Annotated in this window: 33 protein-coding genes and 2 tRNA genes; 21 read left to right on the top strand and 14 right to left on the bottom strand. The window is 40.1% G+C overall.

Annotated elements, in window-relative coordinates:
- Window positions 1-76 precede the first annotated feature (76 nt).
- Together EDM53_RS02075 and EDM53_RS02070 are read right to left on the bottom strand one after the other, a co-directional pair.
- Window positions 77-2,689: a hypothetical protein gene (locus EDM53_RS02075; RefSeq protein WP_130121947.1), complete on the bottom strand. Its 2,613-nt coding sequence runs from the start codon at window positions 2,687-2,689 to the stop codon at window positions 77-79.
- Between the two features lie 34 nt (window positions 2,690-2,723).
- Entirely contained in the window at window positions 2,724-3,197 is a 474-nt protein-coding gene (locus EDM53_RS02070) for an ankyrin repeat domain-containing protein (RefSeq protein WP_165379570.1), read from the bottom strand.
- A gap of 426 nt (window positions 3,198-3,623) precedes the next feature.
- On the opposite strand from EDM53_RS02070, the gene EDM53_RS02065 reads away from it, so the two are divergent.
- Window positions 3,624-6,839 (top strand): AAA domain-containing protein, encoded by a 3,216-nt coding sequence (locus EDM53_RS02065; RefSeq protein WP_207215416.1) that lies wholly within the window; start codon window positions 3,624-3,626, stop codon window positions 6,837-6,839.
- A 369-nt stretch (window positions 6,840-7,208) separates the two neighbouring features.
- Here EDM53_RS02065 and EDM53_RS02060 read toward each other — a convergent pair whose 3' ends face one another.
- The 5 genes from EDM53_RS02060 to phaR form a co-directional block, all read right to left on the bottom strand.
- Window positions 7,209-8,135 carry a TerC/Alx family metal homeostasis membrane protein gene (locus EDM53_RS02060; RefSeq protein WP_130121941.1) on the bottom strand — a complete coding sequence of 309 codons (927 nt, stop codon included), beginning with the start codon at window positions 8,133-8,135 and terminating at the stop codon, window positions 7,209-7,211.
- Window positions 8,136-8,209: 74 nt separating this feature from the next.
- Window positions 8,210-9,178 carry a peptidylprolyl isomerase gene (locus tag EDM53_RS02055; protein WP_207215414.1) on the bottom strand — a complete coding sequence of 323 codons (969 nt, stop codon included), beginning with the start codon at window positions 9,176-9,178 and terminating at the stop codon, window positions 8,210-8,212.
- Between the two features lie 28 nt (window positions 9,179-9,206).
- Entirely contained in the window at window positions 9,207-11,435 is a 2,229-nt protein-coding gene (locus EDM53_RS02050; protein ID WP_130121937.1) for an LPS-assembly protein LptD, read from the bottom strand.
- A 203-nt stretch (window positions 11,436-11,638) separates the two neighbouring features.
- The gene (hslV, locus tag EDM53_RS02045) at window positions 11,639-12,193 is read right to left on the bottom strand and encodes an ATP-dependent protease subunit HslV (RefSeq protein WP_130121935.1); all 555 of its coding nucleotides are present in this window, start codon (window positions 12,191-12,193) and stop codon (window positions 11,639-11,641) included.
- A gap of 8 nt (window positions 12,194-12,201) precedes the next feature.
- Entirely contained in the window at window positions 12,202-12,696 is a 495-nt protein-coding gene (gene phaR, locus EDM53_RS02040; RefSeq protein ID WP_207215412.1) for a polyhydroxyalkanoate synthesis repressor PhaR, read from the bottom strand.
- A gap of 45 nt (window positions 12,697-12,741) precedes the next feature.
- Between phaR and EDM53_RS06110 the strand changes: the two genes are divergently transcribed.
- Window positions 12,742-13,104: a hypothetical protein gene (locus EDM53_RS06110; RefSeq protein WP_165379568.1), complete on the top strand. Its 363-nt coding sequence runs from the start codon at window positions 12,742-12,744 to the stop codon at window positions 13,102-13,104.
- Entirely contained in the window at window positions 13,037-14,053 is a 1,017-nt protein-coding gene (locus tag EDM53_RS02035; protein ID WP_165379567.1) for an alpha/beta fold hydrolase, read from the top strand. The genes EDM53_RS06110 and EDM53_RS02035 overlap by 68 nt, the downstream gene beginning before the upstream one ends.
- Before the next feature lie 132 nt (window positions 14,054-14,185).
- Here the strand turns inward: EDM53_RS02035 and EDM53_RS02030 are convergent, their stop codons facing one another.
- Together EDM53_RS02030 and EDM53_RS02025 are read right to left on the bottom strand one after the other, a co-directional pair.
- Window positions 14,186-15,070 (bottom strand): DMT family transporter, encoded by an 885-nt coding sequence (locus EDM53_RS02030; protein ID WP_130121929.1) that lies wholly within the window; start codon window positions 15,068-15,070, stop codon window positions 14,186-14,188.
- Between the two features lie 3 nt (window positions 15,071-15,073).
- On the bottom strand, window positions 15,074-16,009 hold the full coding sequence (locus EDM53_RS02025; protein WP_130121927.1) for an SAM hydrolase/SAM-dependent halogenase family protein: 936 nt from the start codon (window positions 16,007-16,009) through the stop codon (window positions 15,074-15,076).
- A gap of 310 nt (window positions 16,010-16,319) precedes the next feature.
- On the opposite strand from EDM53_RS02025, the gene EDM53_RS02020 reads away from it, so the two are divergent.
- Window positions 16,320-16,730, top strand: a complete 411-nt coding sequence (locus EDM53_RS02020) for a hypothetical protein (RefSeq protein ID WP_242507828.1) — start codon at window positions 16,320-16,322, stop codon at window positions 16,728-16,730.
- A 41-nt stretch (window positions 16,731-16,771) separates the two neighbouring features.
- Here the strand turns inward: EDM53_RS02020 and EDM53_RS02015 are convergent, their stop codons facing one another.
- Window positions 16,772-18,001: an FAD-dependent monooxygenase gene (locus EDM53_RS02015; protein WP_165379566.1), complete on the bottom strand. Its 1,230-nt coding sequence runs from the start codon at window positions 17,999-18,001 to the stop codon at window positions 16,772-16,774.
- A 48-nt stretch (window positions 18,002-18,049) separates the two neighbouring features.
- Complete coding sequence (typA, locus tag EDM53_RS02010) at window positions 18,050-19,858, bottom strand: translational GTPase TypA (protein WP_130121923.1); 1,809 nt, start codon at window positions 19,856-19,858, stop codon at window positions 18,050-18,052.
- 142 nt (window positions 19,859-20,000) lie between these two features.
- On the opposite strand from typA, the gene EDM53_RS02005 reads away from it, so the two are divergent.
- Window positions 20,001-22,406 (top strand): penicillin-binding protein 1A, encoded by a 2,406-nt coding sequence (locus tag EDM53_RS02005; protein ID WP_130121921.1) that lies wholly within the window; start codon window positions 20,001-20,003, stop codon window positions 22,404-22,406.
- Between the two features lie 177 nt (window positions 22,407-22,583).
- Here the strand turns inward: EDM53_RS02005 and EDM53_RS02000 are convergent, their stop codons facing one another.
- Window positions 22,584-25,742 (bottom strand): TrbL/VirB6 family protein, encoded by a 3,159-nt coding sequence (locus EDM53_RS02000; protein ID WP_165379564.1) that lies wholly within the window; start codon window positions 25,740-25,742, stop codon window positions 22,584-22,586.
- 286 nt (window positions 25,743-26,028) lie between these two features.
- Between EDM53_RS02000 and EDM53_RS01995 the strand changes: the two genes are divergently transcribed.
- The 7 genes from EDM53_RS01995 to EDM53_RS01965 all read left to right on the top strand — a co-directional run bounded on the left by EDM53_RS01995 (window position 26,029) and on the right by EDM53_RS01965 (window position 34,507).
- Window positions 26,029-26,105 (top strand) — tRNA-Val (locus tag EDM53_RS01995).
- Window positions 26,106-26,223: 118 nt separating this feature from the next.
- Window positions 26,224-27,774 (top strand): transcription termination factor NusA, encoded by a 1,551-nt coding sequence (gene nusA, locus EDM53_RS01990; RefSeq protein ID WP_130121917.1) that lies wholly within the window; start codon window positions 26,224-26,226, stop codon window positions 27,772-27,774.
- Between the two features lie 156 nt (window positions 27,775-27,930).
- Window positions 27,931-30,516: a translation initiation factor IF-2 gene (infB, locus tag EDM53_RS01985; protein ID WP_130121915.1), complete on the top strand. Its 2,586-nt coding sequence runs from the start codon at window positions 27,931-27,933 to the stop codon at window positions 30,514-30,516.
- 6 nt (window positions 30,517-30,522) lie between these two features.
- Window positions 30,523-30,873, top strand: a complete 351-nt coding sequence (locus tag EDM53_RS01980) for a ribosome-binding factor A (RefSeq protein WP_130121913.1) — start codon at window positions 30,523-30,525, stop codon at window positions 30,871-30,873.
- 386 nt (window positions 30,874-31,259) lie between these two features.
- Entirely contained in the window at window positions 31,260-32,459 is a 1,200-nt protein-coding gene (locus tag EDM53_RS01975) for a DsbA family protein (protein WP_130121911.1), read from the top strand.
- A gap of 15 nt (window positions 32,460-32,474) precedes the next feature.
- The gene (locus EDM53_RS01970) at window positions 32,475-33,245 is read left to right on the top strand and encodes a hypothetical protein (RefSeq protein ID WP_130121909.1); all 771 of its coding nucleotides are present in this window, start codon (window positions 32,475-32,477) and stop codon (window positions 33,243-33,245) included.
- On the top strand, window positions 33,242-34,507 hold the full coding sequence (locus tag EDM53_RS01965; RefSeq protein ID WP_130121907.1) for a hypothetical protein: 1,266 nt from the start codon (window positions 33,242-33,244) through the stop codon (window positions 34,505-34,507). Before EDM53_RS01970 ends, EDM53_RS01965 begins: the two co-directional genes overlap by 4 nt.
- A gap of 103 nt (window positions 34,508-34,610) precedes the next feature.
- Here the strand turns inward: EDM53_RS01965 and EDM53_RS01960 are convergent, their stop codons facing one another.
- Complete coding sequence (locus tag EDM53_RS01960; protein ID WP_130121905.1) at window positions 34,611-35,210, bottom strand: DedA family protein; 600 nt, start codon at window positions 35,208-35,210, stop codon at window positions 34,611-34,613.
- Window positions 35,211-35,221: 11 nt separating this feature from the next.
- A complete protein-coding gene (locus EDM53_RS01955) occupies window positions 35,222-35,977 on the bottom strand; it encodes an outer membrane protein assembly factor BamD (RefSeq protein WP_130121903.1) in 756 nt (251 codons plus the stop codon).
- Between the two features lie 133 nt (window positions 35,978-36,110).
- On the opposite strand from EDM53_RS01955, the gene EDM53_RS01950 reads away from it, so the two are divergent.
- The 9 genes from EDM53_RS01950 to EDM53_RS01910 form a co-directional block, all read left to right on the top strand.
- A tRNA-Asn gene (locus EDM53_RS01950) sits at window positions 36,111-36,186 on the top strand.
- Between the two features lie 8 nt (window positions 36,187-36,194).
- On the top strand, window positions 36,195-37,001 hold the full coding sequence (gene xth / locus EDM53_RS01945; protein WP_130121901.1) for an exodeoxyribonuclease III: 807 nt from the start codon (window positions 36,195-36,197) through the stop codon (window positions 36,999-37,001).
- A 13-nt stretch (window positions 37,002-37,014) separates the two neighbouring features.
- The gene (locus EDM53_RS01940; protein WP_130121899.1) at window positions 37,015-37,929 is read left to right on the top strand and encodes a ribose-phosphate diphosphokinase; all 915 of its coding nucleotides are present in this window, start codon (window positions 37,015-37,017) and stop codon (window positions 37,927-37,929) included.
- A gap of 41 nt (window positions 37,930-37,970) precedes the next feature.
- The gene (locus EDM53_RS01935; protein WP_130121897.1) at window positions 37,971-38,582 is read left to right on the top strand and encodes a 50S ribosomal protein L25/general stress protein Ctc; all 612 of its coding nucleotides are present in this window, start codon (window positions 37,971-37,973) and stop codon (window positions 38,580-38,582) included.
- A gap of 189 nt (window positions 38,583-38,771) precedes the next feature.
- Window positions 38,772-40,346, top strand: coding sequence for a protein translocase subunit SecD (gene secD, locus EDM53_RS01930; RefSeq protein ID WP_130121895.1), 1,575 nt, complete (start codon window positions 38,772-38,774; stop codon window positions 40,344-40,346).
- Between the two features lie 8 nt (window positions 40,347-40,354).
- Window positions 40,355-42,334, top strand: coding sequence for a sensor histidine kinase (locus tag EDM53_RS01925; protein ID WP_207215411.1), 1,980 nt, complete (start codon window positions 40,355-40,357; stop codon window positions 42,332-42,334).
- A 72-nt stretch (window positions 42,335-42,406) separates the two neighbouring features.
- Window positions 42,407-43,831, top strand: coding sequence for a DASS family sodium-coupled anion symporter (locus EDM53_RS01920; protein WP_130121891.1), 1,425 nt, complete (start codon window positions 42,407-42,409; stop codon window positions 43,829-43,831).
- The gene (locus tag EDM53_RS01915; RefSeq protein WP_130121889.1) at window positions 43,816-44,052 is read left to right on the top strand and encodes a hypothetical protein; all 237 of its coding nucleotides are present in this window, start codon (window positions 43,816-43,818) and stop codon (window positions 44,050-44,052) included. The genes EDM53_RS01920 and EDM53_RS01915 overlap by 16 nt, the downstream gene beginning before the upstream one ends.
- Before the next feature lie 504 nt (window positions 44,053-44,556).
- The coding region (locus tag EDM53_RS01910; protein ID WP_130121887.1) for an IS256 family transposase at window positions 44,557-45,412 on the top strand (856 nt) is incomplete at its 3' end.

Genomic DNA, 45,412 nt, shown 5'->3' with positions numbered 1-45,412 from the left:
TAAGCGTATTGAAATACGTGCGCAGAGCCGAGTTTCACAAAATCCGTTTTGAATCATTTAAAAATGAGATTTGGTATCACTTATCTCTAGATTGCCTCTTGGTATTGTGGCTGGTTTGAGCTCTAGTACTCCAGCTTTGATCGCTTTTCTTGTGCGCCTCAGCTGATACTCGTCCCTTTTGTAGGCTGCTATTGTCATGTGTCGCAATTGGCTTTTCTTTATTTTGAAACTCTTTGTATTCTTCCCTTAACTTTTCCCCAGTCTTCCGTAACTGGTATACGGCAGTATTCATATCCCGCATGTAAGCAGTTCTAATTTTAGTGTGATCTATCAAATTAGCGTCGCATTCTTTTCGTAGTGTACTGACTGTAGACGCTAACTCACTAGCTTGATCGTATAGCTTTTTGATAGCTTGGTATTTTCGTTGAAGACTTTCCTCTGTTAATCGTTCTGAAGCTGAGATGGTATGAGCTACCCTCTTATCATATAAGGCGTTGAGTTGATCTACTGTTTGTCGATATTCCTGGGTTAATGCACTACCGTAAGTACTTAGTGTTTCCTCTATCTCGCCTAAGTTTCGCAGTATGTAAGCTTTGGAAGCTTTTACCGCTGAAGTAGATGCAACCTTACCAAAATTTCTAGAAACAATGCTAGGTCCACTGGCCAAGAGATTGCGACCTACTTGCCATAAGGTCAAGCCTAAAGCAGCGTTATTGACCATATCGCCTAATAATGGTGCACTGATTGTTTGTTCAAACTTTTGGTGCACATCCCTCCTGTTATTTTGGTGATGACTTTGCTCATCGTGAGCAGTACTGGCAATAGCTAACACATTGTAGTGATTGGTCAGTAGACTTTTTTCTACACCTAAAGTAGTACTTGATGCTATGGATAATGTGCTGCTATGAGCGCCTTGATCAATGACGTGTAGTTGTCTATCATGATTGATAATGCCTTGAGCTCTGTCAACACTGATGGTGAGATCGCTAAAAAATTTGTTATGCGGTAGTCTTTCAAACACTTCAGCTCTTATTGAATAGTAATTTGAATCATCAGTGATCAAATTGTATTTCTTTTCATTGATCTTGTGTTGCAAATTTTGTTTCACATCGGCCATAAGCCCATTTAGTGTCTCCGCTGATATTTTGCTGTGTTGTAATTTGTTGTAAACGTCTTGTAAATCTACATATTCATCTTTAAAGTCTCTAACCAATCGTTTGATTGTGGCTCTATCTTTACGCTTCACATTTTTAAGAGAAGCTTCTAGCGCTCTGAGCAAATCATCCTGACTAAATTTACCTTCCTCATTTATCTTAATATCCGCGTTTTTAGGTCCATTGTCCCGCTGCACAATTTCATCGATAATTGAATTGTCAAAACCAAGCATATCAAAAGCTTGTTTAGCATCACTGATCTTGTAGGGAAGAGGTTCACGAGTGCCACTATCAATGTAGTAGCCGCCCTGATTATTAAGTACCATCCAACTATGAAGCTCTTTGCTATGACTTTCTAAGCAATTTAGAAAGTCCCAAGTTGTAATCTCCCCGCCGTACTGTTTCTTTCTTATCTGCTCCTCTGTTAAATGAAACTCATGGTTCAAATTATACCAAGAGGTCAGGTGCTTGATAAACGCTGTTTGATCTATGGTAGGATCATACTGAGCTGCAACTCTTAAAGCTTGATCAATGCTAGTTGGGGTGTGTTTTGTCGCAATGAACAAAAGTTTGGACTGCAAATCTTGTATATCACTTGCTTCTGTCAGGGCTTTTTCTATGAGTTGATTCTCCTGTGCACATTTAGGACCAATATATAACGGTGTGCTTTCAATGAGTCTAAATAATGTATCAGGATTGACATCAAAACTAGGCTTAACTTGTGACAGTCTTAGCACTTCCTTCTGCCATGTGTCCAAGATATAAGGGACAGCTTTATCATAGTCATAGCGTTCTCCATTTTTATCTCTGTCTGCATAATCTTGTTCAGGGTCTATCTTGTAACTTTTCAGCTGCGATAATGCTAGCTCATCTAGGTAAATGGGTTGAGGTACTAGGTTATTACCTTCTATAATACCGTAAGTCCCTCCATACCGATTATGGCGTCTGACTTCCTGTATAGAATGTAATGCTCTTAGATCCCCCTCTTCTTCCTTAAGAAAACCAGATGCTAAAGCATTTGTTATAGTGCCATCACTATAAAACATTGGATGTTTGTATTGAGTATCTCGTGATCCAATAATTTGCGCAACATCCTCAGTAAAAAGGTCCTGCCGTGATTCTAAATATCTTGTGACCTTGGCTAAATTTATACCAGAGTTATCTAAGTTTGAGGAATTCACTGAAGTTGCCCCAAATATCTTTACCTCTAGCTTTTCGTGTTGATCAAATTTGTTAAAAAACGAGTCCAAGCTTGAAACCTCAACATGCCCATCCACATGTGCAAGTCCGTGTAAATCTTTACCTTTGACATATATAGCGACACATTGCTGCAGATTGTGAGTACCAATTGGATTACTTAGTTTTGTAACAACATATTCACCCTGTTCAACCCTAAGCGCCCCTTCTATCACTGGCAACTGCTCTGATGCAGCATAGCTATCATCTGCTTTTCTAGCCAGTTCTTTAAAACTTTGGCCTTTAATTCTGTTTGCATAGTTTTGCTCCAAAGATTCTCCACCGTTGCTTTGTCTCATAGAATACCAAACAGTATAAATATGTTAGTCAGATCTAATTATGGTGTAATAGATAGTCGTCAATCATACACTTAATCGCGCTGGTTTGGTCATGCATAAAATCCATATCGTATATGATTTCTTTAATCTCCTCGCTAACCTTTACACCACCCTTCAAAAGGATTTCAAGAATATCAGGATGATTGATCGCGTCTAAAACGGGAAACCCATCGTCCTGAATACCACGCATATTTAGTGTATTCACAAGCCATTCAACCAATATAGTGTCATTTGCCCTAACAGCCCACGTTAGCACAATGCCATCACCTATATTTAAATTTGCCCCTTGGCCTAATAAATATTTGATTATTTCCTTCTTATCTTGTCCCGAGGCTGTACCCCGTATAGTGTTTATTATAGGCTCACCTAACAGACAATTTACGTTAGCACCCATTAGGACCGCTTTTTTCACCTCCAGGATGTCACCTCTTGTACATGCTGCGCAAAGCTGATAATCTACTTCTCTCATCATCTCCCCATGAAATTAGAAAATGCTTATGTTACAAAATGTACATATATATCATGTTATCATAATCCGCACTGAACACCAAAAGGTCTCTGCATTTTGAGGATAAATAATATTTTTTGGAGCTACGTGTCGCAGAGAAGGTATAGAGAAGTTAAGAGGCATAATCAGCCCATTCAGAGCAGCGCCCCTTGATTATCCGTCGCTTCTATCTTGCGCTTCTATCTTGCTACTCAGACCATTGCTAAAAATATTATGCAAATCCATTTAAAACATAGTTGATGACACAGGAGGAGCGGAAGTGACAAAGGGGAGGCGGGAGCGATAAGAAAATTTGGTATCATGTGTTGCCCGTATTTTTATTTGTGGTATACACTCACTGCTTTACAACAAAAAGACTACAATAAAGAGAATTTAGAATTGCAACGCATGGAAGGTATACAAACCCATATCGATATCATGAAGTACTGGGAGGGAGTGGAGAGGTTCACCCCTCAAAAGCTGGATGGGAAGAGCATAACCTTTGTGCAATATCAACATAAGATTCCATGGCGGTCGTTAGATAATGGTAACAGTCTGAGTGGTGAAAATCATATTTATACCATATTTTTGGGAATCATTTCTTTTGCCAACATTGCGACACTTGTTGCTCAGATGCTGCAAGATTCTACCTCTTACCAGAACAATAGTGAATTGTCTGATAAAAGCTTTCTTTGCACATTTCAAGTAGACAACAATGGAAAGATATTGAGCGACACCTTTGCTGTACCTGAGTACTTTCTTTCTATTGCATGTCTAGACCAAAAGAATGCATATGCTAAAGAGTGGATAGATTTCATCCCTGTAACACGTCAAAAATTGCAAGATGCTTTCCAGAGCTGGACACAGCAAATCAAAACCAGGACTAATCCTACTGTGTCACTTGCAGATCTACAAGAATTACTAAGTGATATTGTAACAGCTTCAGGCATGGAGACCATTACCAACAGCCTAAGCAATCAAATAGCAATTCTTCAAGGTACCATACCTGCCTCAGCATCTAGATTTAGTTCCAGTCCCCATGAGGCGTATGACAATACTGAAGTAGGTACAATGGAAAACTCCGACCTGAGCATCTTGAGAAGTTTCTACTTGGATGATATTCGCATGGTTTCTAATGCTATGATACGTGAGGATGTAGGCGCAGGCTTGATGAATTACTTGCGTTCCGATTACATTGGTGTCAGACACGATCTTCGCAACGACCTTTCTGCTGTTCAAAGACTATCAGCACCTAGTATGCTATCGCCTGCCAGATGGCCATCCAGTAACAGTACAGCTCTGTCTCTGGCACAGCATGTTGCAGTTAATATTGCAGTTAATACTGCAGTTCGTGATACAGACGGGCTATTTTCAATAAATGGTGCACAATGGGCTGCTAAATCAACATCACAAGCCGAGATTACTGATGCACCAGGTCTATTTTCAATAAATGGTCCACCAGGAACTGGGAAGTCAACATTACTACGCGACATTATTAGTAACGTAGTAACAGCTAGAGCTCAATTACTAGCAGAGCTTCCTAAGCCCCAAGATGCATTTATCTCTTCGCAAACCATAGAGGTTGACAGGTATAAATACAAGGTGTGGACATTACAGCCTCAGTTTTTACGTCATCAGATCGTCATAGCAAGCAGCAACAATTCTGCTGTTGAAAACATCTCAAAAGAGATCCCCCGTTCTTCTGAGGTTGATTCAACATATGGTCTACAGTATTTTGCTGACATAGCTACACAGATTAACGGTGAAAAATCCTGGGGGATAGGAGCTGCAGTTCTTGGAAACAAAAATAATTGCTCCACGTTTTTTGAGAAGCTGTTGATGAAGGGAGATATTGAGCGTATTGGGCTTGAATCTTTTCTTCAAGGTATAAATACTCACTCAACTTGGTTAGAAGTCACCAATAACTTCAAAGATGCTCTCAAAGAGTTTTCAGTTTTAAAAGATGAGCTTCAACATTTTGCAAATCAAGTTGAACAAGTTGACATGTTAAGGGCACAACACAAGGAGCTTAAGGAGAGTGTCAATGGAATTTCAAAACGACTTGAGGAGTATAATGAGAAAATGAGGACTGCTCAAGATACACTTCTTCAAAATCAGATAGCTATTGAGGAAACCATAGCAAAGCTGCGGACCCCCAGACCTTTGTGGTATGTTCTAGTATGTGACATCTTTAAAGAATACACTAAATACCAAGAGTGGTCAGATACTAGATTAGCTGACATGTGGCACATAGGTCGCTTGTTGAAAAGTAACAGAAAACTCAAAGAAAAGCTTTTAGAAATGCATCGGGAGGCATTCAAATTCACGTTTAAATTACGCCCACTTGTAGCAGCACTATCTGATGTCACTGAGCAGTTAAACCATAGCTCCAAAGAAGTTGAAGTAATCAAAAATAAATACGAATGGTATTCTCCGATTCCAACTCAGGAGTTTTGGGGAGGGCAAGACAATGATATACAGCTCTCCTCACCATGGCTGCACAAGCAATTAGAGACAGTAAGAAGCAAAGTTTTTGTAGAAGCGATGAACCTACACTACTCGTTCATCTTACATACAAAGCAAGAGATCCTAAATAACATCAGGTCCATAAGGCAAGCTCTTACCGGAGAGTCAACACGGCAATTCAAACTTTTTATGAAGGATCTATGGTCTACCTTTTTTATGCTTGTACCCTCTGTCTCCACTACATTTGCTTCTTTTAGTAGACTCTTTTCAGGTTTGGAAGAACGAGAATCCATAGGTTGGCTGCTTATTGATGAAGCGGGTCAATCAGCACCTCAAGAAGCTTTGGGAGCAATATATAGGTCTAGAAGAACGATAGTTGTTGGGGATCCACTACAAATTCCACCTGTTGTCGGAATCTCATCAACGATCAACGACCTCCTACTAGAGTACTATAACATAAACAGCGAATGGAGCGTACTTGAGCAGTCTGTACAAACTATATCTGATAGAGCCAACATGTATGGTACATATGTAGGGGACATATGGGTAGGCTGCCCTCTTCGTGTTCATAGACGGTGTATAGACCCGATGTTTACACTTGCAAATCAAATTGCTTACGACAACTTGATGATACAAGGAACATCTTCGATATCTCCAGCCATAGTAGACGTATATCCAAAAACTCAATGGCTCGATGTTCGAGATCAAGATTTTGATGGTCATTGGTCAAGAAAGGAGGGCATGGAGGCACTTCAAATCATCAATGGACTCATTCAAAGAACAGGAACGCTGCCGGATCTGTACATCATATCACCATTCAAATCTGTAGCAGAAAAGATGAGAAAATTACTTCGAAACAGCATTCGAGCACCAGAGGGAATGCTCCAGACAATGCTGACAGAATGGGTTAAAAAGTCCGTTGGAACGGTACACAAATTTCAAGGCAAACAAGCGCAAGCGGTGATACTACTCCTTGGTGGCAACCCTTCCAATACAGGCGCTATCAATTGGGCATCACGGCACCCTAATATACTGAACGTTGCTTTGACCAGAGCCAAGTATCGCTTTATTGTCGTTGGCAATCATAGCATATGGTCTACAAGATCATATTTCTCACTTCTGCCAACGATGATACCAATTATAGAAGCCACCAACTAATACCAACTCTCATTTTTAAATGATTCAAAACGGATTTTGTGAAACTCGGCTCTGCGCACGTATTTCAATACGCTTACGCAGCCTCATCCTCGAATCCATCTACCTTTGACAACAACTTAACATACTACTTTTGCCCGAATTCCTTTCATTAGACCTCTTGCATAACTCATAAATGAGTGAGGAATTTTTAGGAAAAATGCAGGTGAGCACCGCAGCATATCCTATATATGTGAGGAGCGCAGACAAATTTTGACGACAAAATAACCACTCAGAATGAGTTAGGCAAGAGGTCTATTCCAATTAATTTGCGAACAGGCTCCCTTTTAGGATGAAGTACGGTACTTGTCTGCCAATGACAAGAAACATAAGTCAAGTTTTGGAACGTACAAAAAGTGAGAAAAATATCGGTACCAACAAAGACGATACAATAACAAAAAGGGAGAGATATATCGGTATGTGAATACCATGCACAAGTAGTATCATCTTAAGACCAATGAACCCCAAAATAAAGCTGAGTCCGTATTTGATATATACAAAGTTGGTAATCAGTTGGGCAAGTAGTGAGTACATGGAACGCAAACCCAATATCGCAAAGATATTAGACGTAAAAACCACAAATGGATCTTGAGTGATTGCAAATATTGCAGGAATTGAATCCAGTGCAAACACTAGATCTGCTTTTTCAACTAATATCAGTACTACAAATAATGGAGTAAAGAAGTACTTGTTATCCTTGATAATTACAAATTTACTGCCTTGGTATTCGTCCGTGATGTTGAGGTACCGTTTAAGCCACTTCAAAATGATGCTATTTGAGATTGCTTTATCGCTGCCCTCTTTGCTTTCAGAAGCAGAAATCATCTTCCAAGAGCTGAACAACAAAATGATACCAAAAACATAAAAGAGCCACTGAAAGTATTGAATTAAGTAGATACCGCCAGTAATCATGATAAGTCTCATAACGACAGCACCGATAATCCCCCAAAACAAAACTCTGTGCTGAACACTAGGATGAACTTTAAAATGCCCAAAAAGCAGTAAAAACACAAATATGTTGTCTATGCTTAGGGACAGTTCAACCACATATCCTGTAATGAACTCTATTGCCTGTTTACTAGTTCCATAGCAGTACAGCACACCGCAAAAAACAAAAGCTAACAGCAACCATATCAAGGACACACATAAGACCTTTTTAAATCTTGGTTCTTCATCATCTCCATGCAAGACGCGCAGGTCTATAAGTAGCGCAATCACTAAAAATATAAAAAATGCCGCCCACGAGTACACACCAAACATAGCTATTCTTCATCCCCGTTTAAGATTTTCATACTTCTCAGTACATCACCTATACATTACTAATAAGGCTAACCTTATTTTAGGAAATTGATGTAAGCATCTTTTCTTAATTTTATCAAATATGACTTGATCTTTGCATCCATTTTCTGTTGACGCAACATTTCTACAAACTGCTCCTGCTGCCGATCATCGCCTGAACTTTCACTCACCTTTTTGGTCTCAAGAACTTTCATAATGTGAATAGATTCATTTTGAACTATAGGTGTAGAAACTTCACCAACCTCCAGCTTTTCCAACACTTGTCCAAATTCATATGAGAGCTGCCCCAAATTGAACCAACCTATTTCTCCTCCAGTGTCAGCGGTATTCCCTTTTGAAAACTCTTTTGCTATCTTGGAAAAATCAGCGCCTGCATGTATTCTATTGTATAGGTCATCTGCAAAACTCTCCAGATCCTTCATTTTAGATTTATCCGCAACCAATAGTATCTCTGCAAGCTTGACTTCCACATTGTTGCCAGCACCGTATTGCTCAGTCATGCTTTTGAGCTGTTCCAACTCTTTCTTGGATATCGCTACGGTAGGCTCTATTTGCGATTTTAAAATCTTATGCCACACAAGCTGATAATACAGTTGCGTCTCTACCTCCTGTTCTGAAATTCCAGCTTTTTTAATAAATTCTTGAAATTGCGACAAGGTCATATGGTGATTACTTGCTACTTTACCCTTTGCAGCTGACATATCTGCAGGATCAATTTTAATATTAAACCTCTTTGCTTCCCCTTCAAAAAGCCTTTCATCCACTAACATTTGTAAAGCCTGTAGCTTCAAAATATTTATTGTCTTGTCCTCGTATGTTAGGCCAGTTGTCTTTAAGAGGAGATTTACTCTTTTTTGCAGATCAAACTCGGTAATCACATGGCTGTTAACAACTGCAACAATTTCCTGCTTGGCAAAAGCATTTGCGCAGTATGAAAACATTGACGCCGCGATTACTAGAGACATCACCAGCCTTCTGCAATACTGTTTGTTTACAATGGTCACAAAAAATCTCAACATCGATATTGTCATATTAGAATCCTGGTATTTTGAAGTTAACAGCATATGTAGTACTTGGCTTAAGATCTTTAAGCTTTGTGTAATCCTTTTTTACAGTAAAAAGTAAGTGCAGGCAATCCCCAAGATAGTTAAGGTGAAAACCATCTGATATAGTTTTTGATTGGCCTTCAATTTTCTTACCAAGCTTACGTTGAGTACCGACTCCAAACCACCACTTATCATATATATTTCGTGATATACTCGCCACGATATCGCGATTATACACCTTATCTGTACTTTGCAAAAGCCTTTTATGAAGTTGTGTATAATTCACGTTTACAGCCCATTTCTCCAATGCCAATGTACCGTATACGTCATGACGAAGTATTGTGAGGGCGTTTTGGTCTAGCCTCAACTTGTTAGAAAAGTACAAATAATCTTGGTACTGAAGATCAATTCCAATCACATAATTTGAAGATCGTCCAGACAGCCCCGATCTATAACCATATTCTGGATGCCTTTGAAAATTGTACACCTGTCCTACGGTTATTCCCATAGCACTTATTTTTCCACCGCTATACATCCCCTTTAGCCCATAACTCACTTTCGATCCGGTTTCCAGTCTATCAAGCCCTAGAAATTTGTTCGTATCAAAGAGGTTATATGCAGACAATTCAAAAAATTGGCTATCTTCATTGTTAACAGACGACGAAACCTTTTGATTACCAGCAATCGTAATGTTTGTAACTGGCTCAATGATGAATGTACCGCCTCCCATGTTTTTAAATAACGGCCACTTCGCTTCTAGGCTAATACTTGGATACAATCTAGAGGAATCAGCTTTCCTGTAGTATCGTTGGTGAATTCCTAGATTGTCTCGTGTTCGAAGCTGTGTACTTTGATATATATCGCCCCTTAAGCTACTTTTGATCGTCACCACTTTACCAGATCTTAAAACAAATGATGCAAAGTGGCTCAAAGTTGATGACGCCCTCTTATAGCTATTTCCCTCATTTCTACGAAGATCCAACAAATCGCAATCTAAGTTAATGAGGCCATTTGAACCACCGACTAAGTCTTTAGTATAACGCGTTCTAATCCAGGGTAAAACCCTTGGAGTAGTGCTGGGCTTATCATGTGGCCTCAACCCTTGAAAATGTATAGTATCAAGCAACACATAATCTGTCTGTTGTTTATTAACATGGTTAACAAATATGTCAGTGGTCAGCATATCCTGATTGCTGATACTGTACTTCTTCAAGTACGTTTTTGTTGGATCCTTGATTCTTTCGCCTTCTATTCCTAAGAGGGTTTGAGAATCAGAGTGTTGAATTTTAAAAAGCGAACGCACATTTAAATAACCAAGCGTTGTTTTATGATCTTTCAGCTTTTTGCCTTTTTCGTCAATTTTGTGACTCCTTGTGACACTGCCACCGATCTCATACTCTCCAGATTCCAGCAAATGTCTAAAACCTACTTCAAACAGCGGATCAGCACTTGTGTAGACTCTTGTTGATACTTTTGCGTCCATATTTGGAGCTATGTTAATGTAGTATGGTATTTGAACAGAGTTACCCAAAATATTGGACCACTTAAAAGTGGGGGGTAAAAATCCGCTTTTTCTTTTAGCATTTACGGATGGTGTCGAAAGATATGGAGTATAGATGACTGGGACACCAAACAGTTCCAATCTAGCATGTTTGTACTTTATAACCTCTGATTTTCGATCAAGTAACGCCTCTTTTGCACGAATCTCCCACATGGGTACGTTAGGAAAGATGTTACTTGCACACACTTTACACGTGGAATACCTCAGGTTATGAAGCAGAATAGTGTCTTTATCTTTTGCATCCGCACTAGCTGCTGTGATAAGCGTGTTGTTTTGAGTTCTTGCTTTAAAGTTTAAAATACGACCACTGTATAGAACGTTATCAAAATCCACCCTATCAGCAAAGTAAACGTCACCGTTGTCCTTTAAAATTGCTATATGCCCGGTCGCATAGACTCGAGAACTTTTCTTAGCGTATATCAACTCGTCTGCAATCACCGTCTCTTTACCATGTACAAGAACGACGTTTCCTTTCGCTACAGTTGTATCTAACGCTTGATCATAGGACAACTGATCTGCTTCTATCAGTATAGGCTCCTTTCTTTGAATATTCTCAGTGGCACTGATTGCATCGATCACAGATGCGTTCACGACGGTATAACAGAGAAGCAGTGGGCAGCACACGACAAGGCTCTTTGCAGTCTGTGTTATCATCGCTTAAAAGTTTAGAAACGTTGTTTTCAAGTAATCAGAGGATGATATCACAAGCTGATAGAACTATCAAAGTAAAATTGCCACACTCATCATCCCTTGGAAAAGCGAAAATCCAGAGTACCATTCTAGCTCTTTAACGTTTTGGTACCAGTTTTGGTATCAGGGCTGATTGGACGGCTATTGTGACCAACAGAGGCTTATTTTTAATCGCATATCAGCTTCTCCATTGATAGCTCATGATTTGTAAATACGCAAAGATCGCCAGCAATTTTCATCGCTTTTCTGGCAATCGTTTCAGCATTAAGATCATGTATGTCGATCAGAGCACGTGCAGCTGAAAGTGCAAAATTCCCCCCAGAGCCTATTGCTATGATACCGTCTTCGGGTTCCAATACATCACCAGTTCCAGACAGAAGTAATGTAACCTTTTTATCTGCTACGATTAACATTGCCTCTAGTCTTCTTAAATATTTATCGGTCCTCCAATCTTTTGCAAGCTCTACTGCTGCACGTACTAGCTGTTTTGGATACTGCTCCAGCTTATTTTCAAGCCTTTCAAAAAGTGTAAATGCATCCGCAGTAGATCCTGCAAATCCAGCCACTATGTTACCAGATGTCATCTTCCTCACCTTCTTAGCGGTAGACTTCAAGACCGTATTGCCCAAGCTCACCTGACCGTCTCCGATCATGACCAATTCTTGATTCTTTCTAACGCATAGTATAGTAGTCCCGTACCACTTGGCATCCTCGTGTGACATAGATAACCTCATTGATTTGTCGTTTTGTTTGCATCTTTAGATTTTGAGCTTTGCATATTTTTTGTCATTTCTTGCACAAGAGACAAGTGCTCTGCTGTCAGATTTTGAAGCACCTCACTCCAATGCTGATGTATCTCTATGACTGGATTAGACACGATCTTTTGAAATTGTTCAATATGCTCTTGTTGATGATTGAAAGACTTGACGCACTCAGCAATATAGTCGTAAAAGGTTTCAGCCATTTTGTTATCGTACAACATGATGATTTGTTTTAAGCAGCTTGTAGATAACAGCTTATAGCCCTTGGTCTCACACTCTAGTATGATTTGTGTAAGTGTTAATCTGGTCAAATCTTCACCGGTTTTAGCATCAAGCACTTCTATATCGTACCCTCTTTTAATCAGTTCTTTTAACTCATCAAGGGTGATATAGCTGCTACTTGTTAAGCTATAAAGCCTGCGATTTGCATATTTCTTAATGACAAGTTTTTTATTTTCAGACAATATGTCGACCAGTATTAAACTTTAACTTTTCAATCATAATACAAAATGGATTCTAAGGAAAACTCTTTTCACGACTTGTTTCAATCTTGGAACAAGCAAACTGCCGAATTTTTGAAATCTGACTTTTTCAAAGATTCAAAATTTCTAGAGAATGTGCTAGACCAATTTACAAAATTACAGCAAACGATCATTAATACCTATGAAGCCCAGGATCAAAGGGAGTGTGGCACAGGCTCCGACAGCTCTATACGCAACGACCTATATACTGCAATCATCAATATTGCAAACCGCATTAGCGACGTTGAAGCAAGACTGTCCGCACTTGAAGACCAAGCATCTGGTGAGGGAGCTGTCAAGACACGGGGCTCTAGAACTGAATCGACTTCTTCAAGGACTAAACAGATATAATAGCCTCAAGATTACTACGCCCAAGCTTTCAGGAGTCAATGTATGGAGCAACAGCGTAGCAGACTTGTATTGCTATAGAGGGGAATCCACAAGCTTATTGCGCATCCCTCTTCTTTTAGTACCTTCGCATATCAACCGCTCATATATTTTGGATCTGCCAGAGCAGCTAAGCTTCGTTGACAAGTTAAGCTCCTTAGGAATAACAACATATGTTATCGACTGGAAGCAACACGGAGTTGTTCAGAACTTCAATTACTCAAAATATATGCAGGAAGGGATTGGACCGATACTGACATATATCGAAGATCGCGAACAAGAAAAGCCAATAATCGGTGGATATTGTATGGGAGGATTATTTGCTACCGCTGCATCCGTTATTTTTCCTGCACTTATAAGGGGTCTGGTTACGATAGCGACTCCATGGAATTTTCACGGCTCAGGGTTTTTGCTTCCTGTATTTCGTCCCGATCTCTTGAAATACACACTTGATGCCCTAAAGCATTTTGCAAATATACCGGGAAATCTTCTAAAATTGATATTTTATGCAGCTCACTTTGATGACATAAACCGAAAATACATCGAATTCTCAACCAATACAAATAACGGCAAGTTTGGTATCATTGAGCACTGGGTACACGACAATGTTGACCTTTCTGCTGCGCTGTTTTTAGAATCAATCGATCAGCTTTTCGTTCAAAATCAAACAGCAAACAAGACATGGAGTATGTGCGACAGGATCATAGACCCATCGCAGATTACTCAACCATCGTTATGCGCAATTGCAAGAAACGATAAAATAGTACCTGTAAGTGTCAGTCTCTTGCTGCCTACATTACTGAAAAGATCTACGATTATTGAAAAACAGTCTGGGCATCTTGGCATGATAACGAGCCAAAGACACTGCATTGCTCAAAATATCGCGGAATGGATCAGGGCTACTTTTCGATAGGATAGCTATTGCTCTATCCAAATTAGATATTGATAGCTCCAAATGCTCTATGGGAAGTTCTTACTCTCATTCCGTTCCCTCTGCAACCCATTCTTTACCTCACTTCTGACACATCTTTATATCAAATCGGGGTTAATTATCTATAGTCCCAGCCCCTTTGTATTTGAAGTATCCCTCATAAGTTACTACCATTGTTGAGGTTAATATAACTACAGAACCAATTAAAGTAGTAGTGGTCGGTATCTCTTGGAAGATAAAATAGCCGAATGTCGCTGACACCACAATTTCTGTATAACGGAATGGAGCCAAAGCTGAAATGTCTAAAGATGAGAATGCCTGTAACAGACATAATAATATTAAGTTGCCTGTGATCCCAAGAATCCCTAATAACAGAACAGTTAGACAAGTTGGAGTCACCCAATAATATACTGTTGGTAAGATTGCCAATGTACAGACTGTTAGTTCAGAAAAAAACATGAGGTCTACTTTAGATTGGGACTTCACAAGATATTTGTTAATAATATCCAGAATTGCGAATAAAAATGCACTGATCAAAAGTACAATACAGGATACATCAAGCTGCATATCCTCATTATGTACCACAATAAACGTCCCTGCAAAGCCCACGCATGTCGCCATGATCTTGATAGCACTTAACTTTTCTTTTAAAAAGATGTTTGCAAAGATCAAAACAAAGAAGGGTATAGTAAAGTTAATTGCAGTAGCAGTGGTAATATTCACATATTTTAGCCCTTCACACCAAATGACCATTCCTACAAATAGTATCGTTCCTCTGAGTAGATGTACTAGCAATGTCATAGGGTTGTGAGTAGCTGCAATCGTACGCTTTAGATAAAATGGAAGCAGCAGGATTGATCCAAATAAGAATCTAAAGAATATAATCTCGTATGCGCTTATACCTGTCCCTACGTATTTCATGATCACATCGTTGGTGTTATCCAGTATTAGACTGCCAATAAACCATAAAATGCCTACTATATACTGATAATTACACATATGCTATTCTCTCCCGATGGTGATTTTGGTATAAGGACTGCATTCAATATTATTATCGCTCATAAAATTCCCCATATTTGTACCGAGGGATAAAGCATCGTAGTTATTTATAAATAAAAATTGCTCTTTAAATCCAACGTTACCAAACGTTTTTGCGTACCTTAGTCTTCCTGCAAACACTTTATTATCACGATACTGTATAGTGATGAGGTACTGACTTTCATACATCAGTCCATATTCCCTAATAAGATGTGCATCAATATTTGTCCAAATGTTACCATAAGCGTCATAACTTTTAATGATCCCATTCAGAATGTCACCATTGATTTCTGGTCGTTTTATACCAAAAGTTGTGTCGATACTTTCAATATATTCACCAAACGAACACATCTTGTAATCACTAAGTATTAATCTCGCAGCTACCTTAGCATATAGCTCTTTTCCAGATGAAGTATAATTACCACATAGACTCAAGCCGGATCGCTCCAAGTCTATTTGTACAATACTATCTATACCTTGTTTCTGAGCCACAAGTGACAACACACCGTTGTCAGGCCCAACAAAATATTGTTCTTGCTTAGTTCTCAAAATCAACGAGTGTTGACCTGTACCTACACCAGGGTCTACCACCGCTACGAACACCACCTGTGGGCCCCAAGAGGAAGCAACTTGCTCTAATCTACAAGCAGCCTCCCATACGTCAAATTTTCTGATGTTGTGGGTTACATCCTCCAGTCTTATCGAGTCATCAACTGAGGCAACCACGCCTCTCATCTCACTTGCAGTTGCATCTACAAGACCAAAGTCTGTTAGAAAAAGTAGCAGAGGAGTCTTTCTTTCTTTCTTTCCAGCTTTTATAACAGCTTCCTGAATTACATTTGTGCATATATTTTTACTTGTTGTTATCAAAGTGCACACCAATCTATCAATCATTCTCATATTGTCAACTTTTTCTATCAAAAGAATATGAGTTGCGTTGCTCTTCTACAGAGAATAACATTTACACGTCACTTCACAAACTAGGCTCGTGCAGGTCTCTTGCTGCGATTAATCTGTGGATAAGCTCTCACTTCAGAAAAAACTTGCTTAAGCTGCAGTTATGTTGTACCGTGGCGCCGACGATTAAAAGTGGTCAACGCCCTTCTACGTTCTGTTGACACTGCCTTTTCGTGTATGCATTTGATGCAGTAGTAAAACGTTTCCGTTTGAAATAGCATTTGTACTTAACTTTAAAAAAAGCGAGTTTTTTGTGAAACAAATTTTCAAAACAACATCTATTGTTATTGCCTCCTGTATGCTCACATGTTGTGCAACGCTTATTTCTGGTACTAGTCAAAATATCAGCGTAAAAGTTGTCGACTCTTCCACTAATGAAAATCTTGCGGACGTCAAGTGTACAGTTACAGACGGTAAGGGATTAACATACGTATTAAATACCAACCCAGGGCATATCCTTGTACATAAAGGAAACGGGCCGTTGCATCCGGACTGTAGGAAAGAGGGCTATGTCCAAAAAAGCTTTGGTATGGGTGATAGCTTTAATGCTGTTACAATAGCCAACGTATTATTTTGGCCTGGTTTTATAGTAGATGCAGCAAGTGGTGCCATGAAAGATTATCCTTCGCACATGACTATTATCATGGAACGTAAAAAGCAGTAAAGTGAAACGATGATGTGGGAAGCCAAGTATAATCAAGAGAACTAACAGGACATAGCGTACTTCAAAATCCATTGCTTCATTTGTTGCATGTCGTTCAGATGCTTCAATCCTAAGGTTCGTAGTGCGATTAACACAGGCAATGTACTTGCAAATAGCATATTGACGTTATGTGTACACTCTATCATCAGTTGATTATCTGATGCACGGAGCGATTCGTACCTTTGAAGCATTATACTTGAGCCCACATCTAATCCTAGCCTTAACTGCTCTGCAATGAGGTTGACCAGCGCATCAACATCTCTCAACCCTAGATTTAAACCCTGACCGGTAATTGGATGAATCGAATGAGCAGCGTCCCCAACTAATGCGCACCTATGAGCAATATACCTTTTCGCATGCACTAGCTGCAATGGAAAAACTTTAATATTGCTTAGTAAACTAAGTGTACCCAACTGTGGACCAAAAAGCTGCTTGATCAATTCAAATAATTGAAAATTTGGCAAGCCATAAACCTGATCGTACTTTTCCTCGTCAACAACCCAAACGATCGAAGACTCTCTTTGAATATGCTTTGGCAATATCGCAAAAGCTCCATGCTTCAAAAACTTTTCGCAGGCCGTGAATCTGTGTGACTTTTCATGCAATATATCACAGATAACAGCATATTGACCATAATCAAAAGAATAGGTAGGAATTTGATAATGCTGACGTATCCATGATCTTTTGCCATCTGCAGCTATGATCAGCTTTACAGTCAGTAACAGCTCTTGCTGGGCCGAGTCCTCCAAGCTTAAGTTGACAGCATGTGGTGTGACTTCGATTCTCTTCATAGTCACAGCACTCATTATGCAAATTTTGTCGTCTGATAAAACCTTGCTTGCCAGTTTTTCTAGCAGAATTCTTTCTTCAAGCATCACACCAAATTGCTTATGACCAACATCTGATGGATCGAGCTCCAAAACAACCTCAGGGGATTCCTGTGACACCCTGATATGCTTGATCGGAGCGGCTTCATTGTCAAATTTTAGCCCACATCTTTCGTACATATTTAAAGAGCCCTGAGCAATCGCAAATAGTCTCGATGGTTCATTTATCTGCTGGTCTCTCCCTACCTTACTTAAAGAGATATCGCGTACTCTTTGCTTGATACAAAGCTCATCCAACAATAATACTCTGAGATTTAAAGCAGTGAGGCGCATTGCGACCGTAAGACCAACGTAGCTTGCGCCCACTATGGCCACATCATAGCTATTAGAACCTTGCGCTGCCATCACCCATTTTTATTGTCATTTACAAAGCATAAAAAAATATAGCAATGCTTAGCTATTTTTCTTTCTGTCGTTTGGAGATAAATAGCGCTTTCTCAATCTGATGCTTTTAGGGGTCACCTCGATTAGCTCATCGTCCTCAATGTAGGAGATGGCTTCCTCAAGTGTAAGCTCTTTATGTGGTGTCAACAGTATGTTTTCATCGCTACCAGAAGCTCTCATGTTCGTCAACTTCTTGCCTCGTACCGCATTGACATCAAGATCGTTGCTTCTGTTATGCTCTCCCACGACCATACCTTCGTACACCTTCGTTTTGGGAGCAACAAACATCATGCCACGCTCTTTTAAGTTCCATAACGCATAGGCAGTAGTTTCCCCGGCACAATTTGATATCAAGACTCCGTTACCACGCTTTTCAATGTCTCCTTTGTATGGCTCGTACCTCAAAAAGATTTTGCTTAGTACGCCAGTTCCTCTTGTATCATTTCTAAATTCTGCTTGATAACCAATAAGACCACGCGAAGGAATGTGAAATACCAATCGCAGCTTATTTCCAGAACTAGGTTTGATCTCCATCAAGTCCCCCTTGCGCCTTAAGAGCTTTTCTACTATCACACTGTTGTATTCCTCATCTACGTCGATGATTACCTCCTCGATCGGCTCTAGTACATTGCCAGAGTCGTCTTTTCTCAGCAGTACCCGCGGACGTGATACCGAAAGCTCAAAGCCCTCACGACGCATACTTTCTATCAATATACCTAGCTGTAATTCTCCACGTCCTCCAACTTCAAAGCTCTCACCCTTTCCACCTGCTGCACTCAAGGCAATCGCGACATTCACTTCCGCTTCGCGTTGAAGACGTTCCAATATCATTCTGGATGTCACTTTTGATCCTTCCTGGCCAGCAAGAGGAGAATCGTTAACACCTATCGTGATCGCCATCGTCGGAGGATCTATAGGAGTACTAGCAATAGGCGTACTGATATCTGCACTACATATCGTATCAGAGACAGAAGCCTTACCTAAACCTGCGATAGCTATAATGTCTCCAGCTCTTATAACGTCAATCGGAGTTCTGTCTATTCCCTTAAATCCAAACAACTTTGTTAACTTTGATGTTTCTACAAGCTCACCACGTAGATTGATAGCTTTTACACCATCATTAACTTGAGCTTCTCCAGAATATACCTTTCCTATCAATATTCTACCTACATAGGAGTCATAGTTCAGTATGGTTGCTAACATCGAAAAGCCTTTGATATCGTGTACGCTTGGTGATGGTACATGCTTTATAATAATCTCAAACAACGGACCTAAATCGACACCCTTCTCCTCTAGCTTTGGAGTTGCCCAACCGTCTCTACCAACTGCGTATAATATTGGAAAATCCAATTGTCGTTCATTTGCACCTAAAGCTACAAACAGATCAAACACCTCATTAATCACCTCCTCTACTCTACTATCGCTTCTGTCCACCTTATTAATGATTACTATGGGACACAAGCCGAGTTGCAGAGCCTTGTTTAATACAAACTTTGTTTGCGGCATGGGACCTTCGGAGGAATCAACCAAAAGAAGCGCACCATCGACCATAGATAAGACCCTTTCAACTTCACCACCAAAATCAGCGTGTCCAGGAGTATCAATGATGTTCAGTTTGTAATCACCGTATGTGATTGACGTACATTTCGCCACGATCGTTATACCACGCTCTCGCTCAAGCTCATTTGAGTCCATCAATCGATCGGCTACCTGCTGATTTTCCCTGAAAGTACCGCTTTGTTTTAACATGTTATCTATCAGGGTTGTTTTTCCGTGATCAACGTGTGCTATAATCGCTAAATTTCTTATGTTACTCATCGTGTCTTAGTTATCTCTCATTGTCATTAGTAGAAGCATATTATCTTGTGCTATTGGCTTTTTCTCGATATAATGCTGACAGATTCCTCCAACTCACACGCGGAAGTTTTCTCCCGTTGTATGTTCCTATAGCATTTCGCCGATGTTTCAAAAAGTCAAAAAAATAGCACGCTTTTGGTTTTGTTTTTTTACTGTTTTGTTTGTTATAACGCTTTTTACAACATTACAAGTACTGTACCATTATAGCAAAGATCTCCCGGATTACAAACATCTTGAAGAGTATGATCCACCAACTGTCACAAGATTATACACATTAGACGGTAAAATTCTTGATGAGTTTGCTGTAGAAAACAGGATTTACACGAAATACAGCGATATACCTCCAATGCTAGTCAAAGCATTCATTGCAGCAGAAGATCAAAATTTTCTGAAACATGAAGGAATAGACATACAGGGAATTATCAGAGCCTGTCTTATTAACATTTTGAACGTTGGCAAGCAAAAAAATCCTGCTGGCGGTTCTACGATTACTCAGCAAGTCGTTAAGAACTTCCTACTTAGCAATGAGAGAACGATCTCGCGCAAGATCAAAGAGGCAATTTTAGCATACAGAATAAGCAGGATATACTCCAAAGAAAGAATACTGGAGCTTTACTTAAATCAAATATATATGGGTAACCACTCTTACGGAATCGCCTCAGCCGCTTTGAATTATTTTAACAAAAAGCTCAGCGATTTGACACTAGACGAAGTTGCAGTGCTTGCTGCGATTCCTAAATCGCCTTCAACAATTAACCCGATCAAGGGATATGCAAGAACTGTAGCTCGTAGAAATTGGGTACTGCAAAGAATGTATGATGAGCAGTACATTACTCAAGAAGAGTACGAAAAGGCAAAACAGCTGCCAATAACTTTAAAAGAGAGACATACCGTATCATTTTTTAAAGCCGACTACTATTCCGAAACCGTCAGGCAAGAGTTGATAGAACGATTTGGAGAGGATGCTGTCTATCAGGACGGCTTGCAAGTGTATACCAATGTAGACGAAAAGCTACAAAGCTTAGCAACTCGCACCCTACAGGAAGGGTTATTACAATACGATAAAAAACATGGATGGCGCGGTCCTCTAGGTCGTATAGACCTTCCAAAAAATCCAGATACTGACAAAAGCTGGGTTGAAGCATTGTTGAGATTTTCTACACCTCCAGATATTGAACCATTTCAAGTTGGAGTAGCGTTGAAAGTCACTGACAATGCTGCAAAGATTGCTGTAGTACAAGATAACAATAATGTGTCATATGGCTCTATTAAGCTTTCCACTTTATCATGGGCAAGAAAAAATCTAAATGACCAGACGCTTGGAAAAACAGTTTCATCTGTAAGGGAAGTAATAAAAATAGGTGATGTCATAGCTGTAAGAGCAACCTCACAACCTGATGAATTTTTGCTGGAACAGATTCCAGATGTGAACGGGGCGCTAGTGGTCCTTGAGACTGTTTCAGGCAAAGTGCTAGCCGAAGTAGGTGGTTATAGTTTTAAGAAAAGCAGATTCAACAGAGTGACGCAAGCCCGAAGACAACCTGGCTCTGCTTTTAAAAGCTTCGTCTACTTGGCGGCCTTAGAGCAGGGGATACCACCTAATACAATTTTAGAGGACTCACCGATAGAAATAGAGCAAGGTTATGGACTACCAATTTGGAAACCAAAAAACATTGACAACAAATATTTGGGTCCAATCACATTTCGTCAGGCCTTAGAACGATCAAGAAATCTACCGACCATTAGATTATTGTTAACACTTGGACTAGAACCGGTCACAGAGCTTGCAGAAAGGTTAGGCATTTATACGGATGCAGCTCTTAAACGCTCAACTTATTCCATTGCACTTGGTGCGTTTGAGACAACAGTGCTTAACATAGCAAATGCATATAACATTATTGCAAGCGGTGGCAAGAGGGTTCAACCACACTTTATAGACAGAGTATATGATAGAAGAGGTAATTTGATATATTCTACAAAGACCAAAAATGTGAAGTACCTGGAAGATGAGACTCTACAAACACCACCACTGTTAGCAGACGCATATGACCAAGTTATAGAGCCTGAGGTTAACTATCAACTCTTATCAATATTACAAGGGGCTGTGTTGCGAGGAACTGGAGCCAGGGCAAGAGCACTAAATATGCCTATAGCAGGCAAGACAGGCACGACGAATGACAGTTGCGACAGTTGGTTCATTGGATTTAACCCAAACATATTAGTAGCAGTGTATGTGGGCTTTGACGTACCTAGAACTCTAGGTCAAAAAGAGAGTGGCGCGACTCTAGCTCTTCCAATCTTTGTGAATTTTATGCAAAATGCCTCCAAACACTTCGACAAAAGAGAATTTGACATACCAAATGGTGTCACCTTTGTAAATGTCGACTACAACACGGGGGAGCTTGTGCAGGATGAGAACCACACCGGTCGACATGTACGTGATGTGTTTGTCCAAAAAGCACCTACAGACGATACGATTAACCAAATCTTTGACACGGTATTGGAATAATACCAAGTTTCAGATTAAATCAGGCAAATGGATTTGAGGATGAGGCTGCGTAAGCGTATTGAAATACGTGCGCAGAGCCGAGTTTCACAAAATCCGTTTTGAATCATTTAAAAATGAGAATTGGAATAACAAGATTAACGAGATCAAGGGTACTGTTCATATCGCCATTTCGTTATTTCATCGCATTCCGATTTGTTTCTTTATACTCTTTTCAATAGGTGCCTGCATTGCTTGCGCACCAGCTGCAGCTGTTGCGATTCTAATAGGATTGCCTGTCACCATCATACCTGCCACTAATGTTATAAATTGCGTGAACCTAAACATGCCGTATACGATCAAGAAAAATGTGATGGAGCCGCATACCGACCCCATAGGGGCTAAAAAACTTGTAGAAGCAGACGGAGGAAGATGAGATATCATCATTAACCGCCATACTGGAATCAAACATTGATCGACATGCGCTAGTGGTCGTAGATCTATGTACAAGAAGCAAAATTTACAGACGGTGAACCTTAGTATTGTATACAATAAAAAAATTAAACAAACGTTAAACAACATCACTGATGTCATCAACATCATAGGCTGGAGAACAAAAGATACAAGCTGCTTCCACCACTGCTCAAAAAAGCTTTTGGTATTCTCAAACAGCATAAATATAATAAAAATTGGACCAGCGATTATAAGAAATGACAGCATGATCAAGGAGTACAAGTAAATTACGGCTACTTTAGCCATTGTGATCATGTATATCAGTAAGGTCAGTGCTAGGATAATGGTGACAAAGAACCCTAATAAGCTTGAAAAAAGCAATCCACAGATCTTCCTCCATATGATAGGGTCAGTCATTTGTGAAAATGGACCATCAAAAAGCCTAAATATCAAAGCAGGCTCTTTGACAAGTTCGGCTTCGGTTACCATGAGTAGCTCAGTTGAACTAGCGCTTGCCATTAAGCCAATCATTGCTAGCCCCCCTTTAACTAGCATGTCAACCAAGTATCCACCAAAAAATTCCCAACTATTTGGAGAAATCAAGGCAACGACTATACTAACTTTTATTAATCTCATGATTGTTTCTTTGTGATCCAAATTGACCAGTCCAAGAACAACAGATGCTCCTAATAAACAAAAATAGAAGACCAAGAGCGTCTTCACGATTGTAATAAATTGGTGATTTGCAACTACCCTGACGAATACTTTTTCAACAACTCCTGTAGTATTGTCACTACCTAAAAGTGTGTCGTACACATATTTCACAACTGTAATCATAGGGCCAGTAATTCGTCTAAGAACTACCCCCACATCTGCTCTTTTCATGACAAGATTATAATGCCCAAAGCGATTTCCAGGTCCCGTGTACATTTCTTTGATTTCATCTGGAGCATTTGGTGGAGGAGTAATAGACTTGATCTTTAAAAAGATATACCCATCCTTAGGCCCAGTCTTAGTGCCAATCTTACTTGACGCAATCACTAGATCCTTGCCTTTGGTCAATACTTCTCCTGGAACGGCCTGCCAGTCGGTAGTTCCGGCTGCCTCCGACTTATCCAATTCTTGCCTACTTACCTCCACTGTATAATACACTTCCTCACCGTTTACTCTAGGACATCCGCCCCAATCCACAGCTAAATTAAATCCACCTATCTGTTGATTGCTCTGTATACCGCTGTGTCTAAAAGCTAATGGTGTCCTTGTAGAGCTAAAATTTTGAAGTACTCCGCTATATATGTATCTAGGATACCCCAAGTCATCCAGGACAAAGCAATTAGGATCCTGAACATAGTCTTGGTCACAACCCGCTATTATATTACCGTCATTGTCAGTCTTTTTGACTATAACACGGTCTGTGTCGGTTATACCACCTCTTAAACCATGCCAGTACTTCCAATCAGAACCTGGTTGTGGAACCGCTGATGTTGTGATAAATACATTTGGTGGAATTCTTGCATCTTCTCCACAAATTTCTTCGTATTCTTGTTTTGAATTGAACGTGTCGCTAGATACTCCACCTCTCGACAATGCCTGTGGTTTCAGTATGTGCAACTTACTGCTTTCATAAAAGGCTTTGCTACAATATTGTTGTGTCTCCTTTACATATAGATTTGAGTAGGGCCACATTTTCTTTGCAACAGACTCGTTCACTATACATTTAGCAAAGTTATTACGTGTCTGCCATGTTGGATCGCGTGGTGGCTGCCCATCTCGCGAATACGCACCAGCATTGAAGCAATACTCCGCCAACTTAACTTTGTCTTGCAAATTCTTGTAATTGGTCGTCAAGCAATGAGATATCGCATCATTACATTCTTTTTTTGCCCCTTCTGTTGTACATAAATCGTTGGGGAAGTCACTCAAAGCGCCGCAGTAATTCCAGCGTATTTTGACTCGTTCTCCATCTTTCACAAAACAGGACATTGGAATCCCTAACGTCACGATCTCAGTGGGATCATTCGCATAGTATTCCCCATTCCACATGATCGAAAGTTCGTCTCCATCTGCTACCCATATACCAGTATTTGTGAATGACTTATTTCTGGCACTCCATTTGCATGGACCATTGACACTATTATACAGCTCTCTGTATTCATCTGGATAATGAGAACTTAAAGGTCCATAGGTACCATCCGTACTCCACAATTTTTTGTTGCTTAAACTTTGCCATTCTTGATTATTGAGATCACTTAAACATTGGTGCTGATACTTACTGGACCAACGCCCTTGAGGTTGCTTAGTACTATTCCAAAATGCCTCAATATTGTTACTAGCACTTCCAGTAACAACTGGATTAGGTTCGGGAGATGGGGGTGGACTTGGCTCAGTCAATCCATCTTCCTTTGGATGTGGAAAAGCAAATATTGGAGTTAGCTGAACATTTTTTTTACCACACAAATACACCTTATTGTCTTGAGTATCTCCTGCAACATATAGCTTCAGTTTGTCACCATTATGAACGATCATGGTACTTTGATATATGTTGTCCAGCACTGAGTTTTGATCTTCACATTTTACAAGAGTTGTGATGGGGCCAAGTATTTTCCTCTTACCATCTGTGGTGCCGTCTGGATTCTTTCCTTCAGCCAACAAAGTGCTCGTAAAGCTCTTACCTTTCTGACATGCGCTCATGCAGTCGGTGATAACATTAGCATTTAGTTCTTCGTTGTATTTGTCTTTTCTAGAAAAGCTTCCACATTCTTCTTCGCATCTCTTTTGACACTCTCCGTTTATAGGTGTCAGCGTTATGTGTTCAGCGCCATCATCTCCAAATTGATCACCCAAAATACAATCAGAATAAATTGTCCCGGAGAGTCCTGCAGATGGCAAGCACACTATAGAAAGCATGCAACAAACGTATATGACTGGCTGAAGTTTAAATAGCCTAATCATGTCTAGAAATATTATTGCCTATAAATATAGAGTAAGCGTGAACAAAAGTTTATACAACAAGAAATGTCATTGGCGCCTTTCCCCATTTTATCTGTTATATGGTTGTCGTTCCGGCCTTTACTCTTTCTACTTTTGGCGCGTGATACCAATTCTTGAAATAAATCCTCAATCACTATCACCTTATTTCTTGATTTATTGTAGTCGCTATGGCAAAATCAGTCCGTTTTGGTATGCAAACAATAGGCGGTTAGCTCAGGTGGTTAGAGCGCTACGTTGACATCGTAGAGGTCGTTGGTTCGAGTCCAATACTGCCTACCAACTACATTATTTCGAGCGGTATGTACAAGGTTAATAAATGTTCACCTTTTATTTCAATAATATGTAAAATGTGATATCATCCGCTCCAACCAGAAGTAACAGAGGTACTATACAGATAATGAATACAAAGTATATAGGAGGCACAGAGATACTACAAATAGCTGAGGCTGTGGCTAGAGAAAAAAGCATCTCTCGCGAGCAGATCATTTCTGTTCTGGAAGAGGCAATACAGTCAGCAGCAAAGAGAAAGTACGGGCATGAGCGTTCTATACATGTTCATATAGATCGCAAATCCGGGGAGGTTTCTATAGCTTCACGTGTGTTGGTAGTAGAGGACCCTATTCAACACCAAGAACAGGAGGACACAGAAGTCGAGCAAGGACTTTCTCTTGTGTCGTTACAAGAAGCGCAAATGAAAGACCCGAATATCAAGCTGGGGGACATCGTATTGGAACCACTTCCACCAATAGACTTGATGAGAGTCACTGCAAGCGCAGCGAAACACATCATCACCTCAAGAGTACGTGAGATAGAAAGTCAAAGACAATATGAAGAGTTTAAGGATCGAATCGGAGAAATCATAGTTGGCGTCGTTGAAAAGATTGAGCGTTTGCACATACTTGTTAAAGTAGGTAGCATCGAGGCAATCATCAAAAAGGAGAACCTCTTAAAGCAAGATAATTTCAGGCAAGGGGATAGAGTTAGAGCACTTGTACTGGAGGTATTGCAAAATGCCCACGGCCCTCAAGTGATATTAACCAGAACTCATCCAAGCTTTTTAGTGAAATTATTTGTTCAGGAGGTTCCAGAGCTTTACGAGGGGCTCCTTGAAATTAAGGCAGTAGCAAGGGAACCAGGCTTTAGAAGCAAGATCGCAGTATTCTCATCAGACACATCTATCGATCCTGTCGGTTCTTGTGTTGGAATGCGCGGAGCTCGTGTACAAGCTATTACATCAGAATTGCAAGGGGAAAAAATTGACGTTATCCCTTGGAGCTCTGACGTTGCCACACTTGTCATTAGCGCTCTTGCCCCTGCAGAAGTTGCCAAGGTGATAATAGACAGAGACAGACAAAGAATAGAAGCTGTCGTCCCAGAGGATCAGCTAAGCATTGCTATAGGTAAGAGAGGCCAAAACGTCAAGCTAGCTTCAAAGATTGTGGGATGGAACCTTGACGTCTTAACAGAGGATGCTGAATCAAAAAGAAGGGGTGACGAATTTAAAACCATTACAAACAAGTTCATCATGGCCCTTGACGTGGAAGAAACATTGGCTCAATTGTTGGCCTCGGCTGGATATGTATCCGTTCAGGATATTGCTGACGCAGATATGACAAACTTGGGATTGTTGGAAGGACTGGACTTAGGAATAGCTGAGGAGCTGATATCCCGTGCAAAGGGATATTCAGCAACCCACGAAGACGCTTCTATGGTTGTGTTGCCAGATGATCCAACACTCAAGATGGTAGACAAGCAGATCCTTGAGTTGCAAGGCATCACGCATGACGTCGCGGTCATTCTTTATAAGCGGAACGTTAAGACCATTCTTCAGTTAGCAGATTTGTCACGTGATGAATTTGTGGAAATTTGCCCGAAAAGCGGTTTAAGTGACCAAGATATCGACTTCATCATTATGAACGCAAGAAGCATTGCATATACCAACACATAGGAAAATGTCAATTTCGTGCAATAATGATTGATGTACGTTCATTTTATGTGTTGTGTTATGGAATCAGTGATGAAAATATTATAAATGAATGGAGTATACATAACGTAAAATAAGTAGTACAAGTAAGTAACAAGATTCTTAGGTAAGGTATAGCTAATGACAGACAACAGTGATGTGAAAGATATTCCGAGGGGAAAGCTTTCTATAAAATCTGGTACTTTGGGCCTGGCCTTTAAAGAACAGAAGGACCAACAGGTCGCTTCACATCAAAATCCTACCACCTCTGTTTCCAGATACGTAAGCCCTGCCAGAAAGGGTACAGTGGTGGTGGTCACAAAGACGAGAGGTAGTGAAACCAAAGGAAACCAACACACACTAGACGGTAGCAACCTTAGTTTAGAAGAACAACAAAGAATAGTTTCTGTTTTAAAACAAGCAGAGCTTGCCAAGAAGCAAGAGACAAACAAAGCCTTACATTCACCTTTTAATGGTGGTCCTAGAGGCGCTCAAGGCAAGACACTCACTGGGCACTCCGGGACTGATGGGAGTGATGACAACATAGACGCACTTGGTGATGTTGAACATGATGGAAACTTAAAAGGCGCTCCATCAATCAATTCTTCTGTTACATCGCAAGAGTTGGCATCACAACATGAAATTGGCGGGAATGTCTCAACGAATGCAGACACTAGCTTAACAAGTTCTACAAAACAGGCAGTCAAACTGTCACCTAACAGTAGCAAGGAAGCCACTACTGAAGAAATTAAGCGGATTATAGAAAAGAAAAAGAGTGGTGGAAGCTTATCTGACGATGAGCAAGAGAAGCATCAAGCTCATAGAAAGGCAGAAAACGAAAAAAGAGTAAGTCGGAAAATATCGCTGGCGCAGGTTACAACAATAGATACTGAAGACATCAACTTTAGAAGAGTTCGTGCATTTCCTGTGACTAAGAAGCCTCGCAAGGAAATTCATCAAGAGCAGCTCAAAGAAAAAGTTGCCAAAGAGGTCATGTTGCCTGAATTTATCACAGTAAAAGAGTTGGCAAACCGGATGGCAGAAAAGTCTGCAGACGTGGTGAAAGCTTTAATGCAACTTGGAATGCTTTTGACTTTAAACGAGACTATTGACTCAGATACGGCGGAACTCATAATTAACGAGTTTGGTCATAAAGCAAAACGTGTTACGGACGTAGAGGTTGAGAAATCCTTAATAAACGATACTGAAGATCTTCCGTCTTCGTTGCAAACAAGACCACCTGTCGTAACGATTATGGGGCACGTCGATCACGGCAAAACCTCTCTTTTAGATGCGTTACGGTCCACAGATATAGCTGGCCAAGAAGCTGGGGGTATTACTCAACATATTGGAGCATACCAAGTTAAGCTATCTCAGGACCGGTATATCACATTTTTGGACACACCGGGACATCAGGCGTTTACCGCAATGCGAGCGAGGGGGTCAAAAGTCACCGATATAGTAGTTCTAGTCGTCGCTGCGGATGATGGAGTGAAAGAGCAAACGATCGAGGCTATCAATCATGCAAAAGCCGCTAATGTTCCTATTATTATCGCTATTAACAAAATAGATAAACCACAAGGGGACGTTACGAAAATTAAAACAGAGCTACTCAGTTATGACATCGTTGCAGATGATATGGGAGGTGACAATATCACCATAGGTGTATCTGCGACACAACGCATTAACCTTGATAAGCTTGAAGAAATAATACTATTGCAAGCCGATATGCTTGGACTCACAGCAAATCCAGAACGTTCCGCCAAGGGTACTGTCATAGAAGCTAAAATGGACAAAGGAAGGGGCCCGGTTGCAACTCTATTAATTCAAAATGGAACGCTTAAAACTGGTGACATAGTAGTGGCTGGAACCTCCTACGGAAAGGTTAAGGCTATTTTTAACGATAAAGGCGTCAAGATTCAATCTGCTCTTCCGTCTCAACCTGTAGAAGTACTGGGGCTGAACCAAGCTCCGACAGCGGGCGATCAATTTACAGTAGCTAGTGGTGAGAAAAACGCTAAAGATATCGTTGATCTACGCTTAAATTCTAACAAAGAAAAGCTTGTGCTTTCTTCAAAAAGATTATCGACGGAGCAACTGTTTACCAAGGCGTTAGATCAGGATATTAAAGAACTGAACGTGATCTTGAAATGCGATGTGCAAGGCTCGGCAGAAGCATTGCGACATAGCCTCTTGAAACTTGGACAGGACAAAATCAGCATTAGAATAGTACACAGCGGTGTAGGTGGAATTACAGAATCAGATGTGACTCTTGCAGATACCTGCAATGCTTTAGTTATAGGTTTCAATGTGAGGGCTAATCCTTCTGCTAAAGAACTTGCTAACACGTTGGGTGTCAGTATAAAGTACTACTCCATCATATACAGCTTGATAGAAGATGTGGAAGCTGCTCTCAAAGGTATGGTACCTAAAGTTGCTAAGGAAACGATCCTAGGTTCTGCTGAAGTGAAACAAATCTTTGAGTTTAGCAAAGTTGGCAAAATAGCTGGATGTCAAGTTACTGAGGGTATTATCACTAGAAACAGTAGCATCAGGGTGATCAGAGATGGTATCGTGTTGTTTGACGGCAAGATCAAAGCTTTGAAACGTTTTAAAGATGACGTAAAGGAGGTCAAAACTGGCTTTGAGTGTGGCATATCTCTAAACGGTTATGACCATATTATGTTGGGTGACACACTAGAAGCATACGAGACAACTTTAGTGTAATACGGCATGAAGACCAAGCAACAGAAAAGCATTAGGCATTTAAGAGTCGCACGAGCTTTAAAAGCTGCGGTGTGTGAAATACTCTCAAATGCTGAGTATTACGAGCCTGTTTTGGAGTCAAGCTTCTTCACTGTTTCTAGAGTAGAAGTGACACCTGATCTAAAAAGAGCGATTATTTTTATAACTGGAGAGCCAACAACACAACAGGGTGTTGTTGAATGCTTACGAAGGGTATCCCCTAAAATACGTACCTTGGCTGCTCACAAGTTGTCACTGCGTTACGTTCCTGAGTTTTTGTTTTCTGTGGATAACAAAGCTCATACCAAATTTCAGATTAAATCAGGCGAATGGATTTGAGGATGAGGCTGCGTAAGCGTATTGAAATACGTACGCAGAGCCGAGTTTCACAAAATCCGTTTTGAATCATTTAAAAATGAGAATTGGTATCATTTCTAGCACATCTCAATATATTAATGCCGATGTGTTGATGAGCTCTCCGTAGCACAATGCAAACACTAGAGCGGTACGTCATTTACTTTTCCCATCACCAAATATTGACAACATAACAGAGACATCTAGGTTTATTCTGCATTTATGAACTATTAGATCATAAAAATACAGTTGATGTTTTGTTATAATCCTGTAACATACTGATTATGATGGGAGGAATGTTAATTGTCATTTTAGTTGTCCTTTTCATTGTCCAAGTTAAGCCTGTATAAACTCAAATTGCAGTAAATATTATGAACTACAGAATCATCGGCACGTATTTTATAACCCTAAGCTTCTTTGGCTTTTTGATATTTGCGTACTTTAACTATTCTAAGAATCAAGACCGTAAGTATGCAGAAATTCAAAAAATGTCGACTTCAACCTTGTCCAAAGCTGACGTAGAAGAGTTGGTGAAAGAGGCCATCAAAGCTAACCCAAAGCTTATCATGGATTCTGTAGAACAGTATCAGCTACAACAAATCAAGGATGCAGAGGCAGCACTACAGCAAAAAGTTGTTAGCAAACTAGCAGACATACAAGGCAATCCAAACGATCCTAAAGTAGGTCCCAGCACTGCAACAATCAAAATTGTAGATTTTTTTGATTATAATTGCGGCTTTTGCAAACGTATGGCTCTAACGAAGTCCAAAATATTAGAATCTAATACCGATATTCAATACATATTTAAGGAGCTTCCAATTTTTGGAGAGTCTTCAATCTTAGCAGCCAAGGCAGGACTTGCGATCAATGAAATGGACGCAACAAAGTATCTTCCTTTTCACGTGGCGCTTTTAAACTTTAATGGACCTAAAACCGAGGAGAACATAACCAGGATAGTAGGTCAGATCGGAGTTGATCCTGTAAAGTTTGCCCAACTATTGAAAGATGAGAAATGGAACGGTATCATCACTGATAATCAGAAACTTGCAAAAGAGCTTGGTATCAATGGTACACCAACCCTTATAGTTGGAAATGAAGTTGTTAGGGGGATGTTGCAGTATCAAGAGTTGCAAAATAAAATTTTAACCCTTAAAGGTCTTAAAACAGACTCTACCGAGACTATCAAATCCACCGTGCAACCATCATGTCCTGCTTCTGAAGCAGCTAATGCAGTACAAGAGGATAACAGCACGTCTGGCAGTACGTCTGGCAATGAACAAGTCGCCAATCAACCTGCTGCAAACACGGTGACATCTACAACAGATACCAATGGTCCAGTAAGCTGCGGATGTGGTAACACTGTCTCTAAAGAGTCGCAGCATAGTAAAAATGTTGGTGATTGTGGGTGCAAAAAGAAAGTCACAGGTGTTGATACTCCAGATATTGCTACAAGCTCCAAAGCAAGCTCTAAAGAACACAGCTACGAAACAACTACCGGACAACCATGTAAAAAATGTAAAGGAGGTCATAAACACAAGGGCGCTCCTGAAGATACTCACAAACAACACTAATCTGAGATGTTGTAGGTGAATCATCAGCCAGACAAAGAAGAAGAGAAAGTTACCAAGATTGTGCGGATGAGGCCGCACACCTTTCTTGTGTGCATCATATTTTTGTTGATGATATTTACCACTGTATTGTTTGTTTTTACCTTCAATGCATTGCACCGCAACAATCAAATGTTGATGGAGCAGGTTAATACTGATACAGCAATATTAGAACAATTTAAAAGCATTAACGGTCAATACCTATTGATAGAGCAAGCTTTAAATTCTCCTAATCTTGCGATAAGTAATGAAGAAACAGCTGTATCGTTTCAAAATGCAATCAAAATTGATGTAGTGCGATTGATCAATGACGTAAAAATCACGTTAAAACAAACAAGTGAAGTATCTGAGTACTTTTTGAAATTGAAAGATAAACTAGACAATGTATCGCAAAAACAGTTGGAAGAGTTTAAAGACAAGCTTTTCTCTGACGTAGAGATTACAAATATGATACTGCAAAGTGCGCAGCCTATCCAGGCTAGCTTTACTTTAACCAGCATCGACGGAATTACAACATATTTGAGGCGGTTTATCGACGTTCAGACGACACAGGAATTTGAAGCTAAAAAAAGGGCAAAAATACATTTAGTACAGGCACTATCCCTATTAGAAATCAACGATTTACTGCTTTTTGCAGATATTATAGAAAAGCTTGACCACCAACAACTAGATAAGCTTAATAAAGCCATAGATGGACGCATGAAGCTTCACAAGCTTTTCAATAACATTATCAATAGGACGTTGCGATGATAGGTAGATTTTTTCGCATCATACTGTTTTGTGGGTTGCTTGCAGCAGTATTTTGGATATCTAGTAGCTGCAATCAAATCACACTTGACGCTTTTGGTTATCATGTAGAAATATGTTCGGGATTTGCACTGCTCATATTATTTCTAGGAATGATTTGTATACATTATCTCAAGAAATCATTGAGTGCACTTCTTGGACTTGCTACATATTTTAAAAAAGATACTACATCACAAACTATTGCTGCCTTATATGAGTTTTTGCTAGCAGTACACACAATGAATAGCCTCAAGTCCTCTCATATGTTGTCAAAGTTAAAAGCGCTTTCTGTACCACATAACGTTTTGAGTGTCTTAAATCTAGAGCTACTAACACTTCAGAAAGACACAAACAATCTCAAATCGCATCTCAAGACTCTTAGCAGCAATTCAGAGACACGAACAATAGGCTACCGTGGGTTGATCTCATTGGCCGCAGACGCTGAAAATTGGGGAGAAGTGATTGAATACGGACATGAGCTGTTTAAAGAACTCCAGAATGAATGGCTCACAAGTCTTATGCTTAAAGCGTACATTAAATCAAATGAGTGGACCAACCTCGTTCAGTTTGTTCAAAAGGAACGCAAAGTTTTAAACATATCAAAGTCTGCATATAGCGAGCTGATTGCGGTAGCCAATTATAACATTGCGTTAAAACTGTACCAAGACAGACAATACAATGAATCATACAGATTGGCTTTGGACTCATACAAATCATATCCATCTCTTATACCCAACTTAATGCTTCTCACCCTACTCAAACTCATAGATAACGATCCACATGAGGCGTTCAAGTATATTACATTCTGTTGGAAGCTGACACCAGCACCCTATTTTATCAACATGATATTTCAAGTTGCGGAGAATCACAAGGAGATCACTAGCCGTCAATTAGAGCAGTTGGTCCATACCTGTGCAGAATATCATCCAGATCATTACGCAACTTACTTGCTACTGGCTAAATACGGGCTTTATGTCAATAACCTGAGCGATATAGGCAATGTGCTGGCCCAAGCCCTCAGTCTGCGTCTCACTGTTAGTGGTTGTTTGCTAATGATTGCGTATGCTCTGAAAAAAGAATTACAGGAGTTTGACTATGATTCATGGTTCAAAAAAGCTAATGAAGCAGACGTCGACACACACGTTCCGCCCTATTTTTGGGACTTGTCTTCAATGTTAGTGCGCCGAGAACACAAAGACGGCTGCATTATAATCAGTATGCCTTAAAGCTTCCGTAAAAATGTCGTCGGTGTTAGCATGCGGTAGGCAATGCGGGGGATGAAAGGGGTGATGAAGGCCAAAACAACCATACAGCTTGGAAGAGCAGTTGCTAGGATTGGTTCCTTCTATGCTTATAGTAGTAGTACAAAGCCAAACAGCTGAGGGAGCCCACTATTACAATGTTTAGCTGTTTCATATACTGCTTAATCAAGTGTTCGTTTTCCCCTATATAATACCCTAAAGAAACCAACAGGCCGTTCCAGATTGCACCTCCTGCAGCCGTATACGTTATGAACAGTTTAAAGTTCATTTTTCCCAGACCGGCTGGAAACGATATGAAATGCTTTATTCCTGGCAAGAGCCTGCCACTGAACGTCGAAATAGCTCCATGCTTTTCAAAAAATGACTCTATTAAGTGAAGCTTTTTAGAGCTCATGAAAAAGTATTTTCCATATCTGAGCAGAAGCATTCTACCAAAGTGCAGTGCTATTTGATAGTTTAAAATCGATCCACATACTGTTCCAAGTATACATACAAGATACACTATCCAGAAATTCATCTCACCTTTGTGTACTAAGAAACCGGCAGGTATGACAGTCACTTCACTCGGAATGGGTATAAAAGTGCTTTCTATGAAGGTCATAAAAAATATACCGAGGTACCCAAACTGCTCTACCAGTTTGACCAAACTTAAAAAGAGATCGTACATAACTTGAGCACCTACTTTTGAACTTTATTTTTCAAAATGTTATAGGACTTTGTGTACCACTCGCTATTTGGATAGTTATGGCCTAGAACCGCAGCATAACGCTCTGCCTGTTCGACTGCACCCAACGAATAGTATATAACAGTCATTCTATACAACGCTTCTGGTATAAAAACTGACGTATCGTATTTGTCGACTATAACCTTAAGGCGATTCAATGCAGATATGTTATTTCTTTGTTTGATATAGAAAAGTGCTATTTGCATTTCCTTCGCCGCAAGACGGTTAAAGACAAGATCACGTTTCAGTTTTGCATCGTCAGAATACTGAGTATTTGGAAATCTAATGATGACATCGTCAAGAGCTTCTAATGCGTCTACTGTAGTTTGTTGGTCACGCTCTATGTCTACCATCTGGTTGTAACAGGATAGAGCCTTAAGGTAGTACATATAAGGGACGTACTGATTGTTGGGGTACTGCCTGACAAAATCTTGGACTGTCAATTTTGTGTTTTCATAATCTGCATTTAAATAGTATGCATAAGCCTTTCTGACCATAGATTCTGTTGCATAGGTGGAAGCAGGATGTTCCCTTTCCACAGTCTCAAACTTGGCAATAGCATCAGTATAATCTCCGCTTCTGACATTTTGAATACCTTCCTGAAAGACAGCGGAGGGATCAGAGCTGATCTTGACATCTTCTTTTTTGCCAGAACAGCCACAAAACCCAACTAACATCAATACCAGTACTACGCTTTTAAAATAGTTCATGAGAATGTTACACACTAAAAATCCTATGTACCTGTCTATATCAGAGTTTTATAACTCTTTCAATAAACTCTTCCAAATAAATTTTTTCTTATAGATCTTTTGTAATAATGTGTTATAAGGATTGTTACTCAGTTCCTCGGTAGCTCAGCTGGTAGAGCAAGCGGCTGTTAACCGCTGGGTCGCTGGTTCGAATCCGGCCCGGGGAGCCATCCTTTTTATGGCAGTACTTTCAATGAAACAAATTTCTGTATCAACATGGAATGTCAATTCCATCAGATCGAGGCTCACTCACCTTGTTACATTCTTAAATGAGTACGCACCTGACGTTGTGTTGTTACAAGAAACTAAGTGTCAAGACTTTCAATTTCCCAGGGCGGACATAGAAGAGTGTGGATACAACATTGCTATGAAATGTCAGCCTACATTTAATGGAGTAGCTATTTTAAGCAAAACACCGATCGAAGACGTCTGGTCCGATCTTGTTGAAGAAGAAGGACGTAAAGAAGAAGCGAGATACATAGAAGGCTTTACTACAATAGACAACATTAATCTCAGAGTAGCTTCTGTATACGTTCCTCAAGGCACGGAAATTGATTCACCAAGATTTCAGTTTAAATTATCTTTCTATGAGCTCTTAAAAAAGCGGTTCCAGATACACATGGACAACGATGAACTTCTTATAGCTGGTGGCGACTATAATGTTGCCCCAGAGGCTCATGACGTATACGACCCGAAAGCTTTAGAGGGTAGCCTTGGGTTCCACATGGAGGAGCGCAAGCGTTTTAGAGCTATCTTAAATAGCGGCATGAAGGACACCTTCAGGCTAGTACATCCAAGTACACAAGAATATACTTGGTGGGATTATAGGACGGCTGGATGGAAGCGCAATCACGGTATGCGACTGGATCATATTTTAGCATCCTCTTCTGCTGCTGATCATGTCACTGAAGTCTTTGTTTGTAAAAAGTACCGTGCTCTTGAAAAGCCTTCTGATCATGCACCTGTTGTGTGTCGGTTATCTTAAGACGTAGCTTCATATGAAGATAGTAGCATGTTCCAACGGAACTCAACTTGCATCAAGTATAGCTGCTCGTACTCATATACCAATGCTTGAACCTACAATTCGGAAGTTTTCAGATAACGAGGTGTTTATCGAAATCGCAGAAGAATTGGCGGGAGATGACATATTTGTAGTCCAGTCTACATCCTACCCTGTAAACGACAACATTCTAGAACTAGCAATCATGCTAGATACTTTAAAACGAATTGGTGTCAAAAACATAGTGCCCATCATACCTTATCTAGGGTATGGCAGACAAGATGGTCATGGTGAAGCTCGTAGTCAGTCCATTGCTGCAAAGTTAATTGCAAATATATTATCACTCTCTGGCGCTAATGGATTGATCACACTTGAACTGCACTCTAAACAAACAGTTGGTTTTTTTGACATACCAATACAGCATCTATCTACTTCTTTTTTATTCAGCTCAGATATACGAGAAAAATACGATCTGTCAAAAGTTGCAATAGTATCACCAGATGTTGGTGGTGTAGCAAGAGCGAGGACAATAGCTACTGCTTTGAACGTTCCATTGATAGTAGTAGACAAAAAAAGAAAAGTTGAGCAAATCGTCGGTACCACACGAATTGTAGGAGACATGTCTAAAATGAATTGCATTATTATAGACGATATAGTAGACTCCGGACAGACCTTGTGCTATGTTGCAGACGTCGCGGTCCGCAACGGTGCTGCTTCCGTCTCTGCTTATGTAACTCATGGGGTACTGTCGGAATTAGCCATTGAGCGTATCAGAAACTCTGTGCTTTGCAGGTTGGTTATAACAGACAGCATTCCTTGTGGGCACAAAGACAAGAAGCTTGATAAGACTACTACTTTAACCGTGGTTGATCTTCTTGCTGCCGCTGTGCTGAGTTATAAGATGAGTAGGTAAATATAAGTATTTTAAACACGTAATGTTGTGAGGATATAAAGATGTCATCAACGATAAAGTTGGAAGCCTGTGTTAAGGATAAAGCTGGAAAGTCTGCAGCCAAAGCTTTAAGGAAGTCCGGAAGACTGCCTGGTATTATCTTTGGTAGCCAGCATAAGGAAATAATGATATCACTGCCCTTTGATCGTTTTGTACATGAGTACAACAAGGGCAACATTCAGTCAAAACTACTAGAAATCGATTTAGGAGACAAGGTCCTCACCGCGATTTCGAGGGATGTACAACTTGATCCAGTGACTGACACTCCTGTGCACGTTGATCTGCAGGAGGTCAACAAGGACACTACGATCAAAGTTTCGGTACACTTAAAAGTGGTGAACGAAGACAAATCTCCAGGAATAAAAAAGGGTGGAGTTTTAAATATGCCTTCGAGAACCATGTCGGTTTATTGCCACCCTACGAAGATACCAGACCATGTTGTCATTGACGTATCGGGAATGGAAATAGGGCAAAACGTCCACGTAGCTGATTTGAATTTATCGAGCGACATCTTGCCTGTTGACAAGACAAACTTTGCAATATTGTCGATATCTGGAAGATCTAGTGGCAGTACTGAGCAAGGACGAGACGCAGCAGCTGAAAACAAATCATAGATTGTGAGAATCTATTCTCCTCACTTTTGACTCCGCTGTGGTTACTCCATCTTTGAACGTCGCTACTTCCTTCATATATCCAAACCTACCACTTCATGCGCTTTTACAGGTATTGTAGTATACTTTTGGTTGCATTTTAACGCATGTTTGATTAAGGTATATCATTATTCGAAATCAAAATGCTCTACAATGTTAACAGTACCACGATGGAAATCCATACTGATAGTCTTAGTATCACTGTTAAGCTTTTATATATCCATTCCAACCTTGTTTCCTTCTGTACTTCAAAGTAGATATAGCTGGATGATGCCTTCATACAGGGTCAATCCTGGTCTCGATTTGAAAGGAGGAGTATCTCTATTGCTAGAAGTGGACACAGATGGATACAGAAAGCAACAGCTAAGAAACATAGTGGAGCAACTAAAGACCCACCTCACAAACACTAAGACAAGCTTTCAAACCGTTATATCTTCAGATAATAGAATTATAGTCGAGTCAATTCAAGATAGTCAGATACATAAGGTGAAAGAAGCGGTGTTTGAAGTGTGTGGTCACTCTGCGATCATCCAACCTCAAGGCAACTCTATAGAAATCGTCTTAGACGATAGCACATTTAATGAGATGAGAAAAAATCTCATGGCCCAGACGTTTGAGATAGTACACAGAAGGATAGACCAAATGTCTACAAAAGAGGTTGATATTCAGTTTCAAGGCACTAATAGAATACTGTTACAAGTGCCGGGTCTATACGATCCACATGAAGTTAAAAGAATCTTGGGAACGACGGCCAAACTGTCACTGCATTTGGTCGACGAAACCCTGCAGCATAATAATCTTGGCAAGAGTATTCCATTCGGCGTACAGATCCTCCCAGTTGACTCACAACATGACGATGGACACACCAGAGTATTGGCTATCAAAAGCCATCCAGTCATCACCGGAGACATGTTGCTAGAGGCACGTAGTACGATAAACGAATATCACGCTCCTGTCGTGCAATTTAGGCTCAATAATGTTGGTACGAAGTTATTTGCAGAAGCTACTTCAAACAACCGGGGAAAATTGCTGGCTATAGTCTTAGACGCTAGAATAATCAGCGCACCTGTCATCAACGAACCAATCACTGCTGGCTCCGGCGTAATATCAGGTAACTTCAGCATACAGTCCGCCAACGAACTTGCACTACTATTACGAGCCGGCGCTCTTCCTGCACCGATTAATATAGTTGAAGAACGTACAGTCGGACCAAGTCTTGGAAGCGATTCAATCGCAGCAGGTAAAAAGGCGGTAATCGCAGGTGTTGCTATGGTGGTTGCGTTGATGTTCATTTGTTACGGGTTCTTTGGTGTCATAGCGAATATCGCACTTGCGGTAAACTTATTTATGCTTATTGCGATACTAGCAATATTGGAAGCAACTTTAACGTTACCTGGAATAGCTGGCATAGTGCTTACTTTAGCGATGGCTGTAGATGCAAACGTTCTCATCTTTGAAAGAGTCAAAGAAGAACAAAAAAAAGGAAGGACCCCGCTTGCAGCGCTTGAAGCTGGTTATGACATAGCTTTCACCACGATTCTTGACTCTAATCTTACAACTATCATAGCAGCAATAGTCCTTTACATTTTTGGAGTAGGCCCAGTCAAAGGCATCGCAGTCACATTAATTATAGGAATTATTTGCTCAATGTTTACCGCTGTATCTTTGACAAAACTGATCATTGCAAAATGGTATAGAATACGGAAACCACAAAGATTGCCATTGTAAAATTTCAGGTGCTTAAACGATTCTTAAGAAAATTATCTGATACCACACTAAAAAGTAAGATGGTGTTGCTCATCGGCTGCTTGGTCACCATCACACCTACTGTCTTAGTCGCCATCTTAGCATCGGTGTACTATTACCTAGGTATTCACAGCTTGTTTGACGAGAAAATTAGCAATATAGTCGCAGAGACAGTTAAGGTTGCAGAACTGTACCTAGAGGAACACAAAGAAAACATCAAAACCGATGCCTTGTATATTGCAAATAGTATAAACAAAAACTACTCAGTTTTGATAGAAGAACCAGAGTTTTTTGATATCTTTCTAAACAAACAAGCCGAGTTCAGAAACTTGGCTGAAGCCATGGTTTTTACTCCTCGCGCTGTTCTTGCTAAAACTTACTTAAGTTTCTCCTTAACATTTGACAGAATCGCTCCAGAGGATTTTCAAAAAGCGGAAAAAGGAGAAATAGTCATTTTAAAGAGCGATCAGCAAGACAGGGTGAGAGCACTCATAAAGCTTGATAAATTCCTAAACACTTATCTGCTGGTTGGGAGATATGTTGATTTGGACATTATTCATCATCTAAATGTTACAAAGGGTTCTGCCTCACAGTACCACCAGTTATTAGATGATATCAATTTCACAAAACATAAACTTGAGGTATTTTTCCTTTTGTCTGCCATCTTACTATCAGGCATTTCGATATTAGTTGCTATCAAACTATCTAATATCATATCATTGCCTATTCAAAATTTGGTCAGCGCCACAGCAATGATCAAGGAGGGCGACTACTCGGTGAGAGTCCCAGAATCCTCACATACTCGCGACGAAACAGCTGTACTAGCGAGAGCCTTCAACAGCATGACCAAGAAAATCGCCACTCAAACTACAGAGTTAATGACTGCAAAGGATATTATAGATGAAAGAAGAAGGTTCATCGAGACTGTACTTGGCGAGTTATCGAGCGGTGTGTTGGTCATCAACGGAGATGGGGTTATTACACTCTGTAATCAATCTGGAGTGAGACTACTTCAAGCAGACCAACAGCAGCTACTATACCGTAACTACACAGATTCGTTTCCAGAAATATCACACATTCTCGACCAAGCTCAAAACACACCGCAAGGCTTTACAGAGGATAGTATTATCATCGAACGCAATGGTAGAAAAACATATCTATTTATTCGAATCGCTAGGGAGCTTACCCCGTTTGGAAAGATTGCTAGGTATATTATCACTTTTGATGATATTTCAAAACTAATAGCCGCTGAAAGAGCTTCAGCATGGTCAGACATAGCTCGTCGAATTGCCCACGAAATTAAGAATCCATTAACTCCGATACATCTGGCTGCAGAGCGCATGAAAAGAAAATTTTCAAAACATATCCAATTTGAACAAGAAGCGTTTACAAACTACATAGAAACTATTATCAGGCACGTGGAGGATATCGGTAATATGGTTGAAGAGTTTGTGCAATTTGTCCGTATTCCAGTACCCCAATTAGCAACACATGACATATACAAAATCATTAATGACGTGTTGTTTCTACAAACGAATGTTTATCACAATATTCAGTATGAGTTTGAGCCTCAACATGAAGAGTGTTATGTCATTTGTGATAGAGCGCAGATTACACGCGTCATTTTCAATTTAGTCAAAAATGCAAATGAAGCCATCACCAACCTACATAGCGTTGATGACACTAAATGTGGTATCGTCAAAATACGTTGCAATATTATACCGACATCAAAAGTAGCAGTCATAGAAGTGGAAGATACTGGTGGCGGCATTCCAAATGAACTGCTGGATAAAGTGACTGAACCTTATGTTACTGGCAAAATAAGTGGTACAGGTCTTGGGTTGTCTATTGTAAAAAAAATCATAGAGGAACATTCCAGCGAATTATCTATTGTCAACATAGTCGGTGGCTCAATCATAAGCTTCTACTTACCCCTAGCCGATACCAACACTTTTCTAATCTCACAATAAAATTGTTTGCATATTACAAAAGATAGTTATGATGAATACTATCTGCAAGAATCTTTGTGTGGGGTTTAAAGTATGATTGTCACTACTAGATCAAGTCAAACCGTACAAATACTCCTAATACTTGGAGTGGGTTGTATCTTATGGCACTTACCATGTCCTGAAATGTTGACTCATAAAGCCTGGCATCTTTTTGCGATTTTCATCACAACAATACTGGCGATTATCATCAATCCACTACCCATAGGCGCTACAGCTTTTACAAGCTTATGTATAGCAAACGCAACAGGTGTGCTGACGGTCAAGGAAGCGTTTGGGGCTTTTGGAGAGAGCATGGCATGGCTTGTCGTATTGGCATTTTTTATCTCCAGGGGTATTATAAAAACAGGATTGGGGAGAAGAATCGCCTACTTCTTTATTGCAAAAATAGGGCAGACGACTTTTGGATTATCATATGGTCTAATTTTTACGGAGTTTATATTAGCTCCAATTATTCCAAGTGCTGCTGCGAGGGGCGGGGGCGTGATATTCCCAATAGCCAAGGTGCTGTCTGAGGAATATGGCGGTACACACACAAGCGCTGCAAAAAATTTAACTGGCAGGTTCATCATGCAGGTTTGTTTTCATAGCAACGTTATTACAAGCGCTATGTTTCTTACATCTTTAGTTGCCAATCCCATGATACAGCATTTTGCAAAGCAGATGGGTATAGTGATCACATGGACATCATGGGCTCTTGGTGCAATAATTCCGGGACTAATTAGTCTAGTACTGCTTCCATTTATCATGTACATGATTGCCCCGCCATCTGTTAGTGTTGTACCTGATGCACCGGAGATTGCTGCTAATGAATTAAAAAAGATGGGTCGCATTTCTCACCATGAATTGGTCATGGCCTTGGTGTTTGTATGCATGTTGATTTGTTGGGTTTTTGCTGATGTGATAGGGATAGAAACAATTACCACAGCAATGGTAGGTTGTGTAATACTGGTCATTACAGGAGTACTAAGCTGGAACGACGTTTTGCATGAAAAAAGTGCCTGGGATACTCTTATTTGGTATGCTGTTTTGGTTGTAATGTCTGGGTACCTCACAAAGCTTGGAGTAATGGAATGGGCGGGCGCCAATATCGAGAGCCTCATAAGCATGGAACATGTGACATACTCTATAGCCGGACTTATCTTGTTCTATTTTTACATACACTATATGTTTGCAAGTATCACAGCGCATGCAGCAGTATTATACAGTACCTTTTTGATACTGCTGCTAAGATTAGGAGTACCACCAATGATGTCTGCAATGATTTTGGCTTATTTTGCCACAATCTCTAGTGGTTTAACGCACTTTGGTACTGCTGCTGCGCCTGTATTTTTTGAGTCTGGTTACTGTTCAATCAAAGATTGGTGGAGGATCGGCTTCATTATTTGTACATTGAATTTAGTTGTGTGGTCTCTTGCTGGTAGCGTTTGGTGGTCTTATTTAGGATGGTGGTCAAACTAGCAGGACATAACAACATGGAAAAATTCAACAAATTAGATCCTAGTGTTCTAGAGACAGTTCTTGAGATAGGGAAGAAGCTTGTCTCTATAGGTATACGACTTTTAGGTGAACAAGCTCCAAACACTATAGGGAAGCTATCACCACACGTTGCAGGTGCTCCACCAATTGTAGGACATACAAAGACTTCTTCTGCTACTGCTGCTTCCAAAGAGGAGAGCTAATCGGAAAGAAAGGCTAATCGCAAGATTTCATTTCCTGATGTATACACATCATCAAGAATCGCTTGTTACAGACTGTTCTGGAACTTCCTGACTTGTCAACTCATACCAAATTTCAGATTAGATCAGGCAAATGGATTTGAGGATGAGGCTGCGTAAGGGTATTGTAAATCCCGAGTTTGACAATGATGAGGCTGTAGAGGAGGTAAATAAGGGATTGTGGTGTAAATAGTTCACAACAAGTGTGAATTTGTTGGCTTCGTTACGTTGGCAACCTTCAATAAAGCGTTTTGAAATTTGTTGGTCTTGGAGTAAGAATTAAATGCCTCACCATTAATGTCAATAACAGATTTCTGCATGGGTATGTCATAGGAAGTGTGTAAGTTGGTATGAAAGAAAGGAGGTGTAAATTGGCCAGCGAATAGGCTAGTATATAGCCAGTTTGAGCTGGCCAATTAAATACCTTAATTTAACAGTTAATTTATCAACTTATGATATGAGGATAAAATGAATACACCAAATACAAAACAAATAAAAAAATCACGCAAACCAGTATATCCAGATTACATCTCATTGGATATGTTGGATTCGGTCATTAAAAGCGGTGCTGACCCTATAGAGATGATGGCACAAATGAAAAAAGCACTCATGGAAAGGGTAATGGAAGCAGAGCTTAATCACCATCTAGAACATGATAAACATGAGAAAAGTCAGGATGGTAACTACCGTAATGGTTATGGCAATAAAACCGTCGTTATGGATAATGGCGAAGTCGAAATATCTACACCTCGTGACCGTAATGGTACATTTGAGCCAGTTATGATACCCAAACGACAACGCCATTTGAAAGGCTTTGACGACAAAATCATCTCAATGTATGGCATGGGCATGAGTACACGTGATATTGCTTCTCACCTCCAGGATATGTATGCTATGGAAGTCAGCCATGAATTAATCGCCAATGTTACTGATGCAGTACTTGATGAAGTAAAAGCCTGGCAACTGAGGCCACTGGACCCAATCTATCCTATTCTATATCTAGATGCTATGGTGATTAAGGTTAAGGATGGCAAGCAGATTAACAACAAAAGCCTACATATAGCTATGGGGGTAAACATGGAGGGCAACAAGGAAATCTTGGGTATGTGGGTAGCAGACAATGAAGGTGCAAAATTTTGGCTATCTGTGCTCAATGAACTCAAAAATCGTGGAGTTAAGGATATCCTAATTGCATGCTGCGATGGTCTAACAGGATTCCCTGATGCAATTAACGCGGTGTTTCCAAAAACTACGGTACAGCTTTGCGTTGTGCATATGATACGTAACAGCCTAAAATTTGTATCTTATAAGGATTATAAGACAG

The organism is Rickettsiales endosymbiont of Peranema trichophorum, assembly GCF_004210275.1.
Classification (GTDB): Bacteria; Pseudomonadota; Alphaproteobacteria; order Rickettsiales; family Midichloriaceae; genus RICK02.
The sequence above is the reverse complement of the archived record's forward strand: the minus strand, read 5'-3'. Positions and strand labels throughout refer to the sequence as shown.

Coding starts and splice junctions, on each gene's coding strand:
- typA (WP_130121923.1), bottom strand. CDS start 19,858: ATGAGTAACATAAGAAATTTAGCGATTATAGCACACGTTGATCACGGA.
- infB (WP_130121915.1), top strand. CDS start 27,931: ATGACAGACAACAGTGATGTGAAAGATATTCCGAGGGGAAAGCTTTCT.
- xth (WP_130121901.1), top strand. CDS start 36,195: ATGGCAGTACTTTCAATGAAACAAATTTCTGTATCAACATGGAATGTC.
- EDM53_RS02075 (WP_130121947.1), bottom strand. CDS start 2,689: ATGAGACAAAGCAACGGTGGAGAATCTTTGGAGCAAAACTATGCAAAC.
- EDM53_RS02005 (WP_130121921.1), top strand. CDS start 20,001: ATGTTTCAAAAAGTCAAAAAAATAGCACGCTTTTGGTTTTGTTTTTTT.
- EDM53_RS02015 (WP_165379566.1), bottom strand. CDS start 18,001: ATGGCAGCGCAAGGTTCTAATAGCTATGATGTGGCCATAGTGGGCGCA.
- EDM53_RS01960 (WP_130121905.1), bottom strand. CDS start 35,210: ATGTACGATCTCTTTTTAAGTTTGGTCAAACTGGTAGAGCAGTTTGGG.
- EDM53_RS02025 (WP_130121927.1), bottom strand. CDS start 16,009: ATGAGAATGATTGATAGATTGGTGTGCACTTTGATAACAACAAGTAAA.
- EDM53_RS01920 (WP_130121891.1), top strand. CDS start 42,407: ATGATTGTCACTACTAGATCAAGTCAAACCGTACAAATACTCCTAATA.
- EDM53_RS01965 (WP_130121907.1), top strand. CDS start 33,242: ATGATAGGTAGATTTTTTCGCATCATACTGTTTTGTGGGTTGCTTGCA.
- EDM53_RS02070 (WP_165379570.1), bottom strand. CDS start 3,197: ATGAGAGAAGTAGATTATCAGCTTTGCGCAGCATGTACAAGAGGTGAC.
- EDM53_RS01940 (WP_130121899.1), top strand. CDS start 37,015: ATGAAGATAGTAGCATGTTCCAACGGAACTCAACTTGCATCAAGTATA.
- EDM53_RS02065 (WP_207215416.1), top strand. CDS start 3,624: ATGGAAGGTATACAAACCCATATCGATATCATGAAGTACTGGGAGGGA.
- EDM53_RS02030 (WP_130121929.1), bottom strand. CDS start 15,070: ATGTGTAATTATCAGTATATAGTAGGCATTTTATGGTTTATTGGCAGT.
- hslV (WP_130121935.1), bottom strand. CDS start 12,193: ATGTCACACGAGGATGCCAAGTGGTACGGGACTACTATACTATGCGTT.
- EDM53_RS02060 (WP_130121941.1), bottom strand. CDS start 8,135: ATGTTTGGTGTGTACTCGTGGGCGGCATTTTTTATATTTTTAGTGATT.
- EDM53_RS01955 (WP_130121903.1), bottom strand. CDS start 35,977: ATGAACTATTTTAAAAGCGTAGTACTGGTATTGATGTTAGTTGGGTTT.
- nusA (WP_130121917.1), top strand. CDS start 26,224: ATGAATACAAAGTATATAGGAGGCACAGAGATACTACAAATAGCTGAG.
- EDM53_RS01975 (WP_130121911.1), top strand. CDS start 31,260: ATGAACTACAGAATCATCGGCACGTATTTTATAACCCTAAGCTTCTTT.
- EDM53_RS01980 (WP_130121913.1), top strand. CDS start 30,523: ATGAAGACCAAGCAACAGAAAAGCATTAGGCATTTAAGAGTCGCACGA.
- EDM53_RS01935 (WP_130121897.1), top strand. CDS start 37,971: ATGTCATCAACGATAAAGTTGGAAGCCTGTGTTAAGGATAAAGCTGGA.
- secD (WP_130121895.1), top strand. CDS start 38,772: ATGTTAACAGTACCACGATGGAAATCCATACTGATAGTCTTAGTATCA.
- EDM53_RS02050 (WP_130121937.1), bottom strand. CDS start 11,435: ATGATAACACAGACTGCAAAGAGCCTTGTCGTGTGCTGCCCACTGCTT.
- EDM53_RS01915 (WP_130121889.1), top strand. CDS start 43,816: ATGGTGGTCAAACTAGCAGGACATAACAACATGGAAAAATTCAACAAA.
- EDM53_RS06110 (WP_165379568.1), top strand. CDS start 12,742: ATGGATTCTAAGGAAAACTCTTTTCACGACTTGTTTCAATCTTGGAAC.
- EDM53_RS02000 (WP_165379564.1), bottom strand. CDS start 25,742: ATGCTTTCTATAGTGTGCTTGCCATCTGCAGGACTCTCCGGGACAATT.